This window comes from Ensifer sp. Root127 (assembly GCF_001425225.1).
In the GTDB taxonomy this organism is placed as follows: Bacteria; Pseudomonadota; Alphaproteobacteria; order Rhizobiales; family Rhizobiaceae; genus Ensifer; species Ensifer canadensis.
Genome location: NZ_LMDX01000009.1, coordinates 97,982 through 144,121, shown reverse-complemented (window position 1 = coordinate 144,121; position 46,140 = coordinate 97,982). Strand labels below are relative to the sequence as shown.

General features: G+C 57.7%; 38 protein-coding genes and 1 pseudogene (1 of these 39 running past the window's edge). 12 read left to right on the top strand and 27 right to left on the bottom strand.

The features are described from left to right. Window positions 1–381 precede the first annotated feature (381 nt). Together ASD03_RS37640 and ASD03_RS12525 are read right to left on the bottom strand one after the other, a co-directional pair. A pseudogene (locus ASD03_RS37640) lies at window positions 382–790 on the bottom strand (helix-turn-helix domain-containing protein); the annotation flags it as partial. A gap of 279 nt (window positions 791–1,069) precedes the next feature. Beyond that, window positions 1,070–1,405: a hypothetical protein gene (locus ASD03_RS12525; RefSeq protein WP_156407951.1), complete on the bottom strand. Its 336-nt coding sequence runs from the start codon at window positions 1,403–1,405 to the stop codon at window positions 1,070–1,072. Between the two features lie 85 nt (window positions 1,406–1,490). Between ASD03_RS12525 and ASD03_RS12520 the strand changes: the two genes are divergently transcribed. After that, a complete protein-coding gene (locus ASD03_RS12520) occupies window positions 1,491–2,441 on the top strand; it encodes an alpha/beta hydrolase (protein ID WP_057207740.1) in 951 nt (316 codons plus the stop codon). Between the two features lie 8 nt (window positions 2,442–2,449). On the opposite strand, the gene ASD03_RS12515 is transcribed toward ASD03_RS12520, so the two are convergent. From ASD03_RS12515 to ASD03_RS12495, 5 genes are all read right to left on the bottom strand, one after another. Beyond that, window positions 2,450–3,604, bottom strand: a complete 1,155-nt coding sequence (locus tag ASD03_RS12515; protein WP_057207739.1) for a glycosyltransferase family 4 protein — start codon at window positions 3,602–3,604, stop codon at window positions 2,450–2,452. A gap of 334 nt (window positions 3,605–3,938) precedes the next feature. Beyond that, the gene (locus ASD03_RS12510) at window positions 3,939–5,099 is read right to left on the bottom strand and encodes a DegT/DnrJ/EryC1/StrS aminotransferase family protein (protein ID WP_057213882.1); all 1,161 of its coding nucleotides are present in this window, start codon (window positions 5,097–5,099) and stop codon (window positions 3,939–3,941) included. Window positions 5,100–5,124: 25 nt separating this feature from the next. Beyond that, window positions 5,125–5,859, bottom strand: coding sequence for a PIG-L deacetylase family protein (locus ASD03_RS12505; RefSeq protein WP_057207737.1), 735 nt, complete (start codon window positions 5,857–5,859; stop codon window positions 5,125–5,127). Next, the gene (locus tag ASD03_RS12500; protein WP_234907959.1) at window positions 5,856–6,548 is read right to left on the bottom strand and encodes a sugar transferase; all 693 of its coding nucleotides are present in this window, start codon (window positions 6,546–6,548) and stop codon (window positions 5,856–5,858) included. Before ASD03_RS12500 ends, ASD03_RS12505 begins: the two co-directional genes overlap by 4 nt. A 56-nt stretch (window positions 6,549–6,604) precedes the next feature. Next, window positions 6,605–7,849, bottom strand: coding sequence for a polysaccharide biosynthesis/export family protein (locus ASD03_RS12495; protein WP_057207735.1), 1,245 nt, complete (start codon window positions 7,847–7,849; stop codon window positions 6,605–6,607). A 274-nt stretch (window positions 7,850–8,123) separates the two neighbouring features. On the opposite strand from ASD03_RS12495, the gene ASD03_RS12490 reads away from it, so the two are divergent. Continuing rightward, window positions 8,124–9,434 carry an oligosaccharide flippase family protein gene (locus tag ASD03_RS12490; RefSeq protein WP_057207734.1) on the top strand — a complete coding sequence of 437 codons (1,311 nt, stop codon included), beginning with the start codon at window positions 8,124–8,126 and terminating at the stop codon, window positions 9,432–9,434. A 10-nt stretch (window positions 9,435–9,444) separates the two neighbouring features. Here the strand turns inward: ASD03_RS12490 and ASD03_RS12485 are convergent, their stop codons facing one another. The 11 genes from ASD03_RS12485 to ASD03_RS12440 all read right to left on the bottom strand — a co-directional run bounded on the left by ASD03_RS12485 (window position 9,445) and on the right by ASD03_RS12440 (window position 21,182). Next, window positions 9,445–10,863 carry a hypothetical protein gene (locus ASD03_RS12485; protein WP_057207733.1) on the bottom strand — a complete coding sequence of 473 codons (1,419 nt, stop codon included), beginning with the start codon at window positions 10,861–10,863 and terminating at the stop codon, window positions 9,445–9,447. A 263-nt stretch (window positions 10,864–11,126) separates the two neighbouring features. Then, window positions 11,127–11,336, bottom strand: coding sequence for a 4-oxalocrotonate tautomerase family protein (locus ASD03_RS12480; RefSeq protein WP_057207732.1), 210 nt, complete (start codon window positions 11,334–11,336; stop codon window positions 11,127–11,129). A gap of 307 nt (window positions 11,337–11,643) precedes the next feature. Further along, a complete protein-coding gene (locus ASD03_RS12475) occupies window positions 11,644–12,618 on the bottom strand; it encodes a hypothetical protein (protein WP_057207731.1) in 975 nt (324 codons plus the stop codon). After that, a complete protein-coding gene (locus ASD03_RS12470) occupies window positions 12,596–13,741 on the bottom strand; it encodes a glycosyltransferase family 4 protein (RefSeq protein ID WP_057207730.1) in 1,146 nt (381 codons plus the stop codon). Before ASD03_RS12470 ends, ASD03_RS12475 begins: the two co-directional genes overlap by 23 nt. 203 nt (window positions 13,742–13,944) lie before the next feature. Continuing rightward, on the bottom strand, window positions 13,945–15,777 hold the full coding sequence (locus tag ASD03_RS12465) for a carbamoyltransferase (protein ID WP_057213878.1): 1,833 nt from the start codon (window positions 15,775–15,777) through the stop codon (window positions 13,945–13,947). Between the two features lie 14 nt (window positions 15,778–15,791). Then, window positions 15,792–15,941 (bottom strand): DUF5989 family protein, encoded by a 150-nt coding sequence (locus ASD03_RS39955; RefSeq protein WP_107027808.1) that lies wholly within the window; start codon window positions 15,939–15,941, stop codon window positions 15,792–15,794. 47 nt (window positions 15,942–15,988) lie between these two features. Further along, window positions 15,989–16,420, bottom strand: a complete 432-nt coding sequence (locus ASD03_RS12460) for a hypothetical protein (protein WP_057207728.1) — start codon at window positions 16,418–16,420, stop codon at window positions 15,989–15,991. Between the two features lie 149 nt (window positions 16,421–16,569). Next, entirely contained in the window at window positions 16,570–17,901 is a 1,332-nt protein-coding gene (locus tag ASD03_RS12455; RefSeq protein WP_057207727.1) for a GDSL-type esterase/lipase family protein, read from the bottom strand. A 66-nt stretch (window positions 17,902–17,967) separates the two neighbouring features. Next, a complete protein-coding gene (locus ASD03_RS12450; protein ID WP_063997078.1) occupies window positions 17,968–18,657 on the bottom strand; it encodes a response regulator transcription factor in 690 nt (229 codons plus the stop codon). Further along, window positions 18,618–20,402 (bottom strand): sensor histidine kinase, encoded by a 1,785-nt coding sequence (locus tag ASD03_RS12445; protein WP_234907960.1) that lies wholly within the window; start codon window positions 20,400–20,402, stop codon window positions 18,618–18,620. The genes ASD03_RS12450 and ASD03_RS12445 overlap by 40 nt, the downstream gene beginning before the upstream one ends. A 342-nt stretch (window positions 20,403–20,744) precedes the next feature. Then, window positions 20,745–21,182 (bottom strand): hypothetical protein, encoded by a 438-nt coding sequence (locus ASD03_RS12440; protein WP_156407949.1) that lies wholly within the window; start codon window positions 21,180–21,182, stop codon window positions 20,745–20,747. A 685-nt stretch (window positions 21,183–21,867) separates the two neighbouring features. Here ASD03_RS12440 and ASD03_RS12435 point away from each other — a divergent pair. Next, window positions 21,868–23,118 (top strand): glycosyltransferase family 4 protein, encoded by a 1,251-nt coding sequence (locus ASD03_RS12435; RefSeq protein ID WP_063963285.1) that lies wholly within the window; start codon window positions 21,868–21,870, stop codon window positions 23,116–23,118. A gap of 22 nt (window positions 23,119–23,140) precedes the next feature. After that, on the top strand, window positions 23,141–23,995 hold the full coding sequence (locus ASD03_RS12430; RefSeq protein WP_057207724.1) for a sulfotransferase: 855 nt from the start codon (window positions 23,141–23,143) through the stop codon (window positions 23,993–23,995). 34 nt (window positions 23,996–24,029) lie between these two features. Here ASD03_RS12430 and ASD03_RS12425 read toward each other — a convergent pair whose 3' ends face one another. Further along, window positions 24,030–26,303: an exopolysaccharide transport family protein gene (locus tag ASD03_RS12425; protein WP_057213872.1), complete on the bottom strand. Its 2,274-nt coding sequence runs from the start codon at window positions 26,301–26,303 to the stop codon at window positions 24,030–24,032. Window positions 26,304–26,512: 209 nt separating this feature from the next. Here ASD03_RS12425 and ASD03_RS12420 point away from each other — a divergent pair, with 209 nt between their 5' ends. The 5 genes from ASD03_RS12420 to cysQ all read left to right on the top strand — a co-directional run bounded on the left by ASD03_RS12420 (window position 26,513) and on the right by cysQ (window position 32,664). Next, window positions 26,513–27,841 carry an O-antigen ligase family protein gene (locus ASD03_RS12420; protein WP_082523617.1) on the top strand — a complete coding sequence of 443 codons (1,329 nt, stop codon included), beginning with the start codon at window positions 26,513–26,515 and terminating at the stop codon, window positions 27,839–27,841. Window positions 27,842–27,933: 92 nt separating this feature from the next. Then, window positions 27,934–28,896: a class I SAM-dependent methyltransferase gene (locus tag ASD03_RS12415; protein ID WP_057207721.1), complete on the top strand. Its 963-nt coding sequence runs from the start codon at window positions 27,934–27,936 to the stop codon at window positions 28,894–28,896. Window positions 28,897–29,069: 173 nt separating this feature from the next. Further along, entirely contained in the window at window positions 29,070–29,969 is a 900-nt protein-coding gene (cysD, locus tag ASD03_RS12410) for a sulfate adenylyltransferase subunit CysD (RefSeq protein WP_057207720.1), read from the top strand. Continuing rightward, window positions 29,969–31,864, top strand: coding sequence for a sulfate adenylyltransferase subunit CysN (cysN, locus tag ASD03_RS12405; RefSeq protein ID WP_057207719.1), 1,896 nt, complete (start codon window positions 29,969–29,971; stop codon window positions 31,862–31,864). The genes cysD and cysN overlap by 1 nt, the downstream gene beginning before the upstream one ends. Then, window positions 31,861–32,664 (top strand): 3'(2'),5'-bisphosphate nucleotidase CysQ, encoded by an 804-nt coding sequence (gene cysQ / locus ASD03_RS12400; RefSeq protein WP_057207718.1) that lies wholly within the window; start codon window positions 31,861–31,863, stop codon window positions 32,662–32,664. Before cysN ends, cysQ begins: the two co-directional genes overlap by 4 nt. On the opposite strand, the gene ASD03_RS12395 is transcribed toward cysQ, so the two are convergent. The 8 genes from ASD03_RS12395 to ASD03_RS12360 form a co-directional block, all read right to left on the bottom strand. Continuing rightward, entirely contained in the window at window positions 32,619–33,866 is a 1,248-nt protein-coding gene (locus ASD03_RS12395) for a glycosyltransferase family 4 protein (RefSeq protein WP_082557307.1), read from the bottom strand. The two genes, cysQ and ASD03_RS12395, sit on opposite strands and share 46 nt — an antisense overlap. Window positions 33,867–33,871: 5 nt before the next feature. Then, window positions 33,872–35,071 carry a glycosyltransferase gene (locus ASD03_RS12390; protein ID WP_057213869.1) on the bottom strand — a complete coding sequence of 400 codons (1,200 nt, stop codon included), beginning with the start codon at window positions 35,069–35,071 and terminating at the stop codon, window positions 33,872–33,874. Between the two features lie 30 nt (window positions 35,072–35,101). Continuing rightward, window positions 35,102–37,237, bottom strand: coding sequence for a nucleoside-diphosphate sugar epimerase/dehydratase (locus tag ASD03_RS12385; protein ID WP_082557306.1), 2,136 nt, complete (start codon window positions 37,235–37,237; stop codon window positions 35,102–35,104). A gap of 406 nt (window positions 37,238–37,643) precedes the next feature. Next, entirely contained in the window at window positions 37,644–38,330 is a 687-nt protein-coding gene (locus ASD03_RS12380; protein ID WP_063963287.1) for an HAD family hydrolase, read from the bottom strand. Between the two features lie 4 nt (window positions 38,331–38,334). Further along, the gene (locus ASD03_RS12375; protein ID WP_057207715.1) at window positions 38,335–39,306 is read right to left on the bottom strand and encodes an ATP-grasp domain-containing protein; all 972 of its coding nucleotides are present in this window, start codon (window positions 39,304–39,306) and stop codon (window positions 38,335–38,337) included. Window positions 39,307–39,357: 51 nt separating this feature from the next. Beyond that, a complete protein-coding gene (locus ASD03_RS12370) occupies window positions 39,358–40,269 on the bottom strand; it encodes a methionyl-tRNA formyltransferase (RefSeq protein ID WP_057207714.1) in 912 nt (303 codons plus the stop codon). 687 nt (window positions 40,270–40,956) lie between these two features. Then, complete coding sequence (locus ASD03_RS12365; RefSeq protein WP_057207713.1) at window positions 40,957–41,988, bottom strand: DUF2955 domain-containing protein; 1,032 nt, start codon at window positions 41,986–41,988, stop codon at window positions 40,957–40,959. Beyond that, a complete protein-coding gene (locus ASD03_RS12360) occupies window positions 41,978–43,054 on the bottom strand; it encodes an HlyD family secretion protein (protein WP_057207712.1) in 1,077 nt (358 codons plus the stop codon). Before ASD03_RS12360 ends, ASD03_RS12365 begins: the two co-directional genes overlap by 11 nt. Window positions 43,055–43,410: 356 nt before the next feature. Between ASD03_RS12360 and ASD03_RS12355 the strand changes: the two genes are divergently transcribed. The 3 genes from ASD03_RS12355 to ASD03_RS12345 all read left to right on the top strand — a co-directional run. After that, a complete protein-coding gene (locus tag ASD03_RS12355) occupies window positions 43,411–44,517 on the top strand; it encodes an AI-2E family transporter (protein ID WP_057207711.1) in 1,107 nt (368 codons plus the stop codon). 436 nt (window positions 44,518–44,953) lie between these two features. After that, on the top strand, window positions 44,954–46,009 hold the full coding sequence (locus tag ASD03_RS12350) for a LacI family DNA-binding transcriptional regulator (RefSeq protein ID WP_057207710.1): 1,056 nt from the start codon (window positions 44,954–44,956) through the stop codon (window positions 46,007–46,009). A 124-nt stretch (window positions 46,010–46,133) separates the two neighbouring features. Beyond that, window positions 46,134–46,140: the 5' portion of a sugar ABC transporter substrate-binding protein gene (locus ASD03_RS12345; RefSeq protein WP_057213864.1), read on the top strand. Its footprint extends 1,262 nt past the window's final position; the window shows 7 of its 1,269 coding nt (coding positions 1–7); the start codon lies at window positions 46,134–46,136; its stop codon lies beyond the right edge, outside the window.

Here is a 46,140-nt window from a genome sequence, read left to right as displayed (position 1 = left end):
AATCAATCCCATCCGCAATCTCCCAGGTCATCAAAACCCGGGGAGAGTGACATTCTTACTTTGCAGGATCAGGACACTTCAACTTTGCGGCTACACGATAAGATCGCGTAAGCTTTGTTATGGAACTTACAAATATGGTCCCGAGACAGGTCCGCGTGACCCAGTCGACGCGGGCCGTGGCACAACTTCGAAGCTGTTGAATGCGCGCCCGGCAGACCCGGTGCGGTTCATGGTCCTCCCATGAGTATGTACAATTACAGCCAACTAAACGAGCCAGTTCTTAGGGCGCAAGGCGAAGGTCGGCGTTTGTCCGCATGCATGTCATCGTTTTTCATGAAATTGTCTCTTAGGAATCATTTTTCATGAGCAAGGATCGGATTTCATGAGACGGCTATGGCCCAGCACCATGGAAAACAGCCAAACGATCCTGGGGGTTGCCGGCTCATCGGTGAAGACAACATGGAATTGGGCGAAATCCACCTGAGCTTGTTCGCCGGGAGCCGTTTCGACCCGAACTTCAAACCCGTGTTCGGAGGACGGCGGACGTCTCTGAGAAAGTCCGTGACTGCAGTGTAGCCGCCGGAATATCCGCGTTCCTTCAGCTCCCGCAGGAGCCGCCGTCCGCTAAGACTGGGATAGGCCGCGGTCCATAGGCAAGTGCCTCAAGGCCCCGTTCGATATATTTGCGGATTGTCTCTCGATCGACGCCGGTCTGCCTGGCGATCGCAGACACCGACAAGCCCTGCCGGTGTAAATCTAAGACTATGACTATCTCCCCGAGTTTGATCACCGCCAATCCCCTCTCGACCATCGAGAGTAGTATCGGAGATGCCGTACCGCCAGTCTTCCCGGGCGAGCGCCGAAAAGACCGGCGGCGTCCCTAAACTCGGGAAGATTCAAATGGCACTTTTGGAGAGTATTGATCCGGTATCGACAGCAGGCCCAAGAGAGCGAAAGACCGGATGTCCTTCCTCGCTGACAACCTGATGGCCGACCTTGCCGTTACCCTCGCGCGTTAGAATGAGCGAATGAACATTTCGAGCGGCGAAACACGGATTTGGCTGTCCTGTCAGGCACTCTGCGTAATGCGCAGCAAATGGGTCGCGCGTGCCTCGATTACACCGCGAATGGTCTTGAGAATCCCATGGGGGATACCCTCTTCCTTAACTGCCGCCAGCAGCTCGTCGGCCTCTCCGGTGATACGGCTTGCAAGCTCAGTCAGGTCTTTGATTAACAAGCGCTGCGCGCTCCTTGTGTCCGGCACCAGTGTTAGCCAGTGCTGCAACTGAATTGTGTCAGCAATCGATCGTCCACCAATCGGCATGGCGAGCTTTTTCGCCCCAGGTGCACCACTGTTTTGGTGTTTTTTTTGATCGGTGCGATGCCCCGTGGATTGAGTTTTCAAAGAGTTCAAATATTCTATGGCTCGCCCGACAAGAAAAAATGTTTCAAAATTTGAAGTATACTGAGGTCAGCTAGGGAAAGACCGCATGCTCATCTATTCCGACGAGAATATTGAAGTAATTCACCGCGCGGGTTCATCGCCTTATCTTCTTGTCACATTTAATGAGATGGAGATGCAGGCGAACGGCAGTCGGTTCTGGGCGCAACGGTTTTGCGAAAAAGCCGACATTGCCGCGCTCGGCTTCATCAGCCGGCGGCCTAATTGGTTTCCGGCAGCGAGCATCGTTAAGGCGGTCGACGCGGCGCAACCCATTTTGCGTGCCGCGCCGGAGCGTGTCCTCTACGGTCATTCACAGGGCGGCTATGCGGCGCTGCGTTATCGTCGGCGCTTCGACGCGACCGTCGCCATCGCCTTCTGCCCGCAAGCCTCGATTGACCCGAATGCGGTAACGTTCGATCGCCGGTTCACGCGACATTTCTCGCCCAAGCTCCACACCAGTATGGGGATCGCCCCCGACCAAGCGGCCGGCCGGGGCTATGTCTTTTTCGATCCGTTCCATTCGGTCGATCGCCGGCACGCGGAGCAGATCGCGGCGCTCCAAGCAGAGACGCGGCTCGTTCCGGTCCATATGACCGGACATGGCACCGTGCGAGCCTTCACTGGGACAGCGCGGGCTCTTTCGCTCATCGACTCTTGCCGAGCAGACAACCTCACGGGCCTACGGGAACTTGCCCGCGTGGTTCGTGTCGCCGCACCCATGAGGCCCTACCAAATCGCGGTCTCGGCAATCGCTCGCCATCCCGCTTGCGCCGACCGGTTGCAGGCTCGCTTTGGCGAGGGCTTCTCGCCCGTGGAGCGCGTTAATTTCCTATATCACCGGGCCAACCGTCACATCCGCGACAGTAAACTCGCTACCGCGCGGGAAATGCTTGCCGAGGCCGTGGCACTTCAGCCTGCCAATATCGGTTTTGTTCGCCGGCTCGAGGAGCTTGATAGCCGTATAGCCCGAGCCCGCGACGTGGCAATTTCTGGATGAGTGGCTCTTTATGAGTTCATCCTTCCAGCGGCTTTTGCCGCGGCGGCCACCGCGTCCCACTCCGCCAGCACTCGTTCCTGAGTGAACCGCCGCGCACTTTGTTCCGCGTCGCGCCCAAGATGGTATCGCAGCAGCGGATCCCGCAGGATCCTTCCGAGGGCCGTCGCCAGGGCGTCGATATCTTCCCGTTCGACCAGGATTCCATCTTCGCCATCGCTGATCATTTCCTCGGGCCCCCATTGGCACCGAAACGACACGGTGGGAATTCCGGCGGCCATCGCCTCCAGCAGCACAATCCCCCATCCCTCATAGCGAGACGAGAGCACGAACACGTCGGCCGTCTCCACCCATTCTCCTGGCCGCTTCGTGACGCCAGGCATGCTCACCCGGTCGGCAAGACCAAGCCGGTTCCTTTGCGCCTCAAGGTTTGCCCGCTCCTCCCCTTCCCCCCAAATGCGCAAATGCCACTCCGGCAGATCCGGCGCGATTTTGGCGAATGCCTCGAGCAGCAGGTCGAAGCCTTTTTGGTGGGTCAGGCGTCCGACGGCAGTCAACGTGTTATCCTGTCGTCTGCTGTTCCAACCCGGCGGCAGATCGGATGCATTAGGAACGACCCAGCCACGCTTGCGCATGATGGGTGGAAAGGTTTCGAGCGCCCCGCGCGTCATCGTTACCAAGCCGAAGGCGCGCGGGTAGAGCCATCGCTGCAATCGCTTCCAGCCGCGTCCAACGGGCTGCAGTTCGGGATTGTTGCGCTCGGAAACGATGATCGGCACACCAAGCCGCCAGCCCGCGAGCAGTGTGAGAACGTTTGTTCGCGTGAGGAAACTGAGGATAAAGGTCGGGCGGGACGCTCGAAGCGCGGCTGTAAGCTTTCGCATCCTGCGAAACGCCATCAGACCGGAATGAAGGTTCGATCGAGGCCGCCCTGCCCCACCGAGCCGCCAGATATCGATATGCGGATCAATCGGATAATATGCCTCCGAAGTCGGGGCCTCGAAGGTAATGATGGTTACCTCATGCCCTTGCCGTGACCAGTGATTTGCCACCAGGCTAACGACATGCTCGGTACCGCCGGCGCCGAGTGCCGGCACGACGATCGTGGTTCTGGTCGTTTTTTGGTCCGGATGGTCGTGCGCGCCACAATACGGGCTCGTTGCCATTCGTTGATGTTCCCCGTCGCGTTCCACACGTCCTCGGTCAATTAGATGATGGTTGTTACATTCCGGATCGCAGTTGCAGTGTATTCTGTTTTACCCGCTCCCGCGACGGCTTCAGTGCGCCGTCAGGGGGTGCCGATGAGCAGCATTTGCAGGGTGTCAAAGGGGCATCTCAAGCGTGTTCGGGTGACCTCTCATGCTGCGTTGGCGGACGCGTTCCTCGTTTCTCGCCGAAAATCCGGCAGAATCTGGTTTCGGTCCATTCTGTCGCGAGCAGACCGTATGCTCGAACCGATCGCAGCTCTCTGCATGCGCGAACGAGCTGCTCTCCACGCGGTCACTTCGTAGCGCCCACGACGACGTTCCTGACGACGTCCGCGATCGTCCTCATTGCCTGCTCGTCGAAACTGGGATCCACCAGAAAGGCCAGGCTCGTTTCTCCGAGAGACCGGGCGACTGGAAGTCGGTGCGCCGGCACCATGCCGACGTTGATGAATGCCTGTTCCCGATAGATTTCCGAGCAACTGCCACTAAAACACGGCACGCCGCGGCCATTGATCTCCGCCACAAGCCGATCCCGGTTCCATCCGTCGCGCAGCATTTCTGGCTTCACGAAACTGTAGAAGCGATACCACGCATGGACGAACTCCGGCGGCGGAATTGGGGCGCGAAGCGCCGACAGATCCTTGATGGCGTCGTGAAGGATTGCTGCATTGACCGCACGGATATCGTGAGTGTCGGCAAGCGTGGCGAGCTGCGCCGTCCCGAGCACTGCCTGTATCGACGTCATGCGCCAGTTGGTGCCGATCGTCTCATGCAGCCAACGGAACCCCGGGGGATGCTCCGTCTTGAACACGGCATCGTAGCTCTTGCCGTGGTCCTTGCGGCTCCAGGCGCGTTTCCACATGGCCTCGTCGTTTAGTGCGATCAGGCCACCTTCGCCGCCCGTCGAAATTATCTTGTCCTGGCAAAACGAAAATGCGGCGATCTCGCCGAACGTTCCGACGGGGTGGCCTGCTATGGAGGCTCCGTGCGCCTGGGCGCAGTCCTCGATCACCCAGAGATCGTTTTCGGCCGCCAGCGCCATGATTGCCGGCATGTCGCAGGGCCAGCCGGCGAGATGAACCGCTATAATGCCTCTGGTCTTTTTTGACAGGCAGCGGCCGATCGTCTCTACCGTGATGTTCTGGCTCTCCTCGTCGACATCGGCGAACACCGCCCTACCCCCGGCCATGACCACGCAGGATGCGGAAGCTATAAAGCTCCTGGGTGTAACGACGACCTCGTCGCCGGGCTGCAGGTCGAGTGCATGAAGTGCCAAGTCAAGCGCGACGGTTCCGTTTGCAAGCGCGATCGCATGTCGCATGTCCAGATAATGTTCATAGGCCGCTTCGAAGGCGCGAACGTGAGGTCCAGTCCAGGCGTTGACCTCGCCGGTTCGCAGCACGTTGCAGACGTCTGCGATCTGCTGTTCATCGTAGATGGGCCATCGATGCATCTGTGTCCCCCCGAACTCCACCCTGTCATGAGCGCGTCTGTGGCAGCATCCAACGAACAAGGACGAACGCTTCGGCCGCTTCGCTCATCACCGTCGCACCGCGCAATTGCGCCAGCGCCGACAGCGTTCTCGTCGATCGCTCGTGTGGCGGCGAGCGGATCTGGGACGCAAAACACTGCATTGCTTCGAGCTTTTTTTCGAAATAGCTGGAGATGTCGACGAAGACGTTCGGCGTGAAGCCCGGGGTCAGATAGGGCGCGTTCCAGTTGGTCTCGGACAATGTTTCATAGGCCAGTATGCGATGAGGGAAGCTTTCCTGGTGGGGTCGACTTGCCACCAACGCCGAAAGAAACGCCAACTGATGATCTCGATGAATGTCGCCGGGAAATGGCAGAAGAACTGTCTCGGGAGATAGGAGACGAACGAGATCCGAGAGCGCACTGTTGACGGCGGAATGCCCGGCCAGGTCGAGACCAGCCGCTTCGAAACCGAGCCAGAATGTTTCCTCCACGCCTAGCAATGCGTGGGCCTGATTGGCCTCCGATCTGACTAGAGCGATGCTTTCCGAAGTGAAGGCGGGAGGCCGCCCCTCGGTTACGATCGCCACGAACACCCGCTCGCCTTCCGCGGTCAGTCGAGCGATCGTTCCGCCCGCTCCCAACACCTCGTCATCCGGGTGTGGCGCGATCACCAGGGTTCGGCCAAACGAGAGCGGAACAGGCAACGCAGGACCCCTCTTTGCCTTGGCTCGCTTGCTCATCGATGGCTTTCTCCTAGTGGTGCGAAAGGCGCGGCGGCGCCGTATCGTTCGGCGACATGACGCCGTGCCTCTGCCAAGTGCCTGTCGTTCCGCTTCTCGCCGGCGACAAGGGTGAGTACGGTCATGACGAGGATGCGCGTGTCGAGCCATCGACCAGCATGATCGACATACCAGATGTCGAGCGCCAGTTTCTCCTCGTTCGACAGGCGTGTATTGCCGTTGACCTGCGCCCATCCGGTGATGCCGGGCAGTACCCGGCAACGGACCCGGCCGAGCTCACCGAATTCCGCGATGGTTGTGGGACCAAGCGGGCGCGGTCCGACGAAGGCCATCTCACCCCGCGCGACGGAAAGGAATTGCGGCAATTCGTCGAGGCGCGTGCGTCGCAGAAACCATGTCAGTCTCGTCGCGCGCAGATGGTCGGGCAACAGGTGTCCGTTCGCATCGCGACCTTCACGCATGGTACGAAACTTGACGATGGAAAATGGCTTAGCCCCGAGACCGGCACGCAATTGTCGAAAAATGAGTGGCCGACCGAGTGTGGCGAATACAATCGCGGCCGCCAACAGCATCAGCGGCAGGCAGAGGATAAGCAACACGCCGGCGATGAGAACGCTGTCTACCCGGCCATTTTCAGCTGGTAAAGCTATAGGGCCCATCTCGAGTGCATGTCGGCCGTTCCGTCTCAATCCGCTCTCCGTCACGTCGTCTGTTTGGTCGGCGGTGCCGCCGTGACCGTGCTTGCTTACATGCCCGTTATTGCCACCACCAAGACGTCGCCCGGCAGCATTTCCGTTAATGGGGAAGCCTCAATGCTCGCCGGCTTGCCGCCGACGGGGTTGCGGCGGATCTCGTAGGTGTAACTGATCTTGGATTTGTTTGCTTCATCGGCGCTCGCCGCCGCCATCAGCAGAATTTGCTCCTGGGCAGCTTGCCTGCTCGCGATCAGTTTCTTGATCTCCACGTCGCGCTCCTGCAGTTGCATGAGAATTTCCTTCTCGCGATCCGCCCCGAGCTTGGCGAATTCCAGCTTCATTTCGCTCAGCTCCCGCCGTGAACGGGCAAGCGTCGCGAAGGTCTCAAGCAACTGGGACTTTTCGTTCGATGCGTTGCTCCTGGCGCGTGAAAGGTCGCTTTCGGTGTTGAGTTCACGCTTGCGCAGCGAGCTCACCCGCGCCAGGTCCTTTTCATTGATGTCGACCACTTCCTTTTGTTGAGCCACAAGTTGATCGAGGATGTCTATCGCGCCTTGCCCCTGGACAATTCCTTCCGACAAAATGGCGCTCTGTGACTTGTTGGCGGCGAGATCGGCACTCAGGATCTTTTCCTCGACCTCGATAACCCCTTTGAGAGGCAGGTCGGCGAGGTATCCCCTGGCGACTTCCGGCACGTCCTTCAGGTCGATCTTCGCGCTGTTCTTCAGTTGCGCAACCAGACGGGCAGCGTAAATCGCCTCATAGACGATTTGCGCGTCAGCTCCCTCAATCTCGCCGCGGAGCCTTGCGCGCGCCACGATCCGGTCGGACGGATTGACGGATGCGATCTGGGTGCCGCCAGCGAGACCCACGGCCTGTTCTACCGTCAGGCCGCCGTAGAAGGGGAAGGAACCGGGGCTTCGCACTTCGCCGAGAACGAAGATCGGACGAAACGTAGAGATGTTGAGCGAAAGCTTTGGATCAATCAGGATTTCCCGGGAACGGTACTCGGAGCGTAATTTTTCCAAGGCCGCGGTCACCGTCAATCCAGCGATCTTGACGGATCCAATCAAAGGAAATTGGGCATCGCCGTCGCTCGAAATCGTTACCGTCACGGGAATCTCGGCGTCGTCCAGGAAGTCGAAGGTGAGGATATCGCCAGTAGACAGCCGATAGTCGGCGGAAAGCCCTCCCCCCGTCGTCACGCTGAGCAGAAAACACAGGATCGCTGCGAGAAGATATTTGGAAATCCTTCTCGCCAGGCTCCTGTCGAATGAGCTCGTGATTCCGGTCATGCGATTGCGCCTCTCGAAAGAAAAGACAACGCTCGGAGATCGTATTGTTGGCGACTATATTCTGACGTTCGCCGAGCCGTCAAAGGATTTTGGTTGAAAATAAAAAGATGCGGTAACATTATAATACATATCCCGAAAGGGAGAGTAATTTCGATTTTTATTACCCCGATGGATTACCCCTAAAGAGCTACCTAGACTGTCCCTTCTCTCGCCGGCGCCCCCGGCATGATCTTCTGGAACGCGCGTGACGATCCGCAAGAAACTACGACGCGCCATGAAGGCGTTCGGCGACATCGCGAGGCGGGAAAAAAGCCTTAAGGAGAGGCTGCAGGCGGTCGCTCATCTGATGACGGGCAATTTCCTCGGCTCGATCATTGGGCTCGCCGGTTTTGCCTTGACCGCGCGCGCACTCGGTCCGGCCGACTATGGCATGTTAGCGCTGTGCTTCGCATACATAAGGGCGGTCGAGCGGCTGGTCAGCTTTCAGTCCTGGCAGCCGCTCATTAAGTTCGGGAGCGAGGCAAAAGAGGCCGGGCGTAACGACGATCTGCGCGCCATCTTGAAGTTTGGACTCCTTCTCGATGTCGCAGCCGCGATCGCCGGTTGCCTGATCGCAATCTTGCTGGTTCTTCTCGCCGCACCCTTCTTCGGCCTCTCGGAGCCGGTGAAAGAACTGGTACTCGTTTACTGCTTCGTCTTGCCTTTTCAGCTTTCCGGCATGCCGACCGCGGTCCTCAGGCTTTTTGGCAGGTTCACCTCCCTAGCCTACGGCCAGGTAATTTCGAGCCTCTTGCGCGTCATCCTCTGTTTTCTCGGCTACATAACCGGTGCTGGGCTGTTCGAATTCGCATTGATCTGGATGGCAGCGCAGATCCTGAGCGCCATTTCGCTGGTTACTTTTTCCCTAGTTGCCCTCAAGCGCGAAGGCTTGCTTCACGGTCTGGCGTCGGCGTCAATGGCACAGCTTCGGACCCGCTTTCCCGGCCTATGGAAATTCGCGATATCGGCGAATGTCTCGCTGACCATTCGCGCAAGCGCCAACGAACTTGACACATTGCTGGTCGGCTACCTCGCCGACCCGGCTTCAGCAGGGCTGTTTCACATCGCCAAGCGCGTCGGTCGCCTGGCACAACAGGCAGGTAGCCAGGTCCAGACGGTGCTCTATCCTGAACTCGCTCGCGCATGGGCCGCGGGCGCGAGCGCCGAATTCCGGCGCGCTGTGTCCCAGACGCAGTGGCTGCTCCTTGCATTCGGCGTCGCGATGATAGGTGCATTCTACGTCTCGATCGAGCCGCTGCTGAAATGGACAGCCGGACCGCAATTCGTCGGCGCCGCGCCACTGGTGATTGTCCAGTCGATTGCCGTAACACTAACCCTCGTCGGTGCCGTCTTCCGCTCGGCACTGTTGGCGATAGGAGAGGAACACAGAGTCCTCACGAGCGTGTTGATTTCGGTCGTGGGCTTTTACGTGACGGCGTTGATCTTCATTCCGCAGATTGGCGCCATGGGCGCGAATGTTGCCCATATCGTCATGTCAGTCGTGTGGCTGGCGATGATGTATGTGGCTTATCGCCGGCGCATCTAGCCGAACATCTTCAGTCTGTGGGATAGCGTCCGGCGATGCGCTCTTCAGAAAGCCACTGCATGAAGTCGTCGAAGTTCGACCACCCGTTACCGTCGCCGTCGACCCAAGGGTCATTGCTGACCGCTGCGGCACCAAACTGCGGCTCGATCGCGTCGGCCATGCCGTCAACATCGGAATCGAGATAAGGCTCGCCATTGGCGATTTCCGGCAGGGCACCCGGCACGCTGACCATCTTGCCGCCGCCCTTCTGCCCGATGGGCCCGATTTCGGCGATCACCCGTGTGTCAACGCCATCACGCGGGAAGGCGCCCGCGGTCGCCGTGACGGAGGCATAGACCGCCTCGGCCGGCTCGGGATTGGCAATCGCCAACGGACAAGGCGGCTTGTCGACGACGAAGCCGAGCGTGTCGGGCGCGATCGCGACGATCGATTTTTTTCCAAAACTCCAGGTAACATTGCCGCTTTGGTAGAGCTTCGGGTTGTCGACACTGGCCGTGTCGTTCCAGTTCATCGCATAGGTGACTTCGTTGGTACTCGGGCCTGCCTTGAAGTAGTTACCGACAAAGGAGATCGGCGTCCCCCCGGGAAATTGCGAGAATATTTCGCCCCACTCGGACGCTGCGTTAAAGAAGAGATTGTTGACGATCTCGATGCATGAGCCGCCATAGTGGTTATTGTCCGGGTTCCTGTCTCTGTTGGAAACACAAGCATTTTTCCAGAAGCTGATGTTTTGTGGGCCCCGCGGATCCGAGCCGAGAAGCGCGCATTTGCTGTGCTTGTTCAGGCCTTCGGCAAACAGGGAATTGGCAACGGTTAGATCCGTCGTGGTGGCATAGGCGTTGAAGTTCTCATCCGTCGCCCAGGACGTCGACACGTGATCGACATAAACCAGCCGACTGTCCTCGATCGTCACGCCATCAACATTCGGTATCGAATTGGAAAACTGCGGCCGCATCCGCAGATGACGGATGATGACGTTGACTGATCCCTTGACGACGAAGGGCGTGTGTAGACCCTCGCTGTTTGTCTGGTCGATGGTCAGCAGGATGCCGCCACCCGGTGCAGTCTGGCCGAGAATGGACAGATTGGCGTTCTGGTCGCGCACAACCAATGAACTTTTCAGCTTGATGGTTCCGCCGACCTTGAACACGCAATTGCGCGGGCCACTGAGATCGATGCAGGCGCGCAGGCTACCGGGGCCAGCGTCGTTGAGGTTGGTGACCGGGATGATCGCCCCGCCCCTTCCTCCCGTTGCCATCTTTCCGTAGCCCTCAGCGCCCGGGAATGCCGGCTGTTCCTGTGCCAGGGACAGTCCCGCCGCCCACGTCAGCGCAAGGAAAGCGCCGGCGACCGCACTGCCCCTACGAAAGAAAGGCAGGCGAAACAACAAACAATTCGAATTCGAAACCGCCTTCGCTGCGTCTGTCATGTGAAATCTCCTGCTAAGGCTCCACATCGGTTCGCCGGGACAAGAAGGCTGGGCGAACGATAGTGGTTTTAACTCAAGTCAACGAAGGGCACCAGCCTACCCTCGAACTCGCTTTCGCAGCGTGCGAGGGTTTCACGATTTTTTCCATGAACACTGGATCTGGCGCATAGGTGCGCACTGCGCCGTGAATTTGACCCAACAATCGGAGTTATGCCGCCACCCGGCCGCGTAAATGCCTGCAGTTGGCCCAAAGGGGCAACGGGCTAGTCCGTCTTTGCCTGTTGCCACAAGTCGGTCAGCGTGACGCCTTTCCTGCCCCAATTATCGGTATCTATTTCATCGATCACGACAAAGACATATTCGGGATTGCGGCCCAACTCTTCGACAAGAACCTCTGTCATCCTTCGGATGACAGCGCGCTTCTGATCGACGCTGGCGATCCCTTTTGCGATCTCAACTTTTACGTAAGGCAACGGCTAACCTCCGTGTTTCCAGATCGACTCTTGTCTCAAAAGGGGCCTGTTATGATGACTGGTCTTGGCGCATGGTTGCCATCCCCGTCCTGTCCTCCATCACTCGGCACCGCAATAGGCAGCTCGGTCAAGCTGTAAGCGGACACCGCTTACGAAAAACCTACGCCACAGTATCCTACACTCTCCGAAACTATCCCTCCCCTGTCACTCCCGGATTATCATTACAAGCCCGTCGATGTTGTAGAAACAGGATGCTTATAGAAGGTGGGCGGAGGTTGTCCGTCGATTGGCACGTTACAAACGGCGATCAGACCGCATAACCGAATTTTTCAAGATCTAAGCCAGTTAGCTCCATAACACGGCAGTTGCTATCACGATAATGGCCGGCAACGAATGCGCGTATGTTGCGGTCAATTTTCCTGTTTAGCCGCTCGTCAAATGATTGCGGAGTTAGGCGTTCGAAGACCGGCTTCATTCGTGCGAAACGCCGCGCGAAGCGGGGGATTTGAACTATCCCGCCGCGGCTGAGTTCGTTGTTGCTCATGAGACGGTTTGCAAAGCGTTGAACGAACTGCATCGTGACTGGACGCCTGCTGTTAGTGACGACCTTTGCGATCGAGGCGGGAGGCGGCATTTCCATGAACTGGCTGATTTGCCCCACGAAGCTTTCCAAGTCCCGCACCATCATCTCGAAAGGTAGCACTAGAACGTTGCCAAAGAGATCCTGATAGTGCCGGATCAGTCGGTCGAACTCGTAGACTTCGAGACGGAACCCAGGCATGCGTCCTAATTGTGGTTCAGGCGTCTCAAGAAACCGCTGGAGCGAGAGATCCCCGCCGTCGGTAATGTACTGGCTATATATCGATCTGATCAGCGATACCTGCTCTCGCACCACGATCAGAATTCTTGCCGCGGGGAACGTACGCACGAGCCGGTCCGCAATGAGCATGCGATCATAACCGCCGCTTGGCGGATATCCGGAGAGCCGTTCGTGGCTAAGGACGAAGCGCAGGCCATTGTCGCGCGCGGTGTCGATATAGGGTAAGTAAAGGCTTCGGCACACAAAGGGGTCGAAGACGAAATTGTCGGGGAATGCGATGTCTTTCACAATGCGCGTTCTCGACCCGCCTATGTTGCTGGAGTAGCCATTGATGGGCTGGAAGCAATGGTCCTGAAGATAGGTCGATCCGGTCTTGTGATAGCCGATATGGATAAGTATGTCGGCGAAATTTGCGTCCGCGGGTGCGGTTCCTCCGCTGTCATTCACCCGATCGAAGTTCATCTCGCCCCCTTCTCAGCGGGCGCCTTTGGCTCCGCCGGTTGGCTGCAGTCACCTGCCTGATGCAGGAATCCCATTTTGCCATGATGGTTTCGGTCGAAAAGCGGAGGACGGTTTGATAGCCGGCTTCCGCAAAGCTTGCGCGCAGGCTTTCGTCCAGCATCAAGAGCTTCAATGCTGCCGCTAAACTGTCGACGTCGTCGACGGGAACGAGAAGACCTGACACCCCGTCCTCAATGATCTCCGCCGGACCAAAGTCGCACCGAGTGGAAATAACCGCCAGCCCTGCCGCCATCGCCTCCATCAGAACGTTGGGAAATCCTTCATAACGCGAACTGAGAACGAATAGGGCGGCGTCATCAATCCAGGAGCCGGCCTTTGCCGTCACCCCTGCGAGCGAGATTCTGTCCTGCATGTGCCGAGCCCGGATCCTCTCTTGCAATTGATGTCGGTCCGGACCTTCGCCGTAAATCGTCAGGCACCATTCGGGAACCTCCGCACAGACATTGGCAAAGGCTTCAATAAGCGTATCAAAGCCCTTCTGATCCACCAGCCGCCCAACTGCCACGACACGTAAAGCTCTACGGGTAGGTTTAAGGATACGGCTTCGGTCACAAGGATTGCCGATGACGACCGCCTTTGTCCTCAGCGATGTGGGCAGGGTCTTGGAAATGGCCTCCGTTTGCATGATCAAGCGGTGAGCTTGGCTCAGAACCAAAGGTTCGATCATGTTCCAGAGAAAATGCTTGGGTTGAGCACCGGGATTGTTGCGTTCCGAAACGAGCACCGGAATGCCTAGGCCGCGCGTGGAAAGCAGGGAGACAATGTTGATCTTCGTCAGAAACGAAAGCACGACATCCGGGCGAAGCTTCCGGAGTTCTGCACGGAGGCGCAAAATCCGATTGACGGTTTTGACAGAGCTCCTTGAAAACGGGCCCTCTCGTGCGTCCGGCAATCGGTGGACAGTCACGCCGCTTGGCAAGGAAAAGTAAATGTCATCCTCATCGGAGCTGAAGGCGAATACATGGACTTCATCGCCGCGCGCGTGGCGGTCTTTCACGATGAGGCTGACGACCCGTTCCGTTCCTCCGGCGCCGAGGCCTGCTTCAACTAACGCAAGTCGCATGCTTCCTCACAATCGCACAGTGCCACCGTCGGTTTTGCTCGGCTGGGAATGATCAGGGCGTTCTTAAGTTTTGGCCTACTGCCAGCTTGATCAAGGCTCTCCCAATTCTCCACCGTTGCCTGAGAAGCGAGACGAGCGCGCGGCACCAATTTTCATCCGAAAGGCCCTATGCCTGTTTCAGCGCGGCAATGTGAATCAAGGTGTTAGTCTAGTTCAAAGTGCTCCTTGTAGTCCTGCTTGAGGCGGTCGGGCTGATCTTCCTTTCGAAGGACGCAGTTTCCAATGACAAGCCTTTCTATCTCGGTGCCCATGAAGCAGTGGAAAGCGTCTTCTGGAGTACAGACGATCGGTTCGCCACGCACATTGAAGCTCGTATTGACTAGAACCGGGCAGCCGGTGCGCGCCTTAAAGGCAGTCAGCAAGTCCCAGTAACGGGGATTGGTCTCTCTATGCACCGTCTGCACTCGGGCCGAATAATCGACGTGAGTAACAGCCGGGATCTGCGATCGTGAGACGTTCAGGCGGTCGATGCCGAATAATTCCTGCTCATCAGTGTTCGGTTGATGTCTTCGACTTTCCAATACGTCGCCAACAAGCAACATGTAGGGACTGTCAACATCGATATCGAACCAGTCCGATACATCCTCGCGCCTGACAGAGGGCGCAAAGGGGCGAAAGCTCTCGCGATATTTAACCTTGAGATTTAGCGTTCTCTGCATGGTAGGCGACCGCGGATCGCCCAATATGGATCGCGCCCCGAGCGCTCGCGGCCCGAATTCCATGCGGCCTTGCATCCACCCCACAGCCTTCTCCTCAACGAGAGCATCGACGGTGCTCTCGGTAACCTCGCTGTCCGAAAGAACGCCGTAGACGGCTCCGGCGGTAGTAAGGCGCTGTTCGATCTCTTTTTGGCCGTAGGCGGGGCCAAGATATGCGCCCTCCATGCTATCGCGACCATTGACCTTCCGACCATTGCTGAGGAAACCGTGCCAAACAGTAAGGGCCGCGCCAAGAGCACCTCCGGCGTCGCCGGCTGCCGGCTGGATCCAGATATTGTCAAATATGCCTGCCTTAAGGAGCTTACCGTTTGCGACGCAATTCAGCGCGACACCACCGGCAAGGCACAGGTTTCTTTCGCCCGTTTCAAGTTGTGCAAAGCGTGCGAGCCTCAGGACCACCTCTTCGGTCACTGCTTGGATGGACGCAGCCAGGTCCATTTCGCGCTGGGTTAAGGCGGATTCCGGTTTTCGTGGTTCGCCTCCAAAGAGACGATTGAAGGCCGGGGAAGTCATTGTAAGACCAGTGCAGTAGTCGAAATACTGTTGATCGAGGCGAAACGAGCCGTCCTCTTTCAAATCGATCAGATGATCCAGAATAGTTTGGGCAAAACGCGGCTGCCCGTAAGGTGCTAAGCCCATAAGTTTGTATTCGCCTGAGTTTACCTTGAATCCCGTGTAATAGGTGAAAGCGGAATAGAGTAGGCCCAGAGAATGGGGGAAGTGTATCTCCTTGAATATGGCGAGGCGATCAGCGGTACCATGCCCTATTGATGTGGTGCACCATTCGCCCACGCCGTCCATGGTCAGCACGGCTGCAGTCGAAAAAGGAGACGGAAAGTAACAGCTCGCCGCATGCGCCATATGGTGCTCGGTGAACAGGAGCGAGCCTCTCCACTCTTTCGAGCCAGCCAGTTTTCCGAGCTTCTGCCGCAGAAGTTTCTTTTGAAACAATTTTTCCTTGATCCATATCGGCATCGCGGTCTTGAAAGAGAGAAAGCCCCTCGGGATCGTTGTGAGATAAGTTTCAAGCAATCGCTCGAACTTCAAGAATGGCTTTTCATAAAAGACCACGTGGTCGATTTCGCTCATGCCGCAGCCTGCCTCGGCTAGGCAGTACTCAACCGCCCTCATTGGAAAGGACGCATCGTGCTTCCTTCGGGTGAAGCGCTCTTCCTGCGCCGCAGCGACGATATGTCCGTCCTCGACTAAGGCCGCCGCACTGTCATGATAGAAGGCCGAGATTCCAAGAACTCGCACTCACCCTCTCCGCATCAGAACAGAGTGTAGATAAAGGGAGCAACCGCGGTGCCCTGGGTCAGGACCAAAAGAGCTCCAAAGACTGCGACCATGATAAAGACGGGCAGCAGCCAAAACTTCTTGCGGACGCTCATATAGTGGAAAAGCTCGCGTACCATTTCCATGTTTCGGTCCTTCTTCGACGTTCGATCACAGCAAAAAAACCGCGTCGTCAGAACTGATTTCGCATTGTGGACGGCTCCGCCTCTTCTAACGGATGGTTGACCCAATAGGTGACCGCCGCCCGGTCAAATTTCAGTGCGAGAGGGTCGTAACCTCGCATTCTCAGGAGCAACCCTATAGGCACGAACGTTGTTACATAGATGATGAGCATCACGACGGGATTGACGACCTTGAACAGGAGCAGGCCGAGCTTGCTCCAAATCTCATTGGGAATTGTGAGAGAGGCCGGGTAAATAAGAGCCAGCAAGACCAGAAGGCCACCGACGCTCGCAAAGCCCAACATGACCGGTGTCATTGTTCCGGTGATTATCCATCTCGCCACAACAAGGCAAAGGAGGATACCGCCCACCGTGTAACCGAAGTTACGATTCGATGGCCCTTGCGGAATATCCTCGAATAATTGCTCGTGCGATTCGCTCACTGTTTCTTGCCCAGAATGTACAGAACAGAAGACGGTAACGGGCGTAGCTCGATTATGGTTTCATACGTCTGGCGGGGATTCAACAGGTGCGCAAAGTCTCGGTCAATATACCAATGGATATAGACGTCGCCCCACATCGCTTCTCGCAGTTACCTCATATTCGTTACCATCCTGGACGACCTGTCGACGGTTTCCAAATGTCGGCTGATGACATCAGCGGCAAAGGCTGCCCCCTCGCGGCTGAAATGGCTGTCCGGGGCATACATGCGCGCCGGGTCAGGTTTGCCCTCTAACGCATTGCGAAGATCAATGACCTCGATTCCCTCGGCCGCCGCGGCATCGGTCACGATTGTGCGGAGCTGATCGTATACCCGGTCTGTAGAAAATGGGCCGACGAAGCGGTCGACCCGCGGCACATATACAAGGGTGAACCTGCCGCCCCATGAGGCGGTAATTGTTTTAGCTCGGTGCAAGGTCTCCCTGAATTCCGGCATTTCACGAGCCGCCTTTGGGTAAATCAATCCGAGCCTAGTAAAAGTTTGCTGCAGGGCCAGGAAGTTTCGAAGCATCGCTGTTCTTGTCAGTATATCAATGTAGTTGATGGGCTTGCTGTTGTTCCGGTTCAAAATGACTCTGGCCTGAAGCGATGCCGGCTGTGCGGTTGACTGTGTGCCAAAGTGGGCGGCTGGCGAAAGCGCATCGCGCAGCCAAGGTTTGCTGAGCTCATTCTCGAAATTCTCCCAGTCATTGCCCTCGAAGAAAACCATCGCCACGTGGCGTGGTCGAAAGAGTGGCCCAAAGCGGCCCAGCGTCGCGAGCTCAAGCAAAGGGCCGTTCCCGCGAATTCCCGCGCCCGCCGTTGAAAAACCGCTGGCCCTTAGACGCGACGCAAGATCCTGGCCTGGTGGCAGGCAAAATCCCTCGACGAAGGAATCACCCAAAAGCATCAGGTCCATTGGTAGGTCGTAAACATCGTCCGGATTGTTGAAGCCATAGCGGTCCGCAGTGTACTTTATGATTTGATTGTCAGGTGTACAAAGGACGACGCTGGTATTTGGGAAGCCCGACAAAAGGGCTGTCGATAGCTTTTGTGTTTGCAAAAAACGGTTCAGACTGCCTAGGGCGAAGCCTCGTACGATGTTCTTGTCCTGCTCAACTGTTTCAGCCTGAGCAGGGTTGAGTTGACCCAGCATAGCCAGTCGCACCGAGATCGATTGGAAGGCGAGAAACGCCTCAAATGCGAAAAGGGCCACGAGAACGCTCAGACCGTAAACGCCAACAGCCATTGCAAAAGACGGTTTGGCCAACAAACCTATTCCCAGGAAGGCGATTCCAAGCAGGCCGGGGATGGCAACGTAGCGAATGAAAAGTGGAACATCCGAGGCAAAATCCCGGAAATTTAGGAGCGCATATGCGGGGCTCACCAGGAGATAAACTGCAATGAGCACGCATATTAATATGCCAAGGTTTCGCTTGATCACAACGTTTCCGCTTTCTCGCCTTTGCGCTTCAAAGCTCGCTTCATGCAAACCGCGCCTCACGTCTTCCTAAGATCGGGTCTCGTTCGTCAGCCATTGCCGTTTCGCCAGGTTTGCGAGCTCCACCCGCGTTGAAATACCAAGTTTGCCGTAGATGCTGTGAAGATGAAGCTTGACTGTTCCGGGAGAAATTCCAAGCTCGTCCCCTATCGCCCTGCTACGCAATCCATCGGCGGCAAGACGCGAAACCTCAACTTCACGCGGTGTCAATGCTTGCAGCAGAGAGTTGTATTGGGATTCACGTTCGCGCAGCCGGTCCAGCGCACAGGCCATGCTTCTGTCCGTAAAATATGTGCCGCCGGTGGCAACGGTCCGCAGGCAGTTAAGGAATATGGTCGGTGCCTGTTCCTTCAGTACGATGCCATTCACGCGATATTGCATTGCTATGGCAAGATCTTCGTCGCTGATATCCGCGGTAAGAACGACAATTGGCAGGTCCGACCCACGGGTGCGGATGTAATGAATCAACTCGAGTCCGCTCATTCCGGGAATTCGCAGATCTACGACGACGAGGTCAATCCGTTCCCGATCGATCGCAGCAATCGCGTCGAACGCGCTTCGACATGTGACGACCACCCAGGTATTTTCCTCGGTCTCGATAATGCGGCGCAACCCGTCCAGAACAATCAGGTGATCATCGACAATGACAACGCGCAGGCTCATTGGTGCACCGGCAATCTGATCAAGATCCGTGTCCATTGCGCAACCCTGTCGATCGAAAGCTCTCCACCACGCGCTGCGGCGCGTTCGCGAAGGCTGCGAGGTCCGGTCTTGGTATTCTTCAGCTCCGCATGATCAAACCGTCGCTCAAAGCCGAAGCCTGATCCATCATCATCGACCGTTAACAAGATCGTACCGGCATCCAGTTGTAAGTTGATTTCAAGTGTTTTCGCACCGCCGTGACGCACCGCATTGGCCGTCGCTTCGGAAGCCATGCGTATGAGCTCGTAGACCATCGTGGCGGGAAGACGCAGATCTATGGGGCTTAAAGCGAAGCGAATATCAATCGACCATTGCTTGCGCAAACGCCGAGCCAATGCCTCGAATTGCCGTGCTAAATGAGATTCGGCGAAGTTGCGGTATCCTTGGCCTGGTTCGAGCGCGCGGATGAAAGCGCGAAGTTCGCGTTGCTCATCGGCAAGCATGGCTTGGATGGCCGTCACACGACCGTCGATCTGTTGATCCTCCCCGAGAGTGAACGAACGCAGGGACTGGAGTTGCAACGCCGTTCCGGCCAGAGCTTGAAGTACTCCGTCGTGAAGATCGCGCCCGATCTTGATACGTTCCTCAACAGCCGCTGCATCGCTAAGCCTGCGCATCAAGATAGCCTGCTCGAACAATGCTTTGATCCTGTCGGCGATGACCTCTGCAATGGCCACGTCGTCAAGCGAAAGTGTCGGTGGATCCAAGAGAAAGATGCGTGCCTCAAGATCACCCACTCGAAATTGCGCCGAGACCGCAGAGGCTATCGAAAAATCGCCAGCGAGAACAGGTGAAACAGGCGACACTGCGTCGTCCCATTCGTCGAAATATCCCTCGCCCCGGTGGATGAGGATTTGAGAATGGCTCGCGTCGGCGATTAGCAGGCTGGCGCGCTGCAATGGTTCCGCAACCCATGGCCAATAGGCGTCCGGCGGCAATTGCGTGACACTGCAAGCGCCATTCTCGCGAACTGCTACATAGGTCCATGGCTCGTCCGGGTCGCTCCAGATCAGGAGTGCGCGGGGCGAGCGCATCACGTGCGCTGCGTATTCAAGAGCGGCACCAGCGGGCCACTCGGGTCCTTCGGGTGTCGCAGGAGTTTTCTCCACCAGGCGCAGCATCTCCGCGCGAACTACTTCTTGGTGAGCCCCGAGCCAGACCAGTAGAACGCCGGCGACAGTCACGAATAGGATGTGTGAGACGTCCGTCGTCACGTCAGCACCGGTATCGAACGCTACCAGGCAAACAGGAACTGCCATGCAGATGAGCGCTGTCCAAAACGCACCTCGCCAACGCCAATGCAGCGTTGCACTCAGGAGAACGAAGGGCATGAATATGAAAAATGGACTGGAAGCGCCACCTGTTAGTAGCATGAAAAAAACAAAGGTAACGACATCCACCGCATGGCGTATCAGGGTGCCGCTTACACGCGAAATCTTGCTTCGCCAAACATGGATTGCGCAGAGGATCGCGTATGCGAGGTAGACCGACAGAAATGGAAGTACAAACTGGAGAGGACGCGGCTGATGCATCGCGCCGAGCCAGGCTATCGAGAGGCTTGCGATCACTGACATGATACGGCCAATAGCAATGACCTTATCCGCACGTGCACGGTGTGTGTTGATCCAGGTCGTTCGACCGCGTGCTGCGTCCGCGTCGCAGGTGTTGCTAAAACCTTGGGGTCGAAGAGGCGAGGCAATGTTGCCCCTAAGTATGAAGTTCCGCCAGGCATTCATACGCATGGCCCGTCTCCAGCGATGACCGAGCTAGGGCCGCCTTACCCTCGCTCGTAAACGGCGCTCAGAATTAAGCTATTGATTGCTATCTGCTCTATACGAGACCGGCGGTTGCTTCCTCTCAGACACTGGATTTGCTGCATTCCAGCCTGAAACGCTTAATTACGTCAGCATAACATACTAAAAAATGAACTTAAACCGAATGATCAATTGCATAGCCTTGCCCATGCCAACGACCGACTTTTTCAACGGGCTGGTAGGCCCATTTTCGCCAGCGTCGCCTTCTTGCTCATTTGGGATTCGGAGCAACTGACAATTGTCTTCTTCACAGCAGAATTGAAGTCTGAGTTATGCCGCGGAAATATGATGAAAGCTGTGGTGGCGCCAATCGACGGTTTCCGGTGGGGGAATATATTCTCGTATAGCTGATAACTCGTCTGTGTCATTCGACTGCGGGGGCAAATCTAAATGGACCAGCTTGGGCGCTGCGCCATAATTTGCAGCGAAGTTGTAAAGAGAATTGCTCGCGAAATATACGATCGAAGCGGAAGTTACCGCTTCGCGCACTCGTTGCTCGTCGCCAATTTTTACGTAAAGCACGCCTGGGATTGACAGTGGCATTGTCCTGACGACCGGATCGAGAACCAAATTAACAGCCTGGTAGGTCACGTTGTTCAGGATAAATACGACGAGACCATACTGGCTTGACCGATAGCCTGCTTCGATCAATTCCGCAGGGACCCGCCCGTTCGATGGCATGATTTCGATGACGCTGCAACCTAACATGGTCAACTCCAGCCCAATCATTCCGACTTGGCAATACCGCCGTACGCAGGACAGTCATCGCACAGCAAATCACCCATCGGATTATCCGCCAGCCATTCAACAAAAGACTGTAACTCGTTCCCCGTTGGCGGAGTATATGTCGTTGGATATATCGGTGGAAATTTCCGATGCGAACGGGATGCACGGTCGTTTGCGCGGCACGTCCGAAACTGGGTGATATCGATGCCCGAATTGAAGAGCTGCGGCGGGAGATCGTTGTTCTCGGCTAGCAAAAATCGGCATTCGAGACGGTGATCAACGTCTACCACTCTGCGTTCGTTTGTGGGACTTGCATTCACAATGCCGCTTGGTCGAAGCGACGGGGCTGACCCAATGCGATACTTTTGATATCGGTTCCCAGGTTTCTAAATTTTCTGGCTCGATGAGCGCTTTGTGGCCGACGGCGACGATTTCGTCAGGCCGAAGCTTGCGGCTCAACTGGCCGGGATTGCTTGAAAATGCAAAACAAGCCGCCGTCTCTGCCTCAACCTACCAATTTCCAGCCCTCAGGGGTGGGTCTGCACATGAAGGCTGGACGGCTGACGATGGTCTTTACTGCAGCGGCGAGCGATCGACAGCCGGCAGTCGGATTGTAATGGATCATCGGAAGAAGCCGCGTTAGATTAGCTCAACCGCAGAAAGGACCGTGGCTCCCAGGGAGAGGCGATCCGGGGAGAAGAATATCCTGAGCGACGTTGACCGTCTCGTAGTGGCCTATCCATTTGTGGGAGATGAAGTCGGCGGCAGCCACATCTCCGCCGTTGGTTTGATCTGTGCGCTCGATCAATCGAAATATAAACCACTTGTCATTCTGCATCAGCCCGGAAAGGCACTTGAAGCCTATCTCACAGAACGTGGAGTGTCTTTCGTCAAGTCGCCCGAAGTTGCGGTGATGTCGCCTCGCCATTCATATGGCGTGGCTGGCAAGCTCTCGCGCGGTTTTGGATATGCACGAACCACTGCGCTACTCAGTTCATTCCTTCGTGAACATGAGGTTGATATCGTACATACCAACGACGGCCAGATGCACGCGACCTGGGCCCTGGCGGCTCGCCTTTCCGGCGCGCGGCTGCTTTGGCATCATCGCGGCGATCCCGATGCCTTCGGCGTTAACGTCATGGCGCCTCTATTGGCAAATCACATTGTTACGGTCTCGCGCTACGTGCAGCCGACGCGGCCGATCCTGCCGGTTTCCCATAAGCTGAGCGTACTGCACAGCCCCTTCGATCACCCAACCATTTTGCCCGATCGCGAAGACTGCAGGCGCGAATTCGTCAGGGAACTCGACCTGCCCGAGGAAACCCGCTTCGTCGGCTATGTGGGGGGCTTGATCGACAGGAAGCGCCCGGTCAGGTTTGTCGAGGTCATCCACGCTTTCCTCCAGCGCTTTCCGGATTTCCCGCTGGTTGGCCTCGTCTTCGGAATCCCATCACCAGACCTTCCGAACCCGGAACCGGAGATGCGAGCGCGCGCGCTGGAACTTGGAGTCGAGCGGCGTATCAAAATGATGGGCTTTCGCGCGCCGGTCGCGCCTTGCATGAGTGCGCTCGACGCATTGCTGGTTCCGGCCATCAACGAACCCTTCGGGCGGACGTTGATTGAAGCCATGTTGCTCGAGACCCCTGTGATTGCGACCCGCCACGGCGGCAACATCGAGGCAATCGTCGACGGTGTGACTGGTTTCCTCGTTGAGCCTGAAAAGCCGGAGGCCTTCGTCGATCCGCTGGCGAGACTGCTGATGAACGCCGGGGAACATCGCCGCATCAGTTCGACGGCTCGTGAAAACGCTTTGACGAAATATGGCACCGAGGCTCATGTCAAAGGCATCAGCCTGCTTTACGAGCGCATCGTTGGACGCGAGTACCGGAGCTTTGGAGTAAGAAGGACAGCACCCTGAGTTTGGCCTTGAGGAGCAGACGATGGAAATGGGCGATATCAACTTCCTGATCATTGGCGCAACGAAGAGCGCCACCACCTGGTTGCAACAATCGCTGCAATTGGATCCACGTGTCCATATGCCGGATCCGGAGATCCATTATTTCAGTCGCTACCACGATCGCGGAGATGGTTGGTATCTGGAGAATTTCAAGCCGACCAGCGAGGGTCTTGTCATCGGTGAGAAGTCGAACTCCTACCTTGATACCCCTGCCGCCGCGGCGCGTATCCACCAAAGTCTGCCGCACGTCTTGCTGGTGGCACAGCTGAGAAATCCCGTTGAGCGGGCCTATTCCGACTACTGCATGCTCCATCGCCGCGGCGAGGCGACTGGTGACATCGAGCGCTATCTCGATCCGCGCCAGGGTGCGGGCGGCAGGTTCCTCGAGGGTGGGTTGTATTTCCGGCAGTTGCGCCGGTTTCTCGAGTTCTTCCCTCGGGAAAGGCTGCTCGTTCTGTTTTACGAAGACCTCAAGAGGGATGCCGCCGGGCAGGTTCAGGACCTGCGGCAGTTTCTCGGCCTTGACGGAAACCCCGCTTTTGAGCCAGTCGCTCAGAGGGTAAAGGACAAGACCAAACCTCTGGTGGACGCCAGATTACGGCAGATACTCAAGCCACTTAAACCGATCGTTGCCCCCTTGCGTGACACGAAAGGCTTCGAATTTTTGAGATCAATGATCTCGGCAGAGTTCAAGTATGTACCGCTCAACAAGGAATTGACCTCGCGAATGATCGGTTACTATGAGGACGAGACCGACCGCCTTGCAGGTTTGCTTGGCCGCGACTTAGGCGACTGGTTGAAAGCCCCCATGGAAGATGTCAAGCGCCCATCGGTGTAGGCTTTTGGGGCGCCACCCATGGCTCGAACTCGGGTTAGGAGCGCCGGACCTGCAAACCCAAGTTGTCCGTTCTCCTCCATGAGCCCAACCTGCTCCTGAGCCAGTCATGCGGCGATCTCCACACCGGCTTTGGCCGATAGATGCCGGCAAAATTTAGGATGCTCCCGATGATCCTTGCGCGGCTTGTCGTTAGTCGCTCGACAAGGTCAAGGAGGTTCTTCTCGTAGGTCCGCTCCGCCGCCGCAACCACAAACACCGCATCGACATGGCTTGCGAGCCAGATCGCGTCGTCATCATTATCGGCCGCAGGCGTATCGACGATGATAAGATCGAAGTGCCTGCGCAGTTCTCCAAAAATACGCTCCTGATCTTGGAGCGTCAGACGCGAGGTGAGAACGTGAACAAAAGGAAAGTCAGGCGCTTGCGCGCTAATTGAGGTCAGATCGGTGGCGCCATCGGCTACAAGATCGAGATTGAATGGCCTTTGCGGCGCTCCGATCATCGTGGTCGCCCCCGTAGGGCCGGGGTCCATGTCCAGGATAACGGAACGCAAACCGTTCAGAGCGGCAACGGTCGCCATGCCCACGGCACAAGTTGTCTTGCCTTCATTGGCTGAAGGAGAGCAGAACATGACGACTTTGGATGCGTCCTGGCTCTTCCAGCCGAGACATAGAGAGCGCATTGAGCGTGCGAATGGTGAGCGTGGGTCGGCGAGAATGGAGCGATAAAGCGTTTGATCCGGTTTCAACGTCGCCGTTAGATCGGGGATGGAGAGATAGTTCGGCTGGTTGACGATCGCTTCGAGCGTGCGGGCCGTCCGAACGCGTCCGTCCGCCGCCTCGACCGCCATCGCGCCAACCATGCCCAGCAGTAGCGAAGCTAAGCCGCCGATGGGAATGAGCAAGCCGGGCTTGGGAAACGACGGATCGATCGGAACTTCGGCGAACGACGCAATGCGGGCCGTGGCCTTGATCTCATCCTTCTCCGGATCGAGCGTGCCGAGCCTCAGGACCACTGCATCATAGCGCTTCTGCTCGGTCAGTAGGTCACGCTCCAATTCGCGACGGCGAATTTCATCGAGATTTCGGTCCTGCATTTGTTTCTGCAGCCGACCGACTTCCTCCTGGAATTTCTGCACCCTGACAGTTGCGACTTTCGCATCGTTTTCCAGTTCCTGGAGGGTGCGATTGATTTCACCTTCGATCACTTGGCGATTCGACGCCAATTCCGCATCGACCTCGACTACCTGGGGGTGGTTCTTGCCAAATTTTGAGGCCAGTTGGGCCCGGCCGCGTTCCAGCTTTCCTTGTTCGGTTCGCAGCGAGCTGAGCAGGTCCGACGTCATAACGCGGCCGGCGGAGTCGATGCCGGTCTTTGAAAGAATGTTCTTGGCCTCATTATACTTCGCCCATGCGCCGGCTTCGTCGACCCTCGCCAGGATGAACTGCTGATTGAGCTGTTCGGTGCGGGCACGCAGAACATCGTCACGTGGATCGAATGTCAGGTCGCTGCGCATCGTGAAGTCGGCGATCTCGCGTTCCTTCTTGGCTATCGACTGCACCAGATCTTTGGCCTGGGTGCGAAGGGTATCGACAGTCGCATGCGCTGCAAGTTCTTTCATCTGGGTTGACCAAACCACGTAGTCCGCTGCTACGCCATTGGCGATCTCGGCTGCATAAAGCGCCAAGGGATGCTGAACGTAAATTGTCATCGCAAGGCTTTCGCCCTTGCGATCGGCAGAGATGGCATCGGCGAGTTTTGTGATGACCCGATCACGGTTGACTGGGTCGAGGGTAGTGGGTCGATGAACATTCTGGCCCGCCGTCACGCGCCGCGGTCCTGCCTGCGCTTTGCGTGGAGACCACCGCCATCCCCAAAACGACGATGCGTCTTGCTGAGCGTCTGCTGACAATCTGGCATTGAAGTATGGGTCTTCCATCAAATTCAAGTCGTCAACCACAAAGCCGAGGAATTCGCGAGATTTGATGAGATCCATTTCGGTCTCCATCGCGGACTTGTCACGTTCCTGTTTTTGCAACTCGATGACGGCTTCGTACGGCCGGATATCGTTGCGGTCGAAGACGAGCGTCGAAGAGGCCGTGTAGATCTTTGTGAGCGACAGGGTAATGATGGTAGCGAGCAGGGTGCCCGTCAGGGCTGTAATCAAGATGAGCTTGGCGTGGCGCCGGAAGAAGTCGACGATATCCGCAAGTTCATAGGACGAGGTGTCGCGCGAGACCGGCGGTACTGGTCCAAATCGGCGCCCACCCTTCTCATCGGCTTCGTACTCTCGGTCATATAACAGCATGATGGCCTATCCCGAGTCCTCCGTTGGAGCCATCTGCGTCCACGTCGGTCGGTCAACAAGTGATATTAGGCTTCACATTCGCCTATTTACTTGGGAGCAGTTTGGGAACAATGTCAAAGGGAATTTTAGCGGATTCATTTCAAGCATGTGTGCAAATATGTGGCCTGTAGAATAACGAGCTCATTTCCCAGTGGTTGTGGTCGACGTCAATGACGCACATGACACGAACGTCCGGTGTTCAGCCGATCTCCTCCGACCGACACACCTTTTGGCAAAGGATTGAATTCGCCTGTGCCGTGTGTGCCGTTTTCCTTTCGGCGGTGAATTTCTTGCGCACGAACATGTTCTATTTCACCCTGAGCGACTTGTTGTTTTGCGCCGCTCTTGGGTTGCGTGCGCTTACCGGTGGATTGCCGCTACGGCTGTGGGGGCGCGCATCGGCGACTGTGTGGCTTTGCGGTCTGCTGTTGCTGTGCTCCGGGCTGATGATCAGCAGCCTTCTGTCTACCGCCCCGATACGGGGCATCGTCATCGTCGGGCAGTATCTGTTCGCCTATCTGGTTGTTGCCCTTGTTGTTTGCGGGCGCGATCTGGGCACCATGTGGACCTTCGCCAAGGTCTACGTAGCGTCGATCTTCCTCATGTGCTTGCATGGGATTTACCTGATCCATATCGATGGCCAGAAGAACACCGCTTTCGTAAGCGGCAATGGTCGCTTGACGGGATTTGTCGAAAGGGAGAACGAATGCGCGGCAGTAATCGCGCTCGCGATGCCGATGCTTATGTTGCTGGCTTCCAAGGGAAAGATCGGCAAAGCCTATGCGATCGTCATTGGGGCGACCATGGCCTATGGCATCTTGCTGACTGGTTCGAATACCGGTCTGGCCGGCTTTGCGTTCACTTTCCTCGGGTTCATGGTCCTGAGCGGCAGCTGGAAGTATGTCGTGGTCGGCCTTGCCTGTTTAACACCCTTTGCCATTTGGATTGTGCACTCCGGCCGCGACTACCTGCCGGCGGTCTTTCAAAAACGCGTGCTCGGCGCCTTGGAAACGGGCGATCTAAGCCAGGCTGGAACCTTCGACCATCGCGTCGAATTGATGCATGAGGCCCTTGGTCGAGTGCAGGATACATTGTGGATAGGTGTCGGCGCCGATCAATACCAAGTCACCAGCGCCATCAGGCAGCCCGTGCACAACCTGTATCTTTTGTTGTCGACCGAAGGCGGAATCATGGCCGCCATAGGTTTTGGTGTTATGATTGCTGCCACGTTTCTCCCGATTGTGCGGACGTATCGCGTGCCGGGAGGTGCAGCTTACGCTGCCTGCGCGCTTGTCAGCGTGTCTATGTTCGCGTTGATGGCTAATGCGTTTCCTCACCTTTATGGGCGGTTCTGGACTGTCCCAATAATCCTTACGCTAGGACTGGCAACAAGCTATTGTCGCGCTGTGGAGAAAAGGAGCATCGGCAATGGAGCGCTAACGCCTGCGCGAATATTGCGGGCCGGACGCCCTAGGTCAGGGTTAGGTCCTATTCGCTAGCTCGTGCGCGGGAACTGTTTGAAGGAACGCAAGTTTCTGTCGCAACGCAAACTGTCAGATGCGGTTCCAGTTGCTGAGGGCGAGGATAAGTGATGCTGGTCGAAGTGGAAGAATGCCTTGAAGCATTGCGTTGCCCGCGCACCGGTTCGAAACTGGCGCGCGTTTCACCCGATGTGCTGAAACCGGTCTGTCCCGAGAACCCCGAGATGTCCTATCGCCTGGTCGACGGCAAGCCGGTTATGATCGATTTTTCGGAATCCGTGTTTAGCGAAGGCGATTTCTTACGCTCGAAGGCGGCAAGCCCCATCGAGCGCAAACAATACGGTCGCTTGACGAGGTTCTTCAAGAAACTGCTCTCGCCGACAAAAAAGAGTACTGTCTCCAACGTCAGTCGATTGGTTGATGACCTGCAGACGACCGCGGCCCGCCCGGCCAAGCTTCTTGTCATCGGCGGCGGGAGTATTGGCCAAGGAATGGAACCCCTCTATGAGCATCCGGAGATCAGCGTCTACTCCTTCGACGTCTATGCATCCCCCCTCACCCAGTTCATAGCCGACGCCCATCAGATTCCCTTGCCGGACGATTTTTTCGACGCAGTGGTCATCCAGGCCGTTCTTGAGCACGTCCTCCAGCCTGCCCAGGTCGTGTCCGAGATCTGGCGCGTCCTGAGCGACAAGGGGCTCGTCTACGCTGAAACGCCCTTCATGCAGCAGGTGCACGAGGGAGCATTCGATTTCACCCGGTTCAGCGAAAGCGGCCATCGATATCTGTTCCGCTGGTTCGAGACGATTTCATCTGGGGCCAATGGTGGCCCCGGCACGCAGTTCATGTGGTCAGTTGACTATCTCGTTCGCAGTGTCTTTCGGTCGGTGATGCTGGGCAAGCTTGCAAAGCTCGCCTTCTTCTGGACGCAATATCTGGATGCGATCATTCCCGCACGCTTTGCGGAGGATGGCGCAAGCGGCGTGTATTTTTATGGTCGGAAAGCGCAGGCGCCGATTTCCCCGAAGGCCATTATCGCCCACTACCAGGGGGCGCAGGGGCGACACGCCTGACCCGACCTACCCTTTTAGGCTAACCCGTTCTCGCTAATTGCCACCGGGGCGGCGCGGACCTTAAATTCGAACATCATTTACGAAACCTGTTTCGGGAAGCCGCTTTGCCGCTTTCCCGACGACAATTGATTTGCGCCGGTCGATTTCGCAAGGCGACACAAAGGGGTTGTCGCATGGCTCTTTCGCATCTTGCCCGCCTTGAGGCCGAAGCCATCCACACCATGAGGGAGGTCGCGGCAACATCCGCCAACCCAGTGCTGCTTTACTCCGTCGGCAAGGATTCAAGCGTGCTGCTTCATTTGGCGATGAAGGCATTCTTTCCTGCAAAACCGCCGTTTCCACTGCTTCACGTCGATACGACCTGGAAGTTCAAGGAGATGATCGCCTTCAGGGACCAAGTCGCACGGGACAACGATCTCAGGCTCATCGTTCACATCAACGAGGATGGTGTCGCTCAAGGCATTAGTCCTTTCGAGCACGGTTCGAACGTCCACACGCACCTCATGAAGACGGTGGCATTGCGCCAGGCGCTGGAGAAACATCGCTTCGACGTGGCGATCGCGGGCGCGAGGCGCGATGAGGAAAAATCGAGGGCGAAGGAACGGATCTTTTCCTTGCGCACTGCCGGTCAGGCTTGGGATCCCAAGCGACAGAGACCGGAGATGTGGAAGACCTTCAATACCAGGCTCACGCCGGGAGAAACCATGCGGGTCTTCCCGCTCTCGAACTGGACTGAACTGGATGTCTGGCAATATGTCCTGCAGGAAAGCATCGCGGTGGTCCCGCTTTATTTCGCCGCCGAACGTCCGGTCGTCGAACGGGACGGCATGCTGATCATGGTTGATGATAACCGCATGCCGCTGCAGCCGGGCGAGATCGTCCGTCAGCGCCAAGTGCGTTTCCGCACCTTGGGGTGCTACCCGCTCACCGGCGCCATCCCGTCCAAGGCAACGACTGTTCCCGAGATCATCGAGGAGATGGTCTTCAGCCGCTCCTCGGAGCGGCGCAACCGGCTTGTCGATCGCGACGAAGCGTCCGGCATGGAAAGGAAGAAGCGGGAAGGATACTTCTGATGCACGGTCAACCTTCGGTATTTTCGCCTGAAGTGGCGGGGCTCCTTGATGTCGAAGGTAGCAAGTCGCTTCTTCGCTTCATCACCTGCGGATCGGTCGACGACGGAAAATCCACCTTGATCGGCAGGTTACTCTATGACGGCGGCTTAATCCTGGAGGATCAGGTCGCGGACCTGGGACGGGAGAGCGAACGGCAGGGAAAGGTCGATCACCTCGATTACTCGCTGCTGCTGGACGGGCTTGAGGCGGAACGAGAACAGGGCATCACCATAGATGTCGCCTACCGTTACTTCTCGACCGCCAAGCGCAAGTTCGTCGTCGCCGACACGCCCGGCCACGAGGAATATACCCGCAATATGGTGACCGGCGCATCGACGGCGGATCTGGCGATTATCTTGGTCGACAGCCAGCACGGCATGCTGCCGCAGACCTGCCGCCACACCTACCTCGCCTCGCTTCTTGGCATTCGCCATGTGGTTGTTGCGGTGAACAAGATCGATCTCGTCGGCTATCGCTCGAGCATATTTGAAGCGCTACAGACCCACTATCGAAAATTCGTGCTGACGCTCGGTTTTGAAACGGTGCAGGCCATTCCCGTATCAGCGCGTTATGGTGACAACGTCACCTCCCGGTCACTGCACACGCCATGGTACCAGGGTCCGAGCCTGCTCGAATATCTCGAAACCGTCGACGTCGGCAAAGAGGGCGCCGATCGCCCTTTCCGCTTTCCAATACAATGGGTCAATCGGCCCAATGCCGGGTTCCGCGGATATGCCGGCGAGATTGCGTCCGGCCGGATAGCCGTCGGTGATCCGGTCACGGTCGCCAAGTCTGGACAAAAGACGGCGATCAAATCCATCGTGACCTATGACGGAGAAGTCGCAGGCGCCGAGGCCGGCCAGGCCGTTACCCTGGTTCTTAGAGATGAGGTCGATGCCTCCCGCGGCAACATGCTGACGTCGCCATCGTCACGGCCTTTCGTCGCCGATCAGTTGCAAGCTCATGTTATCTGGTTCGACGCCAACCCTTTGCTTCCGGGCCGCAGCTATATCCTGAGGACCGAAACCGACAGCGTCAACGCGACGATCACCAAGCTCAAGCATCGCGTGAACGTCAACAGTTTTGCCCGGGAGGCAGCCAAATCGCTGACGATGAACGAGATCGGCGTCTGCAATATCTCGACGCAGGCTCCGATCGCCTTCGACGCCTACAAGGACAACAAGACCACCGGAAATTTCGTCATCGTCGACCGCCTGACCAACGACACCGTTGGCGCCGGCATGATCGATTTCCCATTGAGGCGCGCGGCCAACGTCCACTGGCACGCCATGGACGTCAACAAGCAGGCGCGAAGTGCGCAGAAACAGCAGACACCTGCCGTCCTGTGGTTCACGGGGCTTTCCGGCTCTGGCAAATCGACAATCGCCAACGCGCTCGAACGGATCCTCAATGCCCATGGCAGGCATACCTATCTTCTCGACGGCGACAATGTCAGACACGGCCTGAACAGGGATTTGGGCTTTACCGACGAAGATCGGGTGGAAAACATCCGGCGCGTGGCCGAGGTGGCAAAATTGATGGCGGATGCCGGCCTGATCGTTCTGGTTTCCTTCATCTCGCCGTTCCGTGACGAGCGGCGCATGGCGCGCGAACTGATGGCCGAAGGTGAATTCATCGAGATTTTCGTGGATACGCCGATCGAGGAATGCGCTCGCCGCGATCCCAAGGGGCTTTATGAAAAAGCCCGTGCCGGCAAGATCGCCAATTTCACTGGCATCTCGTCACCCTATGAAGAGCCGGAGCATCCGGAGCTGCGCCTGTCGACGATCGACAGCGAGCCGACGGATCTCGCCCTCCAGATCGAAGATTTTCTCGCACGGCGACAGTTGCAATGAACGCGTTGTCCGAACTTTTCGAGGAGACGGCACTGGCTGCGGGCATCGCCGTTCTCGATGTCTATCATGCCGGCGCCGACGCCGTTGCGAAGGCCGATGGATCGCCCGTTACCGAAGCTGATCTCAGAGCTGAGGCGGTGATATTCGAACGTCTCGCCAAAGTTTCGCCCGGCACCCCCATCGTCGGGGAGGAGGCGGCAGCTGCGGGCTGTGCTCCCTCCGTTGAGGAAGGCACCTTCTATCTGGTCGACCCACTCGATGGCACCAAAGAGTTCATTGCTCGCCGTGACGATTTCACTGTGAACATTGCCCTTATCGAGAACGGCAAGCCGATTGCCGGTATCGTGTATGCCCCGGCCTTGCGACGAGCCTATGTTGCGGCCGGTGGCATCGCGCAGCGTCTGGAGATCGATCGCTTCGGTCGCGTGTGCGAGCGACGGGAGATCCGCGCGCGCGGTCGTGAAACCGCGATGATCGCGGTCGCGAGCCGCAGCCATTCCTGCGCGGAAACCGAGAGATTCCTTGCCCGGCACCATGTCCAGGAGTGTACCTCGGTTGGTTCATCCCTAAAATTCTGCCTGCTGGCCGAGGGGCGGGCGGATGTCTATCCGCGTTTTGGCCGGACGATGGAGTGGGATACTGCCGCCGGTGATGCGGTATTGGCTGCTGCCGGCGGAACGGTGCTGCGCCTGGACGGCTCGGTCTTGAGGTATGGCAAGTGCCGGCAGGTGAGCGATTGCGACTTCGCCAACCCTCACTTCGTCGCCTGGGCCGCAGCCCCGCCTGAGGGTTGGTGCTGACTATCGTCGGTGCATGCGGTCGTCGCTTTGTCGTCTATTTGCATACGCGCAAGAAGCAGGCGGTTTACCAGCCTGACGTCGAACCGTTCTTCCGCCATCCGACGCGAAGCGCGTCCCATGGCGGCAATCGCGGAACGCTTTTCAATGAAGCCTTCCATCGCTTCAACAAGCGACGAGACGCTGCGAGGCTCGATCAAAACGCCGTTGACACCTGGGTCCACCGTTTGCCTGCAACCGGGTAGATCCGTCGTGATGATTGCGCGTCCGGTGGCCATCGCCTCCAGAATGCTTCTGGGGATGCCTTCCCGGTAGTAGGAGGGCAGCACGAACACGCTGCAGGCCGCAAGGTACGGACGCACATCGCGGGTGGTTCCAAGATACTGCACCACACCTTCCTGCACCCATCCAGCGACTTCTCCTTCGCTGATCGCCGTCGGGTTGGGATCGTAGTGCCCCAGCAGTTGGAAGACGGCGTCGGGGTGGCGTGCGCGGATTGTCCGCGCCGCAGCGACATATTCTGGGATGCCCTTGTCGCGCAGGAGCCGGGCGATCAGAAGAAAAACCGTCGGCTTAAGCGGTGGCGTCGATGCGTGGTAGTAATCAAGATCGACGCCCGACCCCGGCACTGTAGAGACAATAGAGGGGTCGTCGACCAGCCGGCGCTCTCTGATGTCGGCAAGATCCGCTTCGTTATATACGAAGACGGCCCGTGCCTTCTTCATCGCGCATCGGTAGAGCCCGACGCACATCGAGCGCAGCGATCGGCGAACGGCGCTTTCGTCAGGCTCGACAGCGAACATATGGCCGAGTCCGGTGACGAGAAAGAACCTATGGGGCACCGAGCAGAGCCGCGCGGCAATGCCGCCGTAGATGATCGGTTTCATCGTATAGGGCAGGATCGCCGCCGGACGTTCTTTCAGGAAGTGACGGACCAGTGCGGCGAGCGTCATAAGGTCGACAAAGGGGTTCAGCCCGGCCCTCGACATGGGAATTCGGATGAAACGCACACCAAGCGTATCCAGTTCTTTTTCCACGATCGGATCATGGTCAGGGGCCATGGCATCGACATCAAACCCTGCCTTGACAAGATCCTTGATCAATTCGCGACGAAAATTCGTTAGCGACGACGTCAAGCTCGCAATCAGGACTATCCTGGTGCGGGGTGCTTCTGTTTTGCTGGGAACGGTTTTTGATGCCTTCATGGCCACTACCGCATACGACGGGCTGCGTTGACCGGTGCCTGCCACCCAATTTGCCGCGCCGCTTTGGTGGCTTGCTGGTCGAGGACCTCGTCGTAGAGCGCGAGGTGGCTGTCGACGTAGGATCTCAGCGAGAACCGCTCGACGACGCGCCTACGCGCGCGTTCTCCCAGTTGCCGCCGGGCGCTTTGCGACAGGCAGAGGATCGACGCGGCAAGTTTTGCAAGACCATCTGCGTTTTCCGGTTCAACGACCATCTGCCGGTCTCCTAGCAGCCATGCGCAGTCTCCGACATCGGTGGCGATCGCCGGCACGCCACTGGCCATTGCTTCAGCCACGACCAGTGGAAATGCTTCCCCCCAAGCCGACGACAGCATGAATAGGTCGAGGCCCGGCATCAGGCGGTCAATGTCCGCACGCGCGTTTGAGACGGTGATCATCGGTGTTATGCCGAGTTCGGCCGCCAAATGTCGGACGATCCCATTTTCGTGGCCGTCGCCGATCAGGATCCCGTGAGCATCAAGCCCCAGGCTGCGAAGCGTGGCGATTGCACGCACGAAGGTGCCATGGTCCTTCATCGGATGTGCGCGCGCGACATTGCCGACAAGAAAGCGCTCAGTGGGCACTGAGAGCGCGTCGCAGAGATACCGTCGGGCGTCGGGCCGTGGGCGAAACTGATCGCAATCGACACCGTTTGGAATGATACGCCGCTTGTCCGGATCGAAACCCAGCGCTTCGTGCTGGTCGGCCGACACCCGCGAACAGTAGGAAATTGCGCATGTGCGATGGGAAAGGGAAGCGCTCAGCCGGATCACGGCACGTGTCAGCAGTTTCTCTGAGGCGAGGTTGGCGATGGAGTGGTGAATGCTCCATATGGTGGGCTGTCGCTCGCCGAGCAGCGCTCCGAGCGATGCGGCGACATTGCCGTGATACATCCATCCGTGAAGCAGGCTCGGGCGAGACGATCTCACGATCGCACGCAGTCTGACCAAGGCACGAGGGCCTGGTCGAGACTGGTTCATTTGGAGTGTCGCGACGTCGATGTTGGCCGCTTGCAAATCGCGCGCGATCGGGCCGGGCGACATCAGCGACAGCACGGAAGGGTCGTAAGGCGTTTGAGCGAGCTTTGCGCCAAAGCGCGCGAGCATGTATTCCGCACCGCCGACATTCAGCCCCGTGATGCAATGAAGTACGGGGATCCCTGCCATGCCATGCTCCTTCCTTGCGTACACCAATACCTACTGACGCGGCCTGCTGGTGGTCTGCGGCCGCACCGCCGTCTTTTTGCTAAGCGCGATAACGCCAGGACTGCGACCGGTCGATCGACGAGCCGCCCTCGCTGCCGAAATCATGTCTTGGGGGATTTCCGCATTCGGCAACAATTGAGCGATCGCTGCCAGAACAGAACTCTCGTCACATCGTTCGGCATCGCGCTGCATACGATTGAATGCGCTCTTCAACACCGAAGATGGCACGGGTTGAGGGACCGCTCCAAGCACGCCCGGGATGGCCGACTGGATGCGCTTATCGGTCGGATCGAACAGTTCCTCGAACAGCTTTTCGCCCGGTCGGGATCCAACGATCTCGATCATGATGTCCTTGTCCGGCACGAAGCCCGCCAGACGGATCATGCGTCGAGCGATGTCAATGATCTTCACAGGCTCGCCCATGTCGAGAACGAAGATTTCGCCTTGGCCTATCTGCTTCTGAAAACCGTAAGCCGATGCCTGAAGCGTCAGCTCGACGGCCTCTCGGATGGTCATGAAGAAACGCGTCATTCTCGCGTCCGTGACCGTCAACGGACCGCCCTTGGCCAACTGATGCTTGAAGAGCGGGATAAGGGATCCGCTTGATCCAAGCACGTTGCCGAAGCGAACGGTCATGAAGCGGGGTCCCTGCCCGCTTGTGACACCATCGAGATCGAGCGCTTGGCAATAGAGTTCGGCAAGCCGTTTCGTCATGCCCATTATGCTGGAGGAGTTCACCACCTTGTCGGTAGACACCTGCACCATGGCGAGCGCACCGAATCGCTTGGCTGCGTTCGCGACGTTCATGGTGCCGATGACATTGGTCAGGACGCCTTCGCAGGGATTGATCTGAACCATGGGCACATGTTTGAGCGCGGCGGCGTGGAAGACCAGTTCCGGCAGGTGCGCTTCGAAGATCTCATTGACCCTCTGGCTGCGCCGAACGCTGCAAAGGCAGTTCGAATGGCGGATCTCCGGAAACTCTTCCTTTAGGCACAGGTCGATCGAATAGAGATTGAATTCGGTATTGTCGACCAGGACGATCTCGGCCGGGCCGCAAGCGGCGATCTGGCGGGTAAGTTCGCTGCCGATCGACCCGCCTGCCCCAGTGATGAGAACTCGCCGGCCGGCAATCAAGCGCCTGATGGCGTCCTTGTCGAGGGCGGCCTGCGGTCGTTCGAGGAGATCAGTCATTTCGATCGATCGGAGCTCGTATGGGTTCTCGTTACTGGTCTGCTTGAACTCCGTGGCGCTTTGCAGCCGCGAGACTGCGATCCCAAGGCGTTCGGCGGCCTGCAGCAACTCACCCGAAGCCGTCTCGTCGAAGGACGACAGGGGTTCGGTGAAAACGATATGGCAGGGTTGCTTGCCCTCGGCCCTGAGATCGGCGACGACCTGTTCCAGATCCTCGAGCCTGCCTGCGATCGGTACCCCATGCAGCATCAGGCCAACCTGAGATTCACTCGTGTCGAGACAGGCGACCGGCACATAGGGCGCCGCCGGATCGCGAGACAAAGCGCGTAGATAGAGATCCGCGGCGTTGCCGGCTCCCACCAGAAGCAGGGGAACGCGGTGGCGATGGCCATCGGGGTCGGCCTTATCCGATCGCTTGTTTTTGGAAGGCAGGAATTCGTCTGCGCGGAAGCTTAAGCGGGAGGTCGCAAGGAAGGCCATCAAAAGCAGCGATTGCAGCGGCACGACAGTTCGCGGCATATCGGTGAGGCGTGTCGAGAAAAACAAGAGGGCGATGAGGACGAGCGAGGTCAGTACCACCGCGCGGATGATAATCACAAGATCGCTGATTGACCCGTATTTCCAGTTTCGACTGTAGAGACCCGAGAGCGGGAACATGGCCGCGCAGACCGCCAAATACTGGGCAGACGACCAGGCCAGGATCTGCATCGTATCGGGGCGATCGCTCAGGCCTCCAGGCCCATACCGCAGGAATAGTGCGAGGAAAAGCGCGATCGCAGCGGATGCCAAATCCACCGCATAGAGAGCAGCGTTCTTTCGTGCGCCACGAGCGGCCGATTTGAGTTTCCTGACGCCAAGCTGCGCAAGTGTGATCGCGGCGTCCCGGGCCGTTGCCGGGAACGCTGCGCTGTCTGCGATGGCTCGATGATTCATTACACGAAATGCCCACGCACCGTAAAACGCCTTAAAGGCGGTCGGAATGCGAAACATAACGCCCCTCCTTCGACATGGCTTCGCTAACCGGTGGCCAGAATGGGCCGGGCGAGTAATACGACCGAAAGTATATGCGTTACTTCTGGTGGAATTCCGTCAATTCCATAGCATAAAAAAGATATACGCTCTCGACCTGTTTGGTGTCGGAGCGTGTTTTACCTTTTCCCTATTTACATTGAACTCTAGAGACCACTTTGATTTTGGAAAGTAAACTAACTTTGAAGGATTAATCCTTTGGGGCGATCAATGTAATCTACAACATCGATGGATTTTGATAACGTAGACAGACGACGATAAAGATCAATCATTTAGGTTCGCAAGTGCCGAATTGCTACAAGCGAGAGGATTAAGGAAAGCGTTCGATCGCTAACTCGAGTTCGTCGAATGTAACGATTCGTGATTGTGCCTGGTGCATCGGCGTCGGCGCGTCGCACCAGTGGATGCGATCGTCGCGCAGGATTTGAACGGTCTGCCAACCCCTCGTTCGGGGCGTGACAAAATCCTTGATGGCATTGTCGGCAACATAGGTGAGTTGCGATGCCGTTAAATGCGACGCAGTCTCGACAGCTTCGAATGCTCTTGAGTGTGGCTTGCGATAGGATATGCCCCAGGCATCCGTAAAGAGGACGAGGTCAGCTTTATGCTCGAGTCCAAGGGCCCTGATTTTCGAACGCTGGGTCGAGACTGGTCCATCGGTGATGATGCCGATGAAGTCATCGTTCGGGCGATCGAACAAAAAACGCGCCGCGTCGGGGGCAAGCGAGATTGATGGCTGATGGTGCCGGTAAATCGTCACCAGTTGCTCTATCAGAGAAGGGTCGACCTCGCCCTCCGTTTCCGCAAGCGCAAGATCGAAAACCTGGCCCCTGACTCCCGCCGCAAAAAGACGGGCACACCGCGCAGCAAAATCGGTCTGTCCGGTTCTTTGCTGCCACCATGCGCCGACAGCCGCAAAGCCGCTGAAGACGAAGTCGCGCTCTAAATAGAGTGTATCATCGAGATCAAAGATGATCCCGCGAGCAAAGGAGCGCATTTGGTCACCCGTCAAAAAGAGCCTGATCATAGCGCAACATGAGTACTCCATCTCGCCAATCGTCGTTGGCGCTGACGGGAAGGCCGGCGACTTCCTCAAGCAGCCACTGCGCGAAACACGCCCCGGCGTGATCGGCAAGCGGATAACCGCCTCCGAACCGCGCGTTGAGTTCGATTACCTGCAATCCGCGGGTTGCATCGGCGATTGCCTGAAAGCAGAGGGCGCCGCGTGCGTCGGGCAGTGCCTCAGCCATCCCGCGCGCAAGCGCGGGAAGCTCCGCCAGGCGCACAGTTCGCCCCTTCTCGACTTCGCCCGCCCGCACCGAGAGCCGTTCGTGTGCGATGCAAGATCGGGCCACGCCATCACGATCGATGAACATGCTGATCGTGTATTCGGGGCCGGAGAGGTATTCCTGGACGATCATCGGTTCGGCGAAGTCTTTAGGAAGACCGCTTGGCTCGTGGATCACACTGATGGAGCGACTGGCGCTGCCTGAGCGCGGCTTGACGAAGACCGGCCACGTCCAGTCGGAGATCGCCTGGCGGGCATTCTCCAGCGTATCGGTGCGTGGGACGGCGAGGCCCGCCCGGTGGAACGTGTGCATCGTACGCAACTTGTCCCGGGCGATTTCCACCACCAAGGGTGGGCTCACATGGATCCGTGTCCCTGCCACGGCGAGGCGCTCGGCGTTAAGGGAAAACGGCAACAATTCGGGATCGATTGTCGGCACCACGAGATCGACGTTTTCTGTTTGACAGATGTCGGCGACGGCATCGATGAACGCCTCGTCGTCACAACTGGGCACGGCGTATGCCCGATCGGCCGTATGACAGGCGGCACTGAGCTCCGGCCTCCTGTCACACGCGATTACTCGCAGCGTCACATCAAGCCGCGCGGCCGCGGCGCGAAAGCACTGGATGAGTTCGACCCGCCGTCCGGCGGAAGAAAAGAGAACGCACAACTCCCGTCTGCTCATCGTTAAAGCCCTCCGTTGGCGCCTGTCGTCCTGGATTCAAGCTGCCCCTGTCTAAAGTCCCGGGCGGCCATCTGTCAGCTTGCCATGTAACGCTGGCCGATCCCCCTGCCAGTCAATGACTTCCAGGCAATTGCCGTCTCCACACAAGACGAGGAAGCCGGCTTTCGTGTACACTTGGACCTGGCCCGCAAGGCCGATATATTTGCCCGCATTCGGGTGCACGGTCGCGCGGGTGACAACGATCTTGCGATCGCCGAAAAAGGTGAATGCCCCGGGATAAGGATCGCCGACGGCGCGAATGAGGCGCTCGATGTCCACGGCCGAACTTCGCCAATCGATCAACCCATCCTCGGCTCTTCGGCGCGCGCAATAGCTTGCGCCCTGTTCGTCTTGCTGGATACCTTTCGCCGAGCCCTTCTCCAGAAAATCCGTCGCCTCGACGATCATCTCCGACAGGTTGCGCGTATGCTTGTCGTAGAGGGTCCGCGCGGTCTCGTCGGCGGCGACATCGAACAATCGTTGCAGCAGGATGTCGCCGGAATCCATGCCATCATCGAGCCAGAAGAGGGTCGATCCCGTGACCTTTTCGTTGCAGAGTATCGTCCAGGGGATGACTCCCCGCCCCCGTAGCCTTGGCAAGGCGGCCGGGTGGAAACCCAGGCAACCGCGTGCAGGGATGCTTCGAAACTGGGGGCCGCAGATCTGAGACCACCCGATGACAAGGATGACATCGGGCGCGAATTGTCGGAGGGTTGCAAGCGTGGCCTCGTCGTTGACATCAGAGGTTTCGACAACCTCGATCCCTGCTCTTCGCGCAATCGGCATAAGGTCGGCATGATCCGAATGCCGACCTGCTTTTGCACCGGGAAGGGTGAGGAGCAGGCCGGGCGGGCGACCCACAGACACGAGCGCTTCAAGAGCGATCCTCGAACCCTCGACTGTCCCGACGAATGCGACGCGCATCGATGATAACTCCGTAACCAAGGGAGAAAGGCAAGCTTGGGATGCAGCCTATGGATGGCTGCGTCAAAATTACATCATACTAAAATTGAGGCCAGTGGATTTGTTGGACACGAAACGCGTTCCTCCTTTTCCGGGGCCATCGCGAAGGCTTGTTCCGCTGTCCCAATTGAACCGGTGTTGATTTCATGCCCGCAAAGCCTTGATTTGCATGGGCCGATCGATGTTCAGGACAGACTGCTGTTGGAATGGGACAAGAAGAGCACTTAGTGTGGTTCTCAAAGCCTGCGAGGGCTTCTTTGTGCCGATATTGTTGAAAAAGTCCCAAATCGTGGGTTTGCCGAAAAGTCGGCCAATTCACGTTCTGCGTGAATGTTTGCTGCTTGATGCTGAATCAATTCCGCTACACGGCTTACACGCTGCTTGATCGAAAATTGGCAGGCCCCCCACGCCAATTTTCTGTGTCGGCCTCTACGACTCTTCAAATAATCAGACCTTATAGAAAAACCGACTTTTTCCGCCACAAGCGGTCGCGGCAACAGCGGCCATTCGCGTTGACTACGGGGTTAGTTGGCGAGAGACGCTGCACTCTGGCGCTGTTCGCGATGATGTCCGCTGGGTTGTCAGCCTCCGCGGCTCGCCAAGGAGGAGGCAGCGATCAATCGGCGCGCGTCAGCCGCCGACAAGCACTCAATCGCGACTGCCTTCCTGCCGAGGCCAAAGCAACGTCGTCATGAATGTGGCAAAGGCGATGGCCACCAGTATGTAAGTGACGCGGGTGGAGAAGGACTCGGCGGCAGACCCCGGAAGCGGTGAGACGCCGGTTCCGAATACGAGGAGGAAGATCGTCAAGGCGCCCGCGTAAAGTTTGGCGGCCGGCGCACGCATGGCGGCACGACCGCCAAATACCAGGCCGGCCAGCAGGACCAATAGAAAGAGGAAAATGAGGGACGGCCGTAGCTGAAGCAGCCCGAATGCGACGGACGCGGCCACGCCTCCAGTGATATTGGTTATCACGATCCCCAGCGCCGCGCGCGTGCTGGCTGTTGCGTCGAATTGTGAGAGCAGTGACACGACTGTTATCGGAATGACAATCGCCGTGGCTAGCGCTTCGCGTGTCAGACAGGCAACCACCGCGATCAGGAGTATGGTGGTGTTGGCGGCAGCGTAGTGTGCCGCACGCGGATATGTCGTCGCCGTCGCCGGCTTAACAGTGGGGCTGCCTTTGTCGGGGATAAAGACATATGCCAGCCACATCAAGAGCATTCCGGTCACCACACCCTGCACCAGGATCATTAGAATGGTGTCGCCGAGATCCTCGTTCAGAATTGTGAGGAGCGGCACCATAACCGCAATGACCAGAACAAGAAAGATTGTGGGGCCGCCCTTGCCGTTCGCCTGCTGGTAGAAACATCCAAAGTAAATCAGCCCAAGCAGTAGCAACAGAACCGGCGGCCGGTCGCCAGTCAGCATCGTTACGAATTGCAGAAGTGCCCCGACGACAAGAATAAACAAAGTGACCGCTAACGCCTTTTGCAACGACATAGGGCGATCACTGGCGATGAGAAACTGTGCTGCAAACAATGGCCCGAGGAAGGGGATGATAGCCCCCGAATAAACTGAACAGGAAAAGCCGACCGCAACGGCAAGCGCTATGCGCAGACCCTTGCGCTTTACATTGACGCGGTCCTCCTCGTGCGAAAGATACGTGTCAGCTGACATAGGTCAGGACCGACAGAATTCGGATCCAGAGACTGCCGAGCGCATTGGTGACCGGATGGTCCCCGGTATAGATGACCACATTCGCCTGCGAACCGTACCGAACGCCCTTGGGCCGCCCTTCGTCGAGAACCAGGCGGACGGGAAAGCTCTGCGGCGTTCGCACCCATCCAGTGTCTGTGGAAATCTTCGGCAGGCCCGTCGCTGGGTCGACGCTCCCCTGAGCCACTCCCATCCCGATGCCTTCAACGGTCCCGGCGAAAATCTGACCGGGGAGAACATCGAAAAGCACCTCCACACGGTCGCCGGCGGCAACCATCTCAAGGCTGTTTTCCTTAAACGCGGCGGTGATCCAAATCGTGCCGGTATCGATGAAAGTCATTGCACTCTCGCCAGCGCTGAGCATACCACCGACGGAAAGCTGAAGATTGGTGACGACGCCTTCCGCCGGCGCTGAAACCGTCGTGCGCAGCAGATCAAGCTGAGCGGTTTCAAGCGCCGCGAGCGCCTCCTTCAATTGTGGATTGTCCTTTCCCGCAGGTCCAAGCTCCTCCTGAGCCCGCACGAGGTCGGCTGTGGCTGCATCCACGCCTGCATCTGCCTGATCCAGCGCGGCCGCGGCCTCATCATATTTCGCCTGGGCGTAGATACCGCGCCTGACAAGTTCCATGGCGCGGGTGGCTTGATCCTGGACGTTGGCGCGCACTGCCTTCGTCTCCACCACCTTGGCCTGGGCGACATCGACGGACGCCGTCGAAGCGCCGATCGTCTGACCTACCCCTGCAAGGCGTGCTTCCGCCTCGGCAACGGCGAGCCGGTACTGTTGCGGGTCCAGGCGAAACAGCATCTGGCCGGACGTCACGGCGCTATTGTCGGTCACGCCCACTTCAATGACCCGCCCGGTAACCTCCGGCGCTACGCCAACGACGTATGCACTGACGGTCGCCTGCGAGGAAGAAGGAGTACGCCGCTCCATGAACACCGTCACGACGAACAGAAGCAAAGCCACCAGGAGCACGGTGATTGCGACCGTGCGCTGCGGGTTTTTCTCTTTAACAGGCGCGCTCACTGTATTTGGAGCATCATTTTGAGGGGCCCCAGTTGTATCCGACGCCATGACGTTTCCCCTAAGACCACGCGGCCGTCGCGCCGAGGCTCTCCTTGCGCCAGCACCTGCGTTGGAATGGCAATTTAGTCCTAAGCTGCAGCCATCGCAACGGCCACCGATGCGATGCATAACCCAGGTATCCGCCCATAGAACCGAGCCAGGCTGAGGTGGCATCGGCTTCTCAAATGGCCTGTTGGGGGCGCGTCCAGCGAGCACTTTTGCGTCTGCCTTGCAGGAAGACCGAAACAGGTAAATAATCAGCCAGAGTACCAAGCTACCTGGGAAATCCGGATTGGCTGGGAAGGGGGCCAGCAACAATGGAGCCGAAGGTAACAATCCCTGAGCGCGCGCCGTCGCTTTTAAGAATGCTCGACGCAGCACTTCAGATCGGACTAGTAGCCTTACTGATCTTTGCCTGTAGCCGCATCATATTGCCTTTTGCTGGCATCCTGTTGTGGTCGGTGATCCTCGCGGTCATGCTCTATCCGCTGCACCAACGCTTGGTTGCCCGGGTCGGCAATCGCTGGTCGGCGACGTTAATCGGGTTGGTCAGCGTTGCGCTGCTGCTGGTTCCATTGGTCATGGTTGTGACGTCGCTTGGATCTTCCATACTTGAGTTCGTCTCGGGCTTGCAAGACAGCAGCCTGACGGTGCCACCGCCGCCGACATGGCTTGTCGACCTCCCGCTGGTCGGCCAGAAATTGACCGAGACATGGGCTCTCGTCGCGACAAACATGCCGGCGGCGCTTGCCAAGTACGGCAAGATGCTAGGTGGAGTTGCATCATGGCTGGCGTCGTTCGCGGGCGGTTTGGCCGCCGGTCAGCTGTCATTCGTGCTTTCGTTCGCAGTCGCTGCCGTGCTCATCGCCTATGGCGAGGGCGCCACCGAGTTCGCCAGACGTCTGTTGGAACGTATCACCGGCAGCAAGGCACAAGGTACCCGGCTAGTTGCAATGACGGCCGCGACGATTCGAGGTGTGGCGGTCGGCGTAGTCGGCGTGGCCGTCATCCAGTCGCTGCTGATCGGGATAGGCTTTTTTGCGATAGGTCTTTCGGCAGCCGGAGTTTTGACGCTTTTGGTGCTATTGTTTGCCATCGTGCAGGTGCCGGCGGTGTTGGTAACACTACCTGTCATAGCCTATGTTCTTGCGACGGAAGCGACCACGCCGGCGATCATCTTTTCGATCTGGACCATCATTGCCGGGCTCAGCGACAACCTCCTCAAGCCATTGATGCTCGGCCGCGGACTTGACGTTCCAATGCCGATCATTCTGATCGGTGTAATCGGCGGCATGATCGCTGACGGGCTTCTCGGCCTGTTTGTGGGCCCTGTGCTCCTGGCTGTTGGCTATGTACTGCTCATGGAGTGGCTGCGGGACGAACCCATTGAGGGCGGGCCGCGAACTGAATATCCGCCGCCATAATCCCGGTCATTGCTCTTGGCTTGCTGGCGACGTTGGCCTGATTAGCATTTCAGGTGCTGGCATCGGTTTTTGCCGCCCGTTACTTCGCCCGGACCTCCCTGTGGCGGGATGACTGCGAACACCTTGCATTCGACCAGGCAACCTCTTCGAGTTCCCTTAGCTGCTTGATCAGGAGCCGCTGTGAGCGGTCACCGAGTTCTCTTTTCAGGGCATTGGACCGCAAGGTACCCTTGAGAAGATCATACAGGATCATGCCTTGTCACTTGCCGCTGATGAGATTGAGCGCCGCATACATTGTGATGGTGGCGTTTGGCTGCGTTGGCGCCTAATTGAATGTTGAGAGTAAAAATTTACTGAAGACGATTTCGAAATCCCGTTGCATATGGCACATTCGCCAATGACAACGATCGCCCTATGACAACAATGGAATGACGGCATGGTCACTATCAAGGAAATCGCCAAGAGTGTTGGCGTGTCGTCGGCTACGGTTTCGAGGGTGCTCAACTACGACCCCGCCCTGTCGATCTCACCGGCAAAACGGCAAGCGATCATCGAGACGGCCGAGGCTCTGAACTATGAGACCCCGCGCAATCGCAACAAGGCGAACGGACAGGCTGCCCCCAGCCTTTTGACCAAGCTCGTCATCGTGCATTTTCTCGAGCCTTCGGACGAGATTGCCGACCCCTATTACGTCGGCGTGCGGCTTGGCATCGAAAGCCGCTGCCGCGACCTGAGGACGGAGATCGTCAAGGTCTTCCATTCAGACGCGCTGCCTGAGGCGTCTTTGCTTGCAGGCGCATCGGGCGTCATCGTCATAGGCAAGCATTCCGACAACGAGATCGCATGGCTGAGCAAGAATGCTCCACATGTCATTTTTGCCGATTTCGACCCGAGGAGCGACCTGATCGACAGCGTGTTTTCCGATGTGGGGCTCGCCACGTGCAAGATCCTCGACGCTCTGAAGTCCAGCGGATACAAGCGCATCGGCTTTATCGGCAGCCACGAGAACCTCAACGGCACTGTCCAGCATTTCGCCGAGCGCCGATGTGTGGCCTATATCGATTGGCAGAAGAAGAACGGCACCTTCGCGCCTGAGCTTTTGGCGCTCTCCGATTGCTCATCGGGTCAGAGCCTCCGGCTCGAAACCGGCTATCGTCTCGCGCGCGATTTGCTGTCGCTCACTGACCGGCCGGATGTGATCGTGACATCCAACGACAACATGGCAATCGGCACCTATCGGGCGATCCTGGAATTCGGCCTTTCGATCCCGGCCGACATTGGCGTCATATCCTTTAACGACATCCCCGTTGCCCAGTTCCTGACGCCGTCGCTGACCACGGTGCGCATCCATGGCGAACATATCGGCGAGACAGCCGTCGATCTGTTGCTCGAGCGACTTTCCGGCCGCAGCTACGGCAAGCAGGTACGCATCGCCACGGAACTCGTTTGGCGCGACAGCTGCCGCAAGCCCCTGGAATCCTTGCCGTTGTGAGCTGTTCGCTGCGCGTGATAAATATTTACTAAATCTTCCTTGCGTGTTGCCTGAATTTCGGTAAATCTTGCGCGGACGGCAGGAGAGGAGAACCTGCCCTCAGCAAGTTTCTAGGGAGGAAACGATGTACC

What these genes read in the sequence shown, in the direction of transcription:
- ASD03_RS12520 (WP_057207740.1), top strand. Translation starts at nt 1,491, where the DNA reads ATGCTCATCTATTCCGACGAGAATATTGAAGTAATTCACCGCGCGGGT.
- ASD03_RS12515 (WP_057207739.1), bottom strand. Translation starts at nt 3,604, where the DNA reads ATGGCAACGAGCCCGTATTGTGGCGCGCACGACCATCCGGACCAAAAA.
- ASD03_RS12510 (WP_057213882.1), bottom strand. Translation starts at nt 5,099, where the DNA reads ATGCATCGATGGCCCATCTACGATGAACAGCAGATCGCAGACGTCTGC.
- ASD03_RS12505 (WP_057207737.1), bottom strand. Translation starts at nt 5,859, where the DNA reads ATGAGCAAGCGAGCCAAGGCAAAGAGGGGTCCTGCGTTGCCTGTTCCG.
- ASD03_RS12495 (WP_057207735.1), bottom strand. Translation starts at nt 7,849, where the DNA reads ATGACCGGAATCACGAGCTCATTCGACAGGAGCCTGGCGAGAAGGATT.
- ASD03_RS12490 (WP_057207734.1), top strand. Translation starts at nt 8,124, where the DNA reads ATGAAGGCGTTCGGCGACATCGCGAGGCGGGAAAAAAGCCTTAAGGAG.
- ASD03_RS12485 (WP_057207733.1), bottom strand. Translation starts at nt 10,863, where the DNA reads ATGACAGACGCAGCGAAGGCGGTTTCGAATTCGAATTGTTTGTTGTTT.
- ASD03_RS12475 (WP_057207731.1), bottom strand. Translation starts at nt 12,618, where the DNA reads ATGAACTTCGATCGGGTGAATGACAGCGGAGGAACCGCACCCGCGGAC.
- ASD03_RS12470 (WP_057207730.1), bottom strand. Translation starts at nt 13,741, where the DNA reads ATGCGACTTGCGTTAGTTGAAGCAGGCCTCGGCGCCGGAGGAACGGAA.
- ASD03_RS39955 (WP_107027808.1), bottom strand. Translation starts at nt 15,941, where the DNA reads ATGGAAATGGTACGCGAGCTTTTCCACTATATGAGCGTCCGCAAGAAG.
- ASD03_RS12450 (WP_063997078.1), bottom strand. Translation starts at nt 18,657, where the DNA reads ATGGACACGGATCTTGATCAGATTGCCGGTGCACCAATGAGCCTGCGC.
- ASD03_RS12445 (WP_234907960.1), bottom strand. Translation starts at nt 20,402, where the DNA reads ATGCGTATGAATGCCTGGCGGAACTTCATACTTAGGGGCAACATTGCC.
- ASD03_RS12440 (WP_156407949.1), bottom strand. Translation starts at nt 21,182, where the DNA reads ATGTTAGGTTGCAGCGTCATCGAAATCATGCCATCGAACGGGCGGGTC.
- ASD03_RS12430 (WP_057207724.1), top strand. Translation starts at nt 23,141, where the DNA reads ATGGAAATGGGCGATATCAACTTCCTGATCATTGGCGCAACGAAGAGC.
- ASD03_RS12425 (WP_057213872.1), bottom strand. Translation starts at nt 26,303, where the DNA reads ATGCTGTTATATGACCGAGAGTACGAAGCCGATGAGAAGGGTGGGCGC.
- ASD03_RS12420 (WP_082523617.1), top strand. Translation starts at nt 26,513, where the DNA reads ATGACGCACATGACACGAACGTCCGGTGTTCAGCCGATCTCCTCCGAC.
- ASD03_RS12415 (WP_057207721.1), top strand. Translation starts at nt 27,934, where the DNA reads ATGCTGGTCGAAGTGGAAGAATGCCTTGAAGCATTGCGTTGCCCGCGC.
- cysD (WP_057207720.1), top strand. Translation starts at nt 29,070, where the DNA reads ATGGCTCTTTCGCATCTTGCCCGCCTTGAGGCCGAAGCCATCCACACC.
- cysN (WP_057207719.1), top strand. Translation starts at nt 29,969, where the DNA reads ATGCACGGTCAACCTTCGGTATTTTCGCCTGAAGTGGCGGGGCTCCTT.
- cysQ (WP_057207718.1), top strand. Translation starts at nt 31,861, where the DNA reads ATGAACGCGTTGTCCGAACTTTTCGAGGAGACGGCACTGGCTGCGGGC.
- ASD03_RS12395 (WP_082557307.1), bottom strand. Translation starts at nt 33,866, where the DNA reads ATGAAGGCATCAAAAACCGTTCCCAGCAAAACAGAAGCACCCCGCACC.
- ASD03_RS12390 (WP_057213869.1), bottom strand. Translation starts at nt 35,071, where the DNA reads ATGGCAGGGATCCCCGTACTTCATTGCATCACGGGGCTGAATGTCGGC.
- ASD03_RS12385 (WP_082557306.1), bottom strand. Translation starts at nt 37,237, where the DNA reads ATGAATCATCGAGCCATCGCAGACAGCGCAGCGTTCCCGGCAACGGCC.
- ASD03_RS12380 (WP_063963287.1), bottom strand. Translation starts at nt 38,330, where the DNA reads ATGCGCTCCTTTGCTCGCGGGATCATCTTTGATCTCGATGATACACTC.
- ASD03_RS12375 (WP_057207715.1), bottom strand. Translation starts at nt 39,306, where the DNA reads ATGAGCAGACGGGAGTTGTGCGTTCTCTTTTCTTCCGCCGGACGGCGG.
- ASD03_RS12370 (WP_057207714.1), bottom strand. Translation starts at nt 40,269, where the DNA reads ATGCGCGTCGCATTCGTCGGGACAGTCGAGGGTTCGAGGATCGCTCTT.
- ASD03_RS12365 (WP_057207713.1), bottom strand. Translation starts at nt 41,988, where the DNA reads ATGTCAGCTGACACGTATCTTTCGCACGAGGAGGACCGCGTCAATGTA.
- ASD03_RS12355 (WP_057207711.1), top strand. Translation starts at nt 43,411, where the DNA reads ATGGAGCCGAAGGTAACAATCCCTGAGCGCGCGCCGTCGCTTTTAAGA.
- ASD03_RS12350 (WP_057207710.1), top strand. Translation starts at nt 44,954, where the DNA reads ATGGTCACTATCAAGGAAATCGCCAAGAGTGTTGGCGTGTCGTCGGCT.